Genomic DNA, 57,671 nt, shown 5'->3' on the forward strand with positions numbered 1-57,671 from the left:
CTGGTCGAGCTCGCGCAGCGCCTCGGTCCGCTCGGGCGAGGACTCGGGCAGCTCGCCCTGGTCGATCACGACCGTGTCGCACGCCGCGAGCTCGTCCTGCGAGAGGGCGTCGAGCGTCGGGACGTAGCGGGAGACCGCGCCCGTCGAGTCCGCGAGCGTGATCGCTCCCCCCGGCCCGACCGCGGTGCTGCACACGCCCGCCGCCGCGAGCTCGGTGCCGAGCGCGCCCGGCCCGCGGGGCACCACCGCGCCCGTCTCGGGGTCGACCGTGGTGTCGGTCGGCTCCTCGACCAGGTCCTCGGGCCCGGTCGTGAGCGTGGCCCACCCCGGCACCGACGACGAGCCCACGCCCGTCCCCGCGTCGAGCGTGGGCAGGGGCTCGCAGTCGATCGTGGGCGAGATCTCCGCGGGGTCAGCCGGGTCCTCCGAGGGGACCGGCTCGACGGCCGGGGGAGCGCTCGACTCTCGCTGGCCCGCGGACAGCGTGAGCCACGCGTCGAGCGGGCACGTGACCGGGCCGGCGCCCGTGCGGACGTTGATCGACCCGACCGAGCTCGACCCGATCATGCTCCACAGGTGCGGGACCGTCGTCGGGTTGACGTCCGTCCAGCGCAGCCCGGCGACGCCGACCAGGACGGTCGGGCCCTCGGGCGAGGAATCGGTAGGGGCCTCGGTGGAGGCCGGCGACGAGGTCGCGGTAGCGGCCGCGGCGGGCAGTGCCGGGGCGACGAGCGCGCCGATCGCGAGGAGCAGCGCGGCGAACCCCCGACGACTGGTGCGACGAGGGGTCTGTGCGGGGGCCGGATTCGTCACCGGTCCAGCCTACGGGGGGTCACGTCGGCGGCCCGTCGGCGAGGCTGCGCGGCCACAGATCCTCCACGAGGTCGGCGCAGGGCGGGCGGAAGTTGCTCAGGTGGTCGGGCGGTCCGGCTCGTCGCCGTCGGGCCCGTCCGAGGCCGCACCGGTGCTCGCCTCGAGCGACACCGTCCTCGTGGGGGTCACCAGTGCCTCGTCCGGAGCGTCGGCCTTCGCCGGTGCCGGCTCCGCCAGCGGCGCCCCCGACGTGTCGCCCGACAGGTAGCGCAGCCACCCCGCGTCCGGGTCGCCCTCGATGACGAGCGCCCTCGTGAGCAGCGTGAGCGGGATCGCGAGGATCGCGCCCAGCGGGCCGATCACGAGCGTCCAGAACACGACCGAGAAGAAGCTCAGCGTGAGGCTCAGGTTGACCGCGTCGGCCACGAACTTGGGCTGCACGAGCACCTGCAGGACCACGTTGACCACGCAGTAGACCGCGACCACCCCGAGCGCGAGCGGCCAGCCGCCCACGACGAGCGCCATGACGGTCGGGGGGACCACGCCGAGCACGAACCCGATGTTCGGGATGAAGTTGGTGACGAACGCGAGGATCGCCCAGACGGCGGGCGCCGGGACCCCCATCCACCACAGGGCCAGGCCGTCGACCACGGCCACGACCGCACCGAACGTGGCGTTGACGACGAAGTAGCGGCGGACGCCCGAGTTGTAGGACGTGATCCGGGCGAGCGTCGCGGGGCGCGTCGCCCCGAAGCGGGCGTGGGCGTCCTGGTAGCGACCGGAGTCGGCAGCCATGAAGATCACGTACGCGAGCACGAAGAAGAAGGCCGTGAGCACGGTCATGGCCGTCCCGCCGACCGTGGCTGCGAGGCCCGCGATCGTGCTCGGGTCGAGCCACGACGACACCGCGTCCGCGACCTGCCCCTCGACGCCGAACGACTCGAGCCACGACGTGATCTGGTTGACGGTCTTGGCGAGGTCGTCGAGGTACTGGCCCACGAGGTTCGCGAACTGCACACCGGCGAACGCGAGCAGCGCCGCGAGCGCGCCGAGGATCAGGTAGGCGACCACGATCATCCCGGTCGTCGCGGCCCACCGCGGCCAGCCGCGCCGCTCGAGCGGCCCGCGGACGGGCTGCACGATGATCACGACGACCGCCGCGAGAGCGAGCGGGCCGAACAGACCGCGCGCGAAGTACACCCCGGCGAGCACGACCACCCCGGCGGCCAGGCTGATCAGGGTCCGGGTCGACGGCGCCAGGCCACGGTGCGGAGCGACGTCCTGCGGTGCGGTCATCTAAGGGGTGCTCCTCGGTGGTGAAGGTCGGTGCGTCAGGTCGAATGATGCCCGCAGGTCAGGCCGTGCGCACGACCAGCCCGCCCGGCTCGACCCAGGCCTCGAGCTCGACGGCCCGCCCCAGGAGGTCGCCGTCGACCTGCGCCTGCTCGCCGCCCTCGACCCGGACGCGGACGCGCTTGGCCCGCGCGTGGTCGATCCGGCCGATCTTCGCGGGCAGGTCGTTGGTCACGCCGAAGCCCTGCATGACGACGTCGCCGAAGAGCTGGGCCCAGCCCACGACCCCGCCCCGGGTGTCGATCGCGGCGATGTCGAGGATGCCGTCGTCGAGCACCGCGTCGGGCAGCAGCGTGATGCCGCCGGGCAGCTTGCCGCAGTTGCCGACCATGAGGGTCCGCAGCTTGGCCTGGACGGGCGGTGCGTCGTCGAGCTGGATCTGGGCGCGCAGGCGGCGGCCGTGCAGGTGCCGGATCCCCGCGACGAAGTACGCGACCCAGCCCACCTTGGCCTTGAGGGTCGCGTCGGCGTCGGCGACCATCGCGGCGTCGAAACCGAGCCCCGCGATGACGAGGAAGATGTGCGCGGTCTCGGTGTCCCGGCCCGCGAGCGTGCCCTCGGGCTGCTCGTCCGAGGCGGCCGAGGGGTCGGAGCCGGCGGCCGGGCCGCCGTCCCCGTCGCCTGAGGCGTCCGCGCCCGTGGCGCCGGTCCGCGCGGGGCTGCGCGCGCCGTCGTCGGGCTCCGCGTACTCCAGGACGCGCGCCCAGCCGACGTCGATGACGCGGTCCGCGCCCGCGACGACGATGCGCAGCGCCTCCTCGGGATCCGTGATGGGCAGGTCGAGGTTGCGGGCGAGCAGGTTGCCCGTGCCGATGGGGATGAGACCCATGGGCGTGCCCGTACCGACCATGGCCTCGGCGACGGCCCGGACGGTCCCGTCGCCGCCGACCGCGACCACGATGTCGGCGCCGCGCGCGAGGGCCTCGCGGGTCTGCCCGACGCCCGGGTCCTCGATCGTCGTCTCGAACCACAGGGGCTCGGGGAGGTCGGCCTCGGCGCACACCAGGCGGACCGTGCGCTCGAGGTTCGCGGCAGCGGGCTTGGACGGGTTGGCGACGAACGCGATGAGCTGGCCCGCGTCGTCGGGCGGCTCGGCGGCGACCACGGGCGGGTCGAGGCGTCGTCGGCGTCGTTGCTGGGACCAGACGGTCATCGCGACCGTGAGCGCGACGGCGGAGATGGCGACCGCCGCGACTCCCAACCACATTTCCCAACCCATGTCGGACACGGTAGCGCTCGGGGTGCCGAGGGAGACGGTCGTGCCCGCCGAAGGTGACCAACCCGACGGCGGGTCCCGGTCGTGCTCAGCGGCCGACCGATCCCCGCTCCCACGCTGCCCACAGCCGCGCGTACGGGCCGCCGGTCGCCCGCAGCTCGTCGTGCGTCCCCGACTCCACGACCCGTCCGGCGTCCATGACCACGACCCGGTCGGCCGCCGCGGCCTGGCTCAGCCGGTGCGCGATCACGACCGCGGTCCGCCCCGACAACGCGGCCCGGGCCGCCCGGTCGAGCGTCGCGGCGCCGTCGGTCCCGACCTCGGCCGTGGCCTCGTCGAGCACCACGACCGCGGGGTCCAGGAGCAGGATCCGTGCGAGCGCGAGCTGCTGGGCACGGTCCGGCGACAGGTCGAGGCCGCCCGCACCCACGGCGGTCGCGAGGCCCTCGGGCAGGTCGGCGACCCAGCCCGCCTCGACCGCGTCGAGGGCCGCGTGGAGCTCGGCGTCGCTCGCGCGGGGCGCGGCGAGCCGCAGGTCCTCGGCGAGGGTCCCGCTGAAGACGTGGACCTCCTGGCTCACCATGGCCGCGTCGGGCCGAGGCGCGGGCGGCCCGTCGGCGGAGGCCCGACGGCGTCGCCCCGGTGCCGCGCCCAGGACCTGCACGGCGCCGCGCGTCGGGCGGTGGATGCCCATCGCGAGCTTCGCGACCGACGTCTTGCCGGCCCCGGACGCCCCGACGAGCGCGACGTGCTCGCCCTCGGCGACCTCGAGGTCCACGCCCGTGAGGACCTCGCGCCCGGGGGAGTAGGCGAAGCTCACGTCCCGGAGCACGACGGCGGAGCGCGGCTCCCGGACCTCGGCGTCGCTCGCGGGACGGTCGCCCTCGGCGGGAGCCCGGTCACCTTCGGCGGAAACCCCGTCCCCTTCGGCGGGCCGTGCGGTCGCCGTCGTCACGCCCACGAGCCGCGCGAGACCGGCCCCGGCCTTCTGGATCTCGTCGAACTCGCCCAGGACCATCCCGATCGGCCCGAACAGCCGGTGGAAGTACAGTGCCGCGGCCGTCGCGGCGCCCACCGTCACGGCGTCGCCCGAGACGAGCCAGAACCCGACCGCGAGGACGGCCCCGAGCCCGATGAGCTCGGCGATGTTGAGCCGGTTGTAGAACCGGGTCAGCAGCGCGATCCCCGTCAGCGACAGGTCGATGGCCCGGATCGAGGACTGCGCCACGAGGGCCTCGTGCCGCTCGCCGTGCCCGAGCGTCGTGACGGTCGTGGCCCCCGCGACGGTCTCGATGACCTGCTCGGTGCGCTGGGCCTCGGCGACCCGCACCTCGCGGTAGACGGGACCCGAGCGGCGCAGGAACCAGCGCAGCGACACGACCTGCAGGGGAGCCGCCGCGACCGCGGCGAGCGCGAAGCGCCAGTCGAGGGCCCCGAGCCCCACGAGCGTCAGGGCGATCGTGAACACGGCCGACGTGACGGCGGGCAGGACGCCCGAGATCGCCTCGCTCACGGCGTCGACGTCCCCCGAGACGCGCGCGACGACGTCGCCGACGCCCGCCTGCTCGACCTGTTCGAGCGGCAGGTCGAGCGCGCTCGCGAGGACGTCCTCGCGCAGGTCCGCGAGCGCGCCCTCGCAGATCCGGGCGAGCAGGGTCTGTCCCAGGTAGCCGAGGATCGCGCTCAGCACGCCGGCCCCGAGGAGCAGCAGGCCGAAGCGCACGAGCTCGGAGGTCTGGCCGCCCTCGACGACGACGTTGACCATGACCCCGAGCAGCGCCGGGGTCGCGAGTCCCGCGACCGAGCCCGCCAGCAGCACCGCGACGGTCGCGGCGAAGAGCCAGCGGCGTCTCGTGAGCATGCGCCACAGCGCGGCGTTGGTCGCAGCCGTCGTGGCGACGGGCAGGATGGCCCGCGCGGGGACGGCGGGGGCATCCGGAGCGCCTGGGGCGCCCGGGAGTGCGGGAGCAGCCGGCGTGGCCGGCCCCGCCGGGTCGGCGGTCACGACGTCGCCGCTCACGAGGCCACCAGCTCACGGTCGGACCCGGCCGGGACGGCGGCGACCGCCGTGACGACCTCGTTGCACACGGCCAGGAGCGTCGGGCTCGAGGTCACCAGCACGAGGGCGCGCTCGGGGAAGCCTCGCAGCGCGGCGGCGATCCGGGCCTCGGTCACGCTGTCGACCGCGGTCGTGGGGTCGTGCAGCACGAGCACGGGCTCGGGCCGGTGCAGCGCTCGGCCCAGGACGAGCCGTTGGCGCTGCCCGCCGGACAGGTGCTGGCCGCGGCCGACCAGCGGGGTGTCGAGGCCCTCGGCGAGGTGCCCGAGCACCTCTCCGGTCCCCGAGGCGTCGAGCGCGCGCTCGTCGAGGCGTCCGTCGGGCGCGAGGTTCTCGCGCACGGTCGTGCTGAACAGCGAGGCCTCGTGCCGGGCCGCGAACACGAGCGCACGCCCGGTCGACGGGTCGAGCGTGGCGAGGTCGGTCCCGTTCACGACGACGGCTCCGGGTGGGGCGGGTGCGCGGCACCCGAGGACGTCGACGAGCCGGCCGGCGTCGCCGCCGTCGGGCACCACGATGCCCACGACCTGGCCCGCCCGGGCCGTGACGCGAGGCACGACGGAGCCGCCGAAGGCGCCCGCGATCGTCACGGTCGCGGCCCCCTCGGTGCGCGCCGCGGCGCGTGCGACGGCCCCGTCCACAGGGCTGTGGACGGTCGGCTCGCCGAGCAGGAGCAGCAGACGGCGCGCGGAGGCGCGCTTCTGCGCGAGCTCGACGCCCAGGAAGCCCGTCCGGGACATGGGTTCCTGGACGAACTGCGCGAGGCCGACGACGGCCACGAGCTCGCCCACGGTGATCTGCCCGGCGAGCGCCATGCGGCCGGCGAAGAGCGCGACCGCCGCGAGGAAGACGACCGAGAGCACGGTGCTCACGGCCTGGTACGCGGCCCGGGAACGCACGGCGCGCAGCGCGGCACCGAGCGAGTCGCGGCTCGCGCGCCGGTAGCGGTCGGCCGCGGCCTCCTCGGCGCCCAGGCCCTTGAGGACGCGCAGGCCAGTGACGAGGTCGGTCGCGAGGCCGCCGGCGCGCGCCGCGGCCTCCTGCTCGGTCTCGCTGCGGGCCTCGAGCGGCACCGAGAGCCGGTGCATCACGAGCAGCATCACGGGGGTCGCAACGAGGACCGCGATCCCGAGCGGCACCGAGACGAGCAGGAGGCTCACGGCGGTCGTGCCGATCGCGGCGAGCGCGCCGAGCTGACCCGTGACGAGCCACGAGATCCCCGCGACGCGGTTGGTGTCGGAGGACGCGATGGTCAGGGTCTCGCCCGCGGCGCGCCGCCGGGCCATGCCGAGCGGGTCCAGCACGCGCGCGACCGTGAGCTGGCGCAGGTCGTGCGCCGCGAACGAGAAGGCGCGCACGGTCGAGCGCATGCCGATCCGCCACGCCATGGTCAGGACGACGAAGACGGCGGCGAGCACGGCGAGCCACAGGCCGAGCGCGGCGCCGTCGCGCGGCACGATCGCGCGGTCCACGACCACGCCGATCAGCACGGGCACGAGCGCCTCGGTGACCTGGTGGAGCATGAAGCCGCCCGCGCCCACGGTCAGCAGGAGCCAGCGCCGGTTGCCGGCGAGCACGAGGCGGAAGATCCCGCCGACGGTCGTCGGCACGGCGACGCCGTTCCCGCGGGCGGGGCGTGGTCGCCGGTCCGGGCGTGCAGGACGGCGGAGACGGGGAGGCATGCTTGCTAAGGTAATGCTTACCTTCCTGTGCCGATGTGGGATAGCCTGCCGGATCATGTCGCTCATCGGCCAGGCGCCTCCCTCCGTCCCGTTCGTCCCGATCGCCATGCCCGACGATGCCTGCCCCGCGGCTGCCCAGCAGGCCGAGGACGCCGCGATCGTGGCCGCGGCCCGCGAGGTCCGGTCGGTCTCGACGTCCCACTTCCCGCCCAGCACGCCGGGTCTGTGGCCCGTGCACGTGCACGCGTTCCACGAGCTCCTGTGGGGCACGCAGGGCGTGCTCACGGTCGAGACCGAGCACGGCTTCTTCGCGGTCCCGCCGACGATCGGGCTGTGGATCCCGGCGGGCGTCGCGCACGCGGTCCAGACCGCGGGCGGCACGGGGTTCTACTGCACCTACGTCGACGCGGACCTGTCGGTGCCGTCGACCGAGAGGGCGGCCGAGCGGCACGCCGAGCGGCCCGCGCGGCCGGCGCGGCCAGCGCGGCCAGGGGCGCCCGTCCCCGCTGCCCCCGCGGAGGGCACGTTCGTCGCGGTCCTCGACCGCGCGCACCGCACGACCGCGGTCGCGGTCCCTCCGGCGGCGCGCGAGCTCATGGTCCACCTGTTCAGGAACGACATGGACCCCGCGGCCCGACGGCGCAGCGAGCGTGTCGTGGTCGACCTCCTGTCTCCCGTGGACGTCACGCCCATGGTGCTGCCCATGCCCTCGGACGCGCGCCTCGAGTCGGTCGCCCGACGTCTGCTCGACGACCCGGCTGACACGCGTTCCCTCGAGGCGTGGGCGCGCGAGGTGTCGGTGAGCGTGCGCAACTTCTCGCGCCTGTTCCATCGCGAGACGGGCATGACGTTCGCGCAGTGGCGCATCCACGCGCGGGTCCGGGTCGCGATCGGGCTGCTCGCGGGCGGCATGCCCGTCGGGACCGTGAGCCGCCGGGTGGGCTACCGGACGCCGAGCGCGTTCGTGCAGTCCTTCCGCAGGGTCCTCGGCCACACCCCGGGCTGGTACGTCGCGTCGGTCAAGGCCGATGCGGAACATCCCCTGGCCTCTGGCAGCGACGATCGGCCATCTGCCGCGCTCCCGACGTGGTTAGGGTAGGGATACCTAACTGCCTCTGACGGGGACCGTCGCGTCGCCGTCGTCTGCCCGGGAGACCTCGTGACCCTCGTCCTGACCGCCCGCCCCGACACCCCTGTGGACGCGACGTCCACCCCGGTCGGTGACGACCAGTGGCAACGGGTCGTCGCCGCGATCACGCGCCGTGACTTCCTCATCGGCGCCGGGGCGCTCACGGTCGCGGGGCTCCTCGCGGCGTGCGGCGACGGGTCGGGCCAGGCGGCGGGCACACCTGCCGCGGGCGGCGAGACCATGCCGTTCGAGCACGACGGCTACCGCACGGACCTGCCCCTGCACCCCGAGCGGGTCGTGGTCCTGGAGGCCCGGGCGGGCCTCGAGTTCGCGCTCCTCGCCGGGCTGCCGATCGTGGCCACCGAGTGGTCCGACGAGAGCCACCTCATGGCGCACCTGCCCGCGGGGGTCGAGCGCCTGGGTGGGTCCAACATCGAGCCCAACGCCGAGTCGATCCTGTCCCACTCGCCCGACATGCTCGTGGTCGGCGCGGGGTGGTGGAACTACTACCAGGAGAACGAGCTGCTGGCCGAGGGCATCGCGCCCGTCCTCGTCGTCGGTGACGACGACCCCGACTGGAAGGCGTCGCTGCGCCGCCAGCTCGCCGCGTTCGGGCGCGAGCAGCAGGCGATCGAGGCGATCGACGCCTACGACGCCACGGTCGCCGACGTCTCGGCCGAGATCGCCCCGCTCGTGACCGGCCGCAAGGTCGTCATCGCGGGTGCCGACGAGGAGGGCTTCTGGATCCAGGAGCCCGACAGCTTCTGCTCGGGCATCGCCCGCGACGTCGGCATGGACCTCGTGCTCCCGGCCGCCGGGCAGAGCAACGGCTCTGTCCAGCGGTTCTCGTTCGAGAACCTCGACCTCTTCCACGACGCCGACCTGGTCGTCCTCCAGAACCCCGACGACCCGGCGGCGTCCAACCCCGCGTGGCTCGCCGTGCCCGCCGTCCAGGCGGGCCGCGTGGCCGAGCTCCGCTACGACCGCAACTTCGGGCTCGCCCTGACGGCCCAGGTCTTCGCCGAGGACCTGCGCGAGGCCGCGCGCCTGCTCTGACCTCGGCGCCGAGGGCGCCCGGCGCCCACGGCCCTCCACGCCCGCGACCGCGGGCTCCCACGACAGCTCCGTCCTCGCCGCGACCCCGCGGCCACCCGAACCAGGAAGTCCCATGACCACACGCACCACCCGCCGGTCCACCCTGCTCGCGACCGCCTCGGCCGCCACGCTCGCCCTGCTCCTGGGCGCGTGCGCGTCGGGGACCGACGCCGGGGACAGCGGCGGCACGAGCGGCGCCGACACGAACGATGCCGGGACCCGCACGGTCCAGAGCGCGTTCGGCGAGACCACGATCCCGGCCGACCCGCAGGCCGCGCTCGGGGTGTACACGACCGACCTCGACATGCTCATCACCCTGGGCATCCCGCTCGCGGGGTCGCAGCCCATCCGCTCGCAGGGGTACACGACCTTCCCGTCGTTCTTCGACCAGGACGCGCTCGCGGGCATCAAGTCGTTCGAGAACTTCCCCGAGTACAACTACGAGGAGATCCTCGCGGCCCAGCCGGACGTGATCCTCAACGGTCTGGGCTACGACGACGAGCTCGTGACCAAGCTCCCCGACATCGCCCCGACCTACAGCTTCAACGGGTTCGACGGCCGCGACTGGCGCGAGAGCTTCGCCGAGGTCGCGGAGGCGTTCGACAGGGTCGAGGAGCACGACGCCTGGACCGCGAGGTACCAGGCCAAGGTCGACGACGTGAAGGCCCGCCTCGCCGAGGCCGGCATCGACCCGGTCGTCGCCCCCGTGGGCTACGGCGACGGGGAGATCATCGTGTCCTGCTACGGCACGCCCTGCCTGGTCTTCAAGGACCTGGGCCTGAAGATCTCGCCGCTCGTCGAGCCCGAGGAGGGCACGACGCTCGGCACCGAGCAGCTCGAGCAGCTCGCGGGCATCGACTGGGCCTTCACCTCGACCGCGCCGGACGAGAAGACGGGCGAGCTCGACGACCCGTTCGCCGAGCTCGCGGGCAACGGCCTGTGGGCCGCGCTGCCGTTCGTCACGAACCAGAACGTCGCGGTCCACGACCTCGAGATGGTCTACGGGTCGCCCAGCGGCCAGTACGCGTTCCTCGAGGTCGTCGAGAAGGCGCTGCTGCCGTGATGCGCATCCACCGGGCCGAGGTCGTGGCGGTCGAGCGCCTGACCCCGGGCATGATCCGGGTCACGCTGGGCGGCGAGGGGCTCGCGGACTTCGAGTCGACGGGCGTGGGCGACGAGTACCTGCGCGTCTTCCTGCCCACGCCGGGCGAGGCCGAACCCGTCCTGCCGTTCGCGACCGAGGACTCGTGGGACTACCCCGAGGGCGTCCAGGCGTCACCCATGCGGACCTACACGGTCCGCGCGGTGCCCGCGCCGGGCCTGGTCGTGATCGACTTCGTCGTGCACGACGGGGGAGTCGCCGCGACCTGGGCCCAGCAGGCGAAGCCGGGCGACGTCGTCGGGCTGAACTCCCCCCGCGGGCTGTACGACCCGCCCGCGGACCTCGCGTGGCAGATCCTCCTCGCGGACGCGACGGGCCTGCCCGCGGTCGGCCGACTGATCGAGCAGGCCCCGGCGGGCGTGCGCACGCGCGTCGTCGTCGAGGTCCCCGACGCGGGCCACCGCCAGTCCTTCCCCGTGAACCCCGACGTCGACATCGCGTGGGTCTACGGCGGCAACGGCCACGGCCCGTGCCGGCTCGAGGAGATCCTGCGGAGCATCGACCTGCCCGACGGCGTCGGGTACGTCTGGTTCGCGGGCGAGACCAAGGTGCTGCGCGCCGTCCGCAAGTACCTGCGCCACGAGCGCGGGCTGCCCGTCACGGCCTACAAGACCATCGGGTACTGGACCGCGGGGGCCGAGGAGTGGGAGGAGCGCTGGGAGAACCTCGACCCGAGCGTCAAGGCGTGGATCGACTCCCTGTGGGCCGACGAGGAGCGTGACGAGGAAGAGATCACCGACGCGTACTTCGACAAGCTCGAGTCGTTGGGGCTGTGAGATGACGACGACCGAACGGGCCCCCGCAGGGGCCGGCGCCCCGCCGGCCTCGTCGGCAGCCCCCGCCCCGGCCGCCGACAGGGCGCCCGGCCTCGCCGCGACCAACGCGTCGCGGACCGCGTGGCTGCTCGTCGCCGTCGGGGTCCTGGTCCTGATGCTCTTCGTGAGCCTCGCGGTGGGCTCCAAGACGATCCCGCTGCCCTCGGTGTGGTCCGCGCTGGTCGGAGCGCCCGGCGCGGACCCGAACGACGTGGTCATCCTGCGCGACCTGCGCCTGCCCCGCACGGCCCTCGGCCTGCTGGTCGGCGTCGCGCTCGGGCTCTCGGGTGCGCTGATCCAGGCCCTGACGCGCAACCCGCTCGCCGACCCCGGCATCCTGGGCGTCAACGCGGGCGCGGGCTTCGCCGTGGTACTTGGGGTCGCGACGTTCGGCGTCGTCAACATCCAGCAGTACATCTGGTTCGCGTTCCTCGGGGCGATCGTCACGACGGTCGTCGTGTACCTCATCGGCTCGCTCGGACGCGGGGGCGCGACGCCCGTCCGGCTCACGCTCGCCGGGATCTCGATCGGCGCGGTGCTGGGCGGGATCTCGTCGGGGATCACGCTGCTCAACCCGCAGGTCTTCGACAAGATGCGCTACTGGGGAGCGGGCACGCTCAGCAACCGCTCGTGGGAGATGGTCGGGACGGTCACGCCGTTCATCCTCGTGGGGGTCGTGCTCGCGGTCGTCGCGGCGCGCCCGCTCAACGCGGTCGCGCTGGGTGACGACCTGGCCCGGTCCCTCGGCGCCCACATCAACCGGACCCGCACGATCGTCGTGATCGCCGTGACGCTCCTGTGCGGGGCCGCGACGGCCGCCGCGGGCCCCATCGGGTTCGTGGGGCTCATGGTCCCGCACGTCGCGCGCTGGATCGTGGGCCCGGACCAGCGGTGGATCCTGTCCTACACGCTCGTCCTGTCGCCCGTCCTGCTCCTGGTGTCCGACGTCGCAGCGCGCCTGGTCCTGCGGCCCGCCGAGCTGCAGGTCGGCATCGTCACGGCGTTCATCGGCGCCCCCGTCCTCATCTGGCTCGTGCGACGCAGGCAGGTGAGCGGGCTGTGACGGCTCCCGTGCAGACCCCGCTCCCCGGGGGGCCCGACGTCTCGGGCACCTCCCCGGCACCCGCGGGCGCCCCGTCGGCCGGTGCGCGCCTCGACTTCGGCCGGCCCACACGCGTCCTGCGCTCGCGACGCGGAGGGTTCTCCGCGCGCCTCGACGTGCGAGCCGCCGTCGTGACCCTCGTGCTCGTGCTGCTCGCCGCGGCCGTGGGCGTCGTCGCGCTCGGCGTGGGCGACTACGCGGTGCCCGTGCCCGACGTCCTGCGCGCCCTGACGGGCGAGGCCTCCGACGTGGTCCGCATGGTCGTGGTCGAGTGGCGCCTGCCGCGCGTCCTGCTCGCGATCCTGCTGGGCGGGGCGCTGGGGATGAGCGGCGCGATCTTCCAGTCGCTGACCCGCAACCCCCTCGGCAGCCCCGACATCATCGGGTTCAACACGGGCGCCTACACCGGCGCGCTCGTCGTGATCCTGGTCCTGGGGGGCTCGTACGGCGCGGTCGCGGCCGGGGCCATGATCGGCGGGCTCGCGACCGCGGGCATCGTCTACCTGCTCGCGTACAAGAACGGCGTCCAGGGCTTCCGGCTCATCATCGTGGGCATCGCGATCAGCGCGATGCTCGCGTCGGTCAACACGTGGCTCATCCTCAAGGCCGAGCTCTCGCGTGCCATGGCCGCCGCGACCTGGGGAGCGGGCAGCCTCAACGGGCTGTCGTGGACCCAGGTCCTGCCGGTCGTGCTCATCCTCGCGGTCCTCGTGCCGCCGCTGTTCCTCCTGGGGCGACGCATGAACGTCCTCGAGATGGGCGACGACGCCGCGCAGGCCCTCGGGGTCCGCTCCGAGCGCACGCGGCTCTCGCTCGTCGTCGTGGGCGTCGCCCTGACCGCGCTCGTCACGGCCGCGGCCGGACCCATCGCGTTCATCTCGCTCGCGGCCCCCCAGCTCGCCCGCCGCCTCACGCGCGGCGCGACCGTCGGGCTCGCGTCCTCGGCCGCCATGGGGGCCGCGCTGCTCGCCGCGAGCGACCTGGTCGCACAGCGGGCGTTCGCGCCCACCCAGCTGCCGGTGGGCGTCGTGACCGTGAGCATCGGCGGCTGCTACCTCGTGTGGCTGCTCGCCCGGGAGGCGAGGCGGCAGTGAGCACCTGGACCCGACCCGCGACCCGCCGGCCCGCGACCCGCACGGCCCCGGCCACGCTGTCCGTGCCGGCCGCCGACGCACCCCCGACGCACCCCCGACCAGCCCCACCCCTCCCGAGGAGACGGCGATGACCGCCACGACGCACCCGGTGACCACGACCTCGGCCGAGGCCGACGCACCCGCGGCGAGCCCCGCCGTCGGGCAGGTCGCTCCTCCCCAGGCCACCCTCCTGACCCCCGGCGAGCCCCGGCTGCGCGCCGAAGGCCTCAGCATCGGGTACCACGAGCGCATCGTGTCCCAGGGGCTCGACGTCGCGATCCCCGACCGGTCGTTCACCGTGATCGTGGGACCCAACGCGTGCGGCAAGTCGACCCTGCTGCGCGCGCTGTCGCGGCTGCTCACCCCGAGCGCCGGGCAGGTCGTGCTCGACGGCAAGGCCATCACGTCCTACAAGGCCAAGGAGGTCGCGCGCCGGCTCGGGCTCCTGCCCCAGACGTCGATCGCGCCCGACGGCATCACGGTCGCGGACCTCGTCGCGCGCGGCCGCTACCCGCACCAGAAGCTCCTGCGGCAGTGGTCGCGCGACGACGAGGACGCCGTGGTGCGGGCGCTCGCGGCCACGCAGGTCACGCCGCTGTCGGCGCGGCCCGTCGACGAGCTGTCGGGCGGGCAGCGCCAGCGCGTGTGGGTGTCCATGGTGCTCGCGCAGGAGACCGAGCTGCTGCTGCTCGACGAGCCCACGACGTTCCTCGACATCGCGCACCAGATCGAGCTGCTCGAGCTGTTCGGCGACCTCAACCGCGAGGGGCGCACGCTCGTCGCGGTGCTGCACGACCTCAACCACGCGTGCCGCTACGCGACGCACCTGGTCGCGATGAAGGACGGGGCCGTGGTCGCGCAGGGGGCGCCGGGGGAGATCGTCACGGCCGAGCTGGTCGAGGAGGTGTTCGGGCTGCGGTGCACGATCATCGACGACCCGGTCACGGGCACGCCGCTGGTGATCCCGCTGGGTCGCCGGGGGTGACGGGCTCGCCCGCCGGGGGTGACCGGTGCGCGTCACCCGCGGCGTCCGCTCGGGTCCCCCTCGGCGGGCCCCGTGCCGCGCCCTCCCGCACGTTGGATACCCTCTAGTGGTGATCGATCTTCGACTTCTGCGCGACAACCCCGACGTCGTCCGCGCCAGCCAGGTGGCTCGCGGCGACGACCCCGCCCTCGTGGACCAGGCGCTCGACGCCGACTCCCGCCGTCGCAGCGCGCTGACGGACTTCGAGCAGATGCGTGCCGAGCAGAAGTCCCTGGGCAAGAAGGTCGCCCAGGCGCAGGGCGAGGAGAAGTCCGCCCTGCTCGCGCACACCAAGCAGCTCGCCGAGGGCGTCAAGGCCCGGCAGAAGGACGCCGACGACGCCGAGGCGCAGCTCAAGGACGTCCTCTACAAGATCTCGAACGTGATCGAGGGCGCCCCTCCGGGCGGCGAGGACGACTACGTCGTGCTCCGCGAGGAGGGCACCATCCGCGACTTCGCGGCCGAGGGCTTCACTCCCCGCGACCACCTCGAGCTGGGCGAGGGCCTGCGCGCGATCGACACCGAGCGCGGCGCCAAGGTGTCAGGGGCGCGGTTCTACTACCTCACGGGCATCGGGGCGCGCCTCGAGCTCGCGCTGCTCAACGCCGCGATGGACCAGGCGATCCAGGAGGGCTTCACGCCCGTCATCACGCCCACGCTCGTGCGCCCCGAGATCATGCAGGGCACGGGCTTCCTGGGCGCCCACGCGGACGAGATCTACCGCCTCGAGGCCGACGACCTGTACCTGGTCGGCACGAGCGAGGTCGCGCTCGCGGGCTACCACTCGGGCGAGATCCTCGACCTGTCGGAGGGCCCCAAGCGCTACGCGGGCTGGAGCGCGTGCTACCGCCGCGAGGCCGGCTCGTACGGCAAGGACACGCGCGGCATCATCCGCGTGCACCAGTTCCACAAGGTCGAGATGTTCAGCTACATCGACCCGGCCGACGCCGAGGCCGAGCACCAGCGCCTCCTGGGCTGGGAGGAGGCCATGCTGAGCAAGTGCGAGCTCCCGTACCGCGTGATCGACACGGCCGCGGGCGACCTGGGGTCGAGCGCGGCCCGCAAGTTCGACTGCGAGGCCTGGCTGCCCACGCAGGAGCGCTACCTCGAGCTCACCTCGACCTCGAACTGCACCACGTTCCAGGCCCGCCGCCTGGGCGTGCGCGAGCGCGTCGAGATCGACGGCAAGGCGGAGACCCGCACGGTCGCCACGCTCAACGGCACGCTGGGCACGACGCGCTGGATCGTCGCGATCCTCGAGAACCACCAGCAGCCCGACGGCTCGGTCCGTGTCCCGGAGGGCCTGCGGCCCTACCTGGGCGGGCTCGAGGTCCTCGAGCCGGTCGCGCCGTCGGCCGGATCGCCGAAGGGCTCGTCGAAGGCCACGAAGTGACGGGGCCTTCGCCGGACGTCAGGACCACCACCCGGCCCGACGACGCCGCGCCCTCAGGTGCGTCGCCGTCCCCGGGCGAGGTGGCGCCGTCGGGCACGGATCCTGCTGCCGGGGAGGCCGCTGCCGCGTCTCCCGCGCACCCGGCCCGCCCGGGGGAGGGCCCGCTGCTCGTCGCGCTCGACATCGACGGGACGATCCTGAGCCACGACGACGTCCTGAGCGACGGTGTCGTGGAGGCCGTCGCGGCCGTGCGCGCGGCGGGGCACCACGTGATGCTGTCGTCGGGCCGCTCGCTCATCGCGGTGCTGCCCATCGCCGAGCGCCTCGGACTGGCCGAGGGGTACATGGTGTGCTCGAACGGTGCCGTGACGGCTCGTTTCGACGACGCCTCGCCCACGGGCTACGTGGTCGACGAGATGATCACGTTCAACCCGGAGAACGCGCTGCGGCTGCTGCGAGACCAGCTTCCCGACGCGCTGTTCGCGGTCGAGGACGTGGGCGTCGGCTTCCGCATGAACGACCTCTTCCCGCACGGCGAGCTCGACGGCGTGCACGACGTGGTCGACTTCGAGGAGCTGTGGTCGGGCGAGGTCACGCGTGTCGTCGTGCGCAGCCCCGGGTCCACGAGCGAGGCCTTCAGCGAGCTCGCACGCTCGCTCGGGCTGAGCGACGTGACGTACGCGGTCGGCTGGACGGCGTGGATGGACATCGCGCCGCTGGGCGTGACCAAGGCGAGCGCGCTCGAGCGCGTGCGTGGCCTGCTGGGCGTGGCGCCGGGGGCGACCGTGGCCGTGGGCGACGGCAGCAACGACATCGACATGCTGCGCTGGGCCGGTCGCGGGGTGGCCATGGGCCACGCCGAGCCCGAGGTCAAGGACGCGGCTGACGAGGTCACGGGCAGCATCGACGAGGCCGGCGCGGTCGCGGTGCTGCAGAGCCTGGTCTGAGGGCTCGCGGGCTGTTCGCGAGGCTGGGGTACGAGGACTCGGCGACGTTCTACAAGAGGCCCGTCACCGCTCGCACGGCGAGGTAGAACGCATTGCGCGAGGTAGAACGCGCTGCGTACTACCTCGCGCAGGACGTTCTACCTCGCGGCGTGGGCCTCGCAGGACCGGCTCGCCGCGACGTTGCGGTCATGGGGCGAGCGTAGCGACGCCTCGTCGGGTGGTGCGCGACGCCGTCGGGCGTGTGTTTCTCACCTGGTGTGAACCGCCCTTGCCCGCGTCGTCGCCGCGGCGCACGCTGAGTGGACCGGCGGCACCGGCGCCGCCCGGACGCTCTCGCGCGGCGCAGCGCGACGACATGCACGGAGGTGCGGCATGGCTCCCAAGGTGATCCTCCTGACCGGTGACGGCGGCGAGACCCTCGAGGTCTTCTACCCCTACCAGCGGCTGCTGGAGGCGGGCTACGAGGTCGACGTCGCGGCGCCCTCGAAGCGCAAGGTCCAGCTCGTCGTGCACGACTTCGTCGACGGGTTCGACACGTACACCGAGAAGCTCGGCCACACGCTCGCGGCCGACGTCGCGTTCGCCGACGTCGACCCCTCGGACTACGTGGCGCTCGTGGTGCCGGGCGGCCGTGCGCCGGAGTACATCAGGAACGACCCCGACGCGCAGCGGATCGTGCAGCACTTCTTCGCTGCGGGGGCACCGGTCGCGGCGATCTGTCACGGACCCATGCTGCTCGCGGCGGCGGGCGTGCTCGAGGGGAGGACGTCGTCGGCCTACCCGGAGCTGCGGCTCGACGTCGAGGCGGGCGGAGGGATCTTCGAGGACGGGGCAGGTGTCGTCGACGGCAACCTCGTCACGGGGCGAGCCTGGCCCGACCACCCGGCGTGGATGCGTGAGTTCATGAAGCTGCTCGAGGCGTCGGCGCCCGTGGCGTGAGGCGATCTCCCTCGGCCGCGAGGTAGAGGGGGACCGCCCTCTACCTCGCGAGCGAGCGACCGAGCGTCAGTCGCGCGCCGTCAGGACGAGCGGCCCGTCCTCGGTGATCGCGACCGTGTGCTCCGAGTGCGCGCCGCGCGAGCCGTCGGCGCTGCGCAGCGTCCAGCCGTCGGGGTCGGTGAAGATCTCGTCGGTCGTCTCGAGGAACCACGGCTCGATCGCGATCACGAGGCCCGGCTTGAGCGGGAAGCCGCGGCCCTTGCGGCCGTCGTTGGGCACGTGGGGGTCGCCGTGCATGGTGCGGCCCACGCCGTGCCCGCCGAAGTCGGTGTTGATGCGGTAGCCGGCCCCGTGCCCGACGGCCGCGATCGCCGCCGAGATGTCACCGATCTTGTTGCCCGGCTGCGCGGCCGCGATGCCCGCGGCGAGCGCGTCCTGGGTCGCCTCGATGAGCTTCTGGTCGGCGACGCCGCGGTCGCCCGCGCGCGGGTTCCCGACGACGAACGACACCGCGCTGTCGGAGACCCAGCCGTCGACCGAGGCCGCGAAGTCGAGGCTCAGCAGGTCGCCGTCCTGAAGGCGGTAGTCGAACGGCAGGCCGTGCAGGACGGCGTCGTTGACCGAGGTGCAGATGACCTTGCCGAACGGGCTCGCCCCGAACGAGGGGTGGTAGTCGATGTAGCAGGACTCGGCGCCCCGCTCCTTGATCATCCGGTGGGCCAGGGCGTCGAGCTCGAGCAGGTTGATGCCGACCTTCGCGGCGGCGCTGACCTGCGTGAGGACGTCCGCGACGAAGCGGCCGGCCGGGCGCATCTGCTCGATCTCGCGGGGGGTCCTCAGCTCGATCATGGTGTTCCTCTCGGTGCGTGCTCGGGTGTGCCGGGTCCACCGCGGGGTTCCGCAGGGCTCTCCGACCTGCTCCCAGGGTGTCACGGGAGGGCAGGCGGGGTGCAACTCCCGGGTGGCGACGGCCTGCTGTCGCGGGGTGGTCGTGGGGTGGGGTGCGCCTCGGTCCGGTGCCGGCGGACGACGCGCGCCCGGTGCGCGCATGCCGGGCGCGAATCGCTTCTGACTCCCGTGAGGGGGAGAATCGCTCCTCGTGGCAGGAATCGACGAGGTAGCGCAGGCGGCCGGGGTCTCGACGGCGACGGTCTCGCGAGCCCTGCGCGGACTCCCGAACGTCTCGGCGGCGACGCGCGCACGGGTCCGGGCCGTGGCCGAGGAGCTGGGGTACGTCCCGTCGCCGTCTGCGGCCTCGCTCGCGACGGGCAGGACCCGCACGATCGGCGTGATCACCCCGTGGGTCAGCCGCTGGTTCTTCGCCAACGTGATCGAGGGCGCCGAGCGGGCGCTGCGCTCGGTGGGCTACGACGTGCTGCTCTACACGTTCGAGGTGGGGGAGGACCGGCCGCGGCGCAAGGTCGACCCCACGGTGCTGCGGCGGCGCGTCGACGGGACCCTGGTGGTGGGGCTCCCGCTCGACGACGACGAGGTCCGCTCGCTCGTCGAGCTGGGCACCCCGCTCGCGTTCGTGGGCTCGGGCCCCGCGGACCAGGTCACGGTCCGGCTCGACGACGTCCGCACGGGCTCCCTCGCGACGTGGCACCTGATCGACCTGGGGCACCGCGTGATCGGGCACGTCACGGGCATGCCTGACCTGGTCTCGTCGTGGTCGCCGCCCGTCGAGCGCTCGACGGGCTACGAGCGCGCGCTGGTCGCCGCGGGCCTGGAGGTCTCGGCCGGGCTCGTGGCCAACGGGGGGTTCGACGTCGAGGGCGGACGGTCGTCGACCAGGGAGCTGCTGCGCCGCAGGCCCGACGTCACGGCGATCTTCGCGGCCTCGGACGAGATGGCGATGGGAGCGATCCTCGCGGCCCGTGACCTGGGGCTGGACGTGCCCGGGGACCTGTCGGTCATCGGGGTCGACGGGCACGACCTGGGCGAGCTGGTCGGGCTCACGACGATCGGGCAGGACGCCTACCAGCAGGGCGCGGACGCCTCGATGCTGCTCATGGAGATGATCAACGGCGCGCCCGTCCCCGAGAGCCTGACGTACCCGACGCGCCTCGTCCGGCGGACCTCGACCGCACGTCCTCGTTGACGCCGGTTCCGCGGCGTTCCGGGGCTTTCGCAGGTCACAGATGTGGGAGCGTGACCACGTTGGGCGGTTGCGAGGCGTCATGAGTAACGGAATCGTTACTGAAGTGACCCCTGCTTGTGCTTGCGCAACCGAGATGTAAACGCTTGCATGAGCAGTGGGGCAGTCGCGTCGTGGCCGACGTGACTGCGACACCTGCGGGCCGACCGCGATGTCAGCACCACAACGTTGTGGAGGAAAAGTCATGGCAAGAAGCACCCTGTCCATCAAGCGCCGCGCGCTCGCGGCCGTCGCTGGCGGCGCGAGCCTCGCCATCGTGCTCACCGCGTGCAGCGGCAGCGGCGACGGAGGCGACGCCGGAGACACCGAGGCCGCGACCGCGGACTGTTCCGCCTACGAGGAGTACGGCGACCTCTCGGGCAAGACGGTCTCGGTCTACACGACGATCGTCGACACCGAGGCCGAGCAGCAGCAGGAGTCCTACAAGCCGTTCGAGGACTGCACGGGCGCCACCATCAAGTACGAGGGCTCCAAGGAGTTCGAGGCGCAGCTGCCCATCCGCATCCAGTCCGGCAGCGCGCCGGACATCGCCTACATCCCCCAGCCGGGCTTCCTCAAGAGCCTCGTCCAGGACTACCCGGACGCGATCCTCCCCGTCGGGGACGCCGCGTCGGCCAACGTCGACGAGTTCTACACCGAGTCGTGGCGCGACTACGGGACGGTCGACGGGACGCTCTACGCGACCCCGCTCGGCGCCAACGTGAAGTCCTTCGTCTGGTACTCCCCGGCCATGTTCGAGGACGCCGGCTACGAGATCCCCACCACCTGGGACGAGCTCATCGCGCTCTCCGACCAGATCGTCGAGGACAACCCGGACGGCGAGATCAAGCCCTGGTGCGCCGGCATCGGCTCGGGCGAGGCCACGGGCTGGCCCGCGACCGACTGGATGGAGGACGTCGTCCTCCGCACGGCCGGACCCGAGGTCTACGACCAGTGGGTCAACCACGAGATCCCGTTCAACGACCCGCAGATCGCCGAGGCCCTCGCCACGGTCGGCACGGTGCTCAAGAACGACGACTACGTCAACGGCGGCATCGGCGACGTCTCGTCGATCGCGACGACCGAGTTCACCGAGGGCGGCCTGCCCATCCTCGACGGCCTCTGCTACATGCACCGCCAGGCGTCGTTCTACCAGGCCAACTGGCCCGAGGGCACCACGGTGGCCGAGGACGGCGACGTCTTCGCGTTCTACTTCCCGGGCAACGACACCGAGGCCAAGCCGGTCCTGGGCGGCGGCGAGTTCGTCGTCTCGTTCGCGGACCGTCCCGAGGTCCAGGCCTTCCAGGCGTTCCTCACGAGCCCCGAGTGGTCGAACGCCAAGGCGACCGCGACCCCGCAGGGCTGGATCAGCGCCAACAAGGAGCTCGACAAGAGCCTCCTGCAGTCCCCGATCGACCAGCTCTCGTACGGTCTGCTGACCGACGACAGCTACGTGTTCCGCTTCGACGGCTCGGACATGATGCCCGCCGCCGTGGGAGCAGGGTCGTTCTGGACCGAGATGACCGAGTGGATCGCGAGCGACAAGTCGGACACCGCGGTGCTCGACGCGATCGAGGCTTCGTGGCCGACGTCCTGACCGTCCGCTGACGCCTGACCTACGATCCACAGATGGGGGCCCGCCACCATGGCGGGCCCCCATCGCACGAAGGAGTGCTCCATGGACTGGCTACTGACGCCTGACGGTCCGGCAGGGAAGTTCGCGGTCATGCTGTTCGCGATCCTCCTGTTCGTCGTCGTGATGGGCGTGATCCTCTTCCTCGCGGACCTACCCAAGCGGGTCCCCAACTGGGTGATCGCCGCGGTCTTCGCCGGCCCGGCGCTCCTGCTCATCGGGTTCGGGCTGCTCTACCCGGGCATCAAGACGGTCCGTGACTCGTTCTTCAACCGCACCAGCACGGAGTTCGTCGGGCTCGACAACTACATCACCGCGCTGACCCGCGACGAGTTCCAGGTGGTCCTGCGCAACACCGCGATCTGGGTCATCGTGGTCCCGCTCGTCTCGACGCTGCTGGGCCTGATCTACGCGGTCGTGATCGACCGGTCGCGCTTCGAGAAGTTCGCCAAGACCCTGATCTTCCTCCCCATGGCCATCTCGATGGTCGGCGCGGGCATCATCTGGAAGTTCATGTACGAGTACAAGGCGGACATCGGGAACATCCAGCAGATCGGCCTCCTGAACCAGATCCTCGTCTGGGTGGGGCTCGAACCCCAGAAGTTCCTGCTCGACGCCCCCTGGAACACGTTCTTCCTCATCATGGTCATGATCTGGATCCAGGCCGGGTTCGCCATGACGATCCTCGCCGCGGCCATCCGCGCCATCCCCGACGACATCGTCGAGGCCGCCCGCCTCGACGGGGTCTCGGGCATGCGCATGTTCCGCTACATCACCGTCCCGAGCATCCGCCCCGCGCTCATCGTGGTCCTCACGACGATCGCGATAGGCACCCTCAAGGTCTTCGACATCGTCCGGACCATGACGGGCGGGCGGTTCGACACCTCGGTCGTCGCGAACGAGTTCTACACGCAGGCCCTGCGACAGGGCGAGAAGGGCCTCGGCGCCGCGCTCGCCGTGATCCTGTTCATCCTCGTGATCCCGATCATCATCTACAACGTGCGCCAGCTGCGGGCGTCGGAGGAGATCCGATGAGCATCCCGATCCCCGACACCACGATCGTCGACGAGACCCCCGAGCAGGGCAAGGGCGTCGGCAAGCTCGACAGCCTCGACCGCCGGGCGGGCGCCGTCCGTCGTCGCGCGAGCTCCAAGAGCGCGTCGGCCATCGCGATCATCCTCGCGGTCCTGTGGACCATCCCGACGTTCGGGTTGCTCGTCACGTCGTTCCGCCCCGCCGCGGACATCCGTCGCACCGGCTGGTGGACCGCGTTCAGCAACCCCGAGTTCACGCTCGAGAACTACCAGGACGCGCTCTTCGGCAGCTCGACCAACTTCGCGAGCTACTTCGTGAACTCGGTCGTCATCACCCTGCCGGCCGTCATCATCCCCATCACCTTGGCGCTCCTCGCGGCGTACGCGTTCGCGTGGATCGACTTCCGAGGCCGCAACCTGCTGTTCGTCGCGGTCTTCGCGCTCCAGATCATCCCCATCCAGGTCACGCTCGTGCCGCTGCTCTCGCAGTACGTGAGCTGGGGCATCGACGGCTCGTTCTGGCCCGTCTGGCTCTCGCACACGATCTTCGCGCTGCCGCTCGCGATCTTCCTGTTCCACAACTTCATGAAGGACATCCCGCGCGAGCTCGTCGAGGCCGCTCGCGTCGACGGCGCAGGGCACGTGCGGATCTTCTTCACGGTCCTGATGCCGCTCCTGGTCCCGGCCATCGCGGCGTTCGGGATCTTCCAGTTCCTGTGGGTCTGGAACGACCTGCTGGTCGCGCTGACCTTCGGCTCGGCGCTCGACGTCGCGCCCCTCACGGTCCGCATCGCCGAGCTCTCCGGGTCGCGAGGCGCCAACTGGCACCTGCTGCCGGCCGGAGCGTTCATCTCGATGGTCGTCCCGGTCATCGTCTTCCTGGCGCTCCAGCGGTACTTCGTCCGAGGTCTCCTGGCGGGTTCCGTCAAGGGGTGAGTCTCGTTGCTCCGCCGTCGGGCGGGGTTGCTCGCGCGGCCTGCCATCCGGCAGGCCCGGCCACGGCCGCGCGAACGACCCCGCCCGACGTCTCTGCGGGCGTGATCCCTTGCGTCGTGGTGGGCTCACCGGGGACTCGTGACCTGTGGTTGCGGGAAGGCCCTGCTGCCCGACGGCGTCGCGCGTCACACGTCGTCAGGTGCTGCCTGGTCTCGTGGTCGGCAGGGCCCGACGTAGGGTCGTCGGGTGCTCTCTGGCCCCAGCCGTGCGCTGGCTTCCGCCGCAGGGCGGGTCCCTCCGCCCGCCCTCTTCGTCGTCTCCGGGCTGACCCAGTACCTCGGCGCCGCGATCGCGGTGGGGCTGTTCGCGGTCGTCGGCGCGCCCGAGGTCGCCTGGCTGCGCATCGTCGTCGCGGCTCTGCTGCTCCTCGCGTGGCGCCGCCCGTGGCGCCAGCGCTGGACCTGGCGCACCCTCGCGTGGGCCGCGGTGTTCGGCGTGGCCCTGGCTGCCATGAACGTGACGTTCTACGTCGCGATCGACCATCTTCCTCTCGGGTCGGCGGTCGCGATCGAGTTCATCGGTCCCGTGGCGGTCGCGGCGATCACCGGGCGGGGCTGGCGCGAGCGCGGTGGCATCGCGGTCGCGGCGGTGGGCGTCGTGCTCCTCGCGGGCGTCACGCTCACGTCCGACCTGCCGCACGAGGACGTCGTGATCGGGCTCGTCGCGATCGGTCTCGCGGCGGCGTGCTGGGCCGCGTACATCCTGCTGGGCCGCCGCGTGGCCCTGGCCGGGTCAGGGGTCACGTCGCTCTCGGTCGCGATGGCCGCGGGGGCCCTGGTCTTCGCGCCGTTCCTGGCGCCGTCGTCCGGGGCCGTGCTCGAGGACTGGCAGCTGCTCCTCGCGGTCGTGGGGATCGCGGTGTGCTCGTCGGTCGTCCCGTACGTGCTCGAGCAGCTCATCCTGCGCAGGGTCAGCGCCGCGACGTTCTCCGTGCTCCTCGCGATGCTGCCCGCGACCGCGGTGGTGATCGGCGCTGTCGTGCTCCAGCAGTTCCCGTCGTGGCTCGAGCTCGTCGGCCTGCTCCTGGTCTCGGGGGCCATCGCGATGACCGCTCAGCGCACGGACCCGCCGCCCGCGTAGGGCGCACGGGGGCGAGCTGCGCGGGCGGGAGCCGAGGTGCAGCAGGTCTCAGAGGTACTGGCCCGGTGAGGGCCGGCCGTCGTCGCCCTCGCGTGGGGCGCCCGGCCGCGCGTGCTGCCGGGGGTGACCGGGCATGCCCGGGACGGGGAGCGTGCCCGGCGGCAGCGCGCGGCGGATCTGCGAGAGCTGGGCCTGCGCCGCCATCTGCTGGGCCACGAGGGCCGTCTGGATGCCGTGGAAGAGCCCCTCTAGCCAGCCCACGAGCTGGGCCTGCGCCACGCGCAGCTCGGCGTCGGACGGCACCGCGTCGTCGGTGAACGGCAACGAGATGCGGTGGAGCTCGGCGACCAGGTCGGGCGAGAGCCCCTCCTCGAGCTCCTTGAGCGACCTCTCGTGGATCTCCGCGAGGCGGCTGCGCGCGGCCTCGTCGAGAGGCGCGTCGCGGACCTCCTCGAGCAGGCGCTTGATCATGCCGCCGATCCGCATGACCTTGGCAGGCTCCTCGATGACCGCGCTCGGGTTGCGGTCCTCGTCGGTCGAGTCGTCGCTCGCGACGACCGAGACCCCCGTCCCGTCGGGACCGACGATCGTGACGCGCTGGGCCTCGTCCTCGTCCGCCGGGGCTTCCTCGCGGCCCTCCTGCGTGCTCTCCGGAGGGGTCTGCTGCCCGGTCTCGGTCGGGTCGGGGTTCTGGTCGGTGCGCGGCTCGTCGCTCATCGACCCAGTCTGACCCGAACCGGCGCTCCGCGCGACGGTCGGGGCGCACCCCACGTCAGGGGAGCAGCAGGACCTTGCCGAACACCTCGCCCGACTCCAGGAGCCGGTGCGCGTCCGCGGCGCGCTCCAACGGGAGCCTCGCGTGGACGACGGGCCGGACGCGCCCGTCGGCGACGAGGGGCCAGACGTGCTCGAGCACGTCGCGGACGAGCCTGGCCTTCTCCTCGGCGGGCCGCGCGCGCAGGGTCGTGCCGCTCACCTGGGCGCGCTTGGCGAGCAGCATCCCCAGGTCGAGCTCACCACGGCGCCCCTTCTGCATCCCGATCACGACGAGCCGTCCGCCCGTCGCGAGCACCCGGAGGTTGTCGGGGAGATAGGCGGCCCCGACGACGTCGAGCACCACGTCTGCGCCCGCGCCGCCCGACGCGTCGCGCACCGCGGCGACGAAGTCCTGGGTCCGGTGGTCGACGGCGGTCTCCGCGCCGAGCGTGAGGCAGCGCGCCGTGCGCTCGGGGCCCCCCGCGGTCGTGATCACCCGGGCACCGAGCGCGGCCCCGATCTGCGTCGCGACCGAGCCGACTCCTCCGGAGCCGCCGTGCACGAGCAGGACCTCGCCCCGGGCGAGGCGCCCGACGTCGACCAGGTTGCTCCACGCCGTGCACACCGCCTCGGGCAGGGCGGCCCCGTCGACGAGGGTGACGCCGTCGGGCAGGGGCAGGACCTGAGAGGCGCGGACGCAGACCTTCTCCGCGTAGCCCCCGCCGTCGAGGAGGGCGACCACCTCGTCACCCACGTCCCACCCTGTGAGACGCGGACCAACGGCAGAAATCACCCCAGACACCTCGAGACCCGGCCATACCGGTGCGCCAGGTGGCGGAGGGTAGTGGCCGGCACGTTGTAGCAGGTCAGCAGGGTTCACGCCACTCGAGACGACGTCGATCACGACCTCCCCGGGGCCCGGTTCGGGGTCGGGGAGTGTGGACATGGTGAGTTTCTCTGGCCCGCCCGGGGCCGCTATCGTGACGGCTCGCACACAAAAGACACTACGTCCTCGTCGGTGAGGACTCGTGTCCGTCAGCGGAGAGCCGCGGCTCGACGTACCGCCTTGCCCTGGATGACCGGATTAGGTCTGCGGGGCAAGTGCACCGATAGTTAGTACGCACGTCTGGCGCGTGGGGGACGGTCGGAGGCGACCGGGACCCACGAACTTCCGCTGGTTACAGGGTTTGGAGAGAGGTTCGTATGCTCCGCAGGTTGAGCGTTCGCGGGAAGATCCTTGCGGCACTCGCGCTGCCTGTCCTCGTCCTGTTCCTGGCCGCGACGATCTTCTCGGTCCAGGCGATCAACGAGGCGCGGGTCGCCGAGCAGACGCAGGCGCTCGTCAAGGCGTTCGCGACCCAGGACGTCGCAGGAAAGGCCGTCGCGGCCGAGCGAGCCGCCGAGATCCAGCGGGTCCGCGGGGTCGAGAACGGTGACGCCCTGGTCGAGGAGGCCCGCCTCGCGGCGGACAAGGCCCTCGACCGACGCGACGCCGTGTACGCCGGCCTCAACATGTCGATGCTCGACGAGCGTGTGCGTGACGCTGTCGACGCGACGGTCAAGGACCGCGCCGAGCTCGCGGACATCCGCAAGCAGATCGACACGAACTCGATCCAGGAGCTCGGGTTCACCTCGAAGTACAACACCCTGATCGACGACGCGCTCGACGTCCCGCGTGTCCTCGCCGACACGTCCGACGACCGAACTCTCGCCCAGTTCCTCGACGCGTACGTCGACACCAACGTGCTCATGAGCCAGGTCTCGCTCGAGCTCCCGGTGGTCCAGTTCCTCTTCGACGGCATCCAGGCCAACCGCGAGAACCCCGGTGCCCCGCGGAACCTCGACAACGAGTCGCTCCGCGTCGCGCGTCTCATCAGCGAGGGCGACACCAGGGCTGTGCAGGCGCGCAAGGCCGTCCGAGAGCTCCGGATCGACCAGGTCATCCCGTCGCCGATCGGCACCTACGTCGGTCTGCGTTCGGGCCTCGCCGCGAACGGCGCAGCGGGAACCACCGCCCAGCAGGACTGGGCGTCAGCCTCGTCCAACGACCTCAAGAACATCACCCCGGTCCGTGACAAGGTCCTCGCGGAGACGGGCGAGATGGCCTCGGACATCGCGACCGCCGCCGTGACGCGAGCCGTCATCACGATCCTCGTGACCCTCCTGGCGTTCGGCGCGACCATCGTGGTGGCCGGTGCCATCGCCCGCCAGATCGTGAACCCGCTGCGTCGCCTGACCGACGCCGCCCAGGACGTGCGTGACCAGCTGCCCCGCCTCGTCGAGCAGGTGTCGATCCCCGGGCAGGGCCCTGGGATCAGCATCCAGCCGATCGAGATCGAGTCGACCGACGAGGTCGGACAGCTCGCCAACGCGTTCAACGATGTGAACACCACGACCATCCAGGTCGCCCGGGAGCAGGCCGCTCTCCGTGGCTCGATCGCCGAGATGTTCGTCAACGTCGCGCGCCGGGACCAGGTGCTCCTCAACCGTCAGCTCGCGTTCCTCGACGACCTCGAGCGGTCCGAGGAAGACGCGAACACGCTGTCGAACCTGTTCCGCCTCGACCACCTCGCGACCCGGATGCGTCGTAACGCGGAGTCGCTCCTGGTCCTCGCGGGCATCGACTCGGGTCGTCGCGTCCGCCAGCCCATGCCGGCCTCCGACGTCATCCGTACGGCATCGTCCGAGATCGAGCTCTACGACCGTGTCCGCCTGAACCTGGTCGTCGACCCGCTCATGCTGGGGCACAACGCCCTCAACGCCGCGCACCTCATCGCCGAGCTCCTCGAGAACGCGACCATGTTCTCGGAGCCGCACACCCCGGTCGAGGTCAGCACGGGACGCGACGAGCGCTTCGTCAAGATCATCATCCGCGACCACGGGCTCGGCATGACCCCCGAGGAGATCGGCGAGGCGAACCGCAAGGTCAACGCGCACGCCGCGTCGGACGTCGTCGGGTCGCAGCGCCTCGGCCTGTACGTGGTCGGACGCATCTCCGACCGCCTCGGCGCGCGCGTCACGTTCGAGCGTGCCCCCGAGGGCGCGGGGACCCTCGTCACGGTGAGCTTCCCGAACGTCCTCTTCGTGCCCGACTCCAACGTCCCGCTGCCGATGCCGACGGACCCGCTGGACAACCGCACGCAGGTCGCGGCGGACCAGATCTCGGCGCCCGCGCCGCAGCCGGCCGCCCCCGTGTACTCGGGGCCGGCCACGACCTCGACCCCGCAGATCGACCACGAGGCCCCGGTCGCCGTGGCCGTCGACCTCGCTGCACTGACCGACGGCGCCACGTCCACGGGCATGCCCCGTCGTCGTTCGCGTGGCATGGACCCTGCAGGGTCTGCCCCCAGCGCCTCGTTCGTCCCCGGTCCGCAGACCGGCTCGATCGTCCTGCCGCCGCTGGCCACGCCGTCCCTCCCCCTGGACCTGCCCGCGGCACCCGACGCGTGGTCCCCGCCGGAGGGCGTCGCAGCCACGGGCAACTCGCTGCCGAGCCGCGCTCGTGCCACGAGCCCCGCAGAGACGACCGGCGTCATGCCGCCCGTCCAGCCGGTGTCGGCCGAGATCCCCGTCCTGGACGTGAGCACGCGGTCCGCGATGTTCACGAGCTTCCGTGCCCTGGGCACGACCGACCCGAGCACCGCCGAGCAGCAGGCCGTCGAGCTCGACGCGGCCCCGGACGTCTCGGCGACCGACATCTCCGTCCCGGACTTCGTGCCCGATGACGGCACCTGGGCCCCGCAGTTCGCGATCGAGCCGCTGGGCGCGTCCGAGGGCGAGGCACCGGTTGCCGAGGTGCCCGTCGCGCCGGTGGCGGAGGTTCCCGTCGTCGAGGCGCCGGTCGCGGAGGTTCCCGTCGTCGAGGCGCCGGTCGTTCTGCCGGTCCGGGGCGAGGAGCCGTCGGCCCCGGTGCTCGACCTTCCGCAGCGCACCGCGCCGGCGGTGGCCGAGGCGCCGGTCCAGCAGTTCGCTCCGCCGGTCGCACAGGCCGCTCCGCCGGTCGCGGCGTTCGAGGCTCCGGCCGCGCCCCCCGCGGCGAGCTTCGAGCCCCCGGTCGTGCAGTCCGCTCCGCCGGTCGTGGCCCACGAGGCTCCGGCAGGGCAGGCTGCGCCCGTCGCGCCCGCGCACCAGGAAGAGATCCCCGAGGAGCTCTCGTTCGAGGCGCTGCCGAAGTTCGAGGACCTCATGGCCGACCTGCCGACGCGCCGGTCGCTGCGCGAGAGCCAGGCGCGCAAGCGAGGGATCTTCAACCGCCGTCCCCGCACCGGTACCCTGCCCGTCATCCGTCCCTCGGCTGCTGCGCTCGCCTCGCAGCCCGCGGGCGCGGACGAGTCGGCGTCCGCCGCCGCGTACCAGCAGCCGCAGGCCCCCGCCGTGCAGCAGGCCGCACCCGCCGCCTACCAGCAGCCGCAGGCTGCACCGGTTGCCTACCAGCAGCCGCAGGCCGCGCCCGCCGCCTACCAGCAGCCGCAGGCCGCTTCGCAGCCCGTCGCCTTCGCGGCTCCGGCCGCGCCGACCGCGTTCGCGCCGCCGCCCGCCGCGGCACCGCCGCAGGCGGCTCCGGCGCCGTTGGTCCGCAGGCCGGCCCAGGAGCAGATCGAGCCCCTCGACCCGACCTACGTGTCGGACTCCGTCGAGGCACGGTCCGACTGGATCGCCTCGGCCGTGCTCTACGAGGAGATGTCGACGCTGCTGCGCAACGGGCCTGAGGTCCAGGGCAAGGCGTTCGCGGAGTCTGCCGGCACGTACAGCCCTCAGGCCCAGTCCGACGTCACGGCGTCCGGGCTGACGCGGCGCGCGCGGACGGTGAACCGCGAGGAGTACGTCGACCGGTTCACCGCGAAGATCGATCGCGATCCTGAGCAGCTGCGAGCCCGGCTCGCGGCCTTCCAGTCGGCGACGGCCCGCGGACGGGTCGAGGCCGACGACGAGACGGGGTCGACGGACCCGTCCTCGCACGGGAATGATGTCCCTGACTCAGCGCCGCAGTCGCGGTAACGAACAGCTCGCCGTCTGTGGCAACTGACAAGGAGGAAGTGTGAACGCGCTCAGCACCGAAGCAACCAATTTCGGGTGGTTGCTCGACAACTTCGTGCGGACCGTCCCGGGAAGTCGGCACACCCTGGTGGTGTCTGCGGACGGCCTGCTCATGGCGATGTCCGACCAGCTGGACCGCACGAGCGGTGACCAGCTCGCCGCGATCGTGTCCGGCATGTCCAGCCTGACCCGAGGGGCCGCACGTCAGCTCAACGGGGGCAACGTCCGTCAGTCGATCGTCGAGATGGACAACGGCTTCCTCTTCCTCATGAACGTGTCGAACGGATCGGTCCTCGGCGTCGTCGCCGAGTCCACGTGCGACATCGGACTGATCGGCTACGAGATGGCGCTTCTCGTCTCCCGGACCGAGGCCACCCTGACGCCTCAGTTGATCTCGGAGATGCGCGGTAGCCTGCCTGTTGACGGAGCAACACGAGCCCCGGTGGGATGAGGTTAGGTCGATGACGAACGCACCTTTTGGCAGCTTGGGAGCGCACAGCTCGGACTCGTACGAGGCCGCGACGGTCCGTCCGTACGCGGTGACCGGCGGACGTGTCCGTTCGGCGACCTCGGACCTCCCGCTCGAGGCCCTCGTCGAGGTGATGCCGGGTGCTGTGAACAGCTACGGCCTTCCTCCTGAGAAGCGCGCGATCCTCCAGCACGCTGCTCACAACTATGTGTCGATCGCCGAGCTCTCAGCGCTTCTGCGGATGCCCCTCGGCGTCACCCGCATCCTCGTCGCCGACCTCGCCGAGGACAACTACCTGACGGTTCACACGTCGACACCGCTGAACGTCCACACCGGCCACGGCGGCAGCAACTCGGGACTGTCCCTGAGCATCTTGGAGAGTGTTCTCAATGGCATTTCCACCCTCTGACGCTGCCTCGGCCGGTCAGCCGCAGCCCGGCGCCGGCCCTGCCGTCGCGAGCCCGTCATGGGCTCCGGTCGCGCCCGGGGGCGGTGCGCCCAGCGTGCAGGCTCCCGCTGCGCAGTCGGCGGCCCCGGTCCGCCAGAGCGTGCTGAGCCCGCAGGCGGCAGCGGCTCCGGCGCCCTCGCCGCAGAGCCCTGCCCCGGTCGCCGCGCAGCAGGCGCCGACGGTCCACCAGACCCCGCCAGTGCAGCAGGCGCCCGCCCCGGCGGCCCAGCAGCCGGTGGCTGCTCAGCCCGTCGCCGCTCCCGCCGCTCCCGCGGCAGCTCCTGCGGCCGCCCCTCAGGCGACGCGGACCGCGCCGACGGTCGTCAAGATCGTCGTCGCGGGCGGCTTCGCCGTGGGCAAGACGACGTTCATCGGCTCCATCTCGGACATCGAGCCGCTCAACACCGAGGCCGCGATGACGGAGCACTCGGTGGGGGTCGACGACGCGGGTGGCGTGAGCGACCGCAAGATGACGACCACGGTCGCGATGGACTTCGGTCGCATCGAGCTCCCGGGCTCGCTGTGGCTCTACCTGTTCGGCACGCCGGGCCAGGACCGCTTCCTCTTCATGTGGGACGACCTGGTGCGCGGCGCGATCGGTGCCGTGGTGCTCGTGGACACGGACCGCCTGGAGCAGTGCTTCCCGGCGATCGACTACTTCGAGTCGCGTGGCATCCCGTTCGTCGTGGGTGTCAACTGCTTCGACGGCGTCGCCAAGCACAAGCTCGAGGACGTCCGCGAGGCGCTGCAGATCCCCGCGCACGTGCCCATGCTCTACACCGACGCTCGTTCGCGTGCGGCGACCAAGCAGACGCTGATCTCGCTCGTCCAGCTCGCGATGCGCCAGCTGCGCTCGGGCGCGGCCTGACGCGTTCCTCGCGCGGGCCGGACGGCCCGACGATCGCAGTACGGCGGCGGGTCCCCTTCCCAGGGTGACCCGCCGTCGTCGTGCCGGGTCGAGACTCTCGAGGTCATCGCGACCGTGCCCGTCGGCGCTCGCACCAGCGCCCGGTCGGTGCCGGGCGGCGCCGGCAGGTGCCCGGACGTGCCAGAATGTGCGTCGGAGCATGCCAGGAGGGCTGACAGAGCGGCCTAATGTGACGGTCTTGAAAACCGTTGTTGCGCAAGCAACCGGGGGTTCGAATCCCTCGCCCTCCGCCACCGACGAGAGGCCCCGGACCGCACGTGCGGACCGGGGCCTCTCCTCGTCGCAGGGGCTCGGTGGCGCGCCGGACGCGTGGACCGGTCCGTCTCACCGGGTCGCCCGTGGGTGCACCGGGGGGACGGACGGGACATCATGACGGGGTGACAGCAGAAGCGACCGACGAGCCGGGCCTGGGACCGAGCGAGCTCGTCCGACAGTCCGGCACGGTTCTGCGGGTCGGGCGCCTCGCGCTCTCCGCGGGGACCGGCAGCTACCGCGTGAAGTCCCACATGACGCGGGTGGGGCGGGCCCTGGGACTGGACCGTACCGCTGCCCACGTGACGCTGACCGAGATCACCGCCACGTCCTACCGCGACCGGAACTTCCGCACCGAGGTCTCCGAGGTCCGTGCGGTCGGCATCAACTCGGACCGCCTGTCGGAGCTCGAGTCGTACGTCGGAGACCTGCCCGAGCACGTCACGGCCGCCGAGGTCGACGCGGAGCTCCAACGGATCGCCGCCAAGCCCCTGCTCTACGGCGCGTTCCTCAACGCCCTGTGGGCGGCGATCGCGTGTGCGGCGTTCGCGTTCCTCAACAACGGCGGCGTGATCGAGTGCGGCGCGGTGTTCGTCGGCGCGTTCCTGGGGCAGATGGTGCGCCGGGCCATGCTGCACAAGGGGATCAACCAGTTCGGCACGACGATGCTCGCGGCGACCGTGGCGGCGTCCGCGTACCTGCTGGTCGTCCTGGCCTTCGAGAACGTGCTGGGGCTCTCCGGCGGGCACGAGGCCGGCTACGTGTCCGCGGTCCTGTTCCTGGTGCCCGGGTTCGCGCTCGTGACGGCGGCTCTTGACCTGGCCAAGCTGGACTTCTCGGCCGGGATCGCGCGCATGACCTACGCGCTGATGATCCTGGCGTCGGCGGCACTCGCGGTATGGGCGGTGTCCGCGATCGCGGGCCTCCAACCGGACCGGCTGCCGCCGCCCGCGCTCGACGACACCCTGTTCCTCGCGCTCCGTCTCCTGGCCAGCTTCGCGGGCGTCCTCGGCTTCGCGCTGATGTTCAACAGCCCCTGGAAGATGGCAGTGGGCGCGGCGTCGATCGGCATGGTCGCCAACGTGGGTCGTCTCCTGATGATCGACGCGGGCTTCGCGTCGCAGGCCGCCGCTGCGGCGACCGCGCTCGTCGTCGGCGTCCTCGCGGCCTACATCGCCCCGGCGATGAACGTTCCCCGCATCACGCTGTCCGTGCCCGCCGTGGTGATCATGGTGCCTGGTGTCACGGCCTACCGGGCGGTGTACCAGTTCAACAGCGGGGCCACGGTCGACGCGCTGGCCTCGACCGTGGAGGCCGGGCTCGTCATCATCGCGCTGTCGATCGGGCTCGCGGTCGCGCGCATGCTCACCGACAAGAACTGGACGTTCGAGCGGTAGGGGCCCGAGTCGGCCCGATTGCTTCACAGGTCCCTCACCGGGCTCGTTGCACCGAGTGCATCGATGCACTTAGCGTAGGAGCATGTCCATCGCCACCGGAGATCGTCGTGCTGCTCTCAAGGCGCGCCACCGGCGCGCGATCGTGGACGCAGCGGCGGCCCTGATCGGCGAGTCGGGCGGCACGGCCTTCTCGGTCGACGAGCTCGCGGCACGGGCGGACGTCTCGCGACGCACGGTGTTCAACCACTTCGCCTCGCTCGACGACGTCGTGACCGAGGTCTGCAGCGAGGTCGTCGGTGCGGCGCTCGGCCGCCTCGACGCGCTCTCGACGAGCGCGGACCCCGCCCACGCGGACGCGGCGCTGCTCGACGAGGTCGCCGACGCCCTGCGGGCGACCGACTTCGTGACCCCGCTGACCTACCTGACGCGGGTGCTCGGGGACGAGGGCGGCCCCTCTCCCCGCCGCGCGTTGACCCTCATCAAGGTGTTCGCCGAGGTCAGCACGCGCCTCACGACGGGACTGGCCTCGAGCCATCCCGAGGCCGACCCGTTCGACGTCGAGCTGCTCGTCGGCTCGGTCATGAGCGGGCTCATCGTGATCTATCTCCACTGGGTCGAGGTCACGGGGGCGGTCGACGACGTCGACTCCCGCGAGACCTGGTCGGCCCTTCTCGAACGGCTCCTCGACGCGACACGGACCGGGCACGCCTCGGTCGCGTCGTCGCGCCGCACCCGCTGACTCCTGTTCACCGCGTACTCGCGCGCAACCGAAGGACTCCCATGGCTGAATTCCTCTATCGCGTCGGCCGCTGGTCGGCGCGCCGAGCACGGACGGTCCTCGTCGCGTGGCTCGCGGTCCTCGTCGCGGCGGGCGTCGCGTTCGCGCTCGGCGCGGGCACGCTCGCGACCACGTTCTCGATCCCCGGCACCCCGACGGCCGAGGTCACCGACCGGCTCCAGAGCGACTTCCCCGACGCCTCGGGCGGCACGGGCACCGTCGTCGTCCAGACCGAGGACGGCGAGCCCTTCACGGCCGAGCAGGAAGAGGCCGTCGCCGGACTGGTGGCCGAGGCCGCTGCGGTCGACGGCGTCACCACGGTCATGGACCCCTTCCAGACCGAGGCGGACCGCGCGGCTCAGGCGCAGCAGGTCGAGTCGGGCCGCACCCAGATCGAGGACGGCCGAGCGCAGCTCGACGCCGGGCAGGCGCAGCTCGACGCGGGGCGTGAGCAGCTCGAGGCGGGCCAGGCCCAGCTCGACGCCGCGCGCGCCCAGGCCGAGGCTGCGGGCATGCTCGCGCAGGTCCAGCCGCAGCTCGACGCCCAGCAGTCCGCTCTCGACGAGGGGCTCGCGGCGCTCGACACGCAGCAGACGACGCTCGACGACGGCCGCGCAACGCTCGAGGAGCAGGAGGCCCAGCTCGAGCAGGGGGCCACGCTCCTCGACATGGCCTCGGAGATCCGCATGGTCTCGGAGGACGGCAGCGCGGCGATCGTCATGGTCTCGTTCACCGACCCGCAGATGGAGATCCCGCAGGAGACCAAGGACGCGCTCGTCGACGTCTTCGCGGACGCTCCCGAGGGGCTGCAGATCGACCTCTCGTCCGACATGACCATGGGCGCGCCGAGCATCATCGGCGCCGGCGAGATCGTGGGCCTCCTGGTCGCCGCGGTCGTCCTGGTCATCATGCTGGGCACGCTCATCGGTGCGGGCCTGCCGATCCTCACGGCCCTCATCGGCGTGGGCATCGGTGCGCTGGGGGCGCTGTCCCTGTCCGGCGTCGTCGAGATGGCGTCCGTGACCCCCGTGCTCGGGCTCATGCTGGGCCTGGCCGTCGGCATCGACTACTCGCTCTTCATCGTCAACCGGCACCGCCGCCAGCTCAAGGCGGGCGACGAGCTGCACGAGTCGATCGCGCTCGCGAACGGGACCTCGGGCAACGCCGTGGTGTTCGCGGGGACCACGGTGCTCGTCGCGCTGCTGGCCCTCAACGTCACCGGCATCCCGTTCCTGGGGCTCATGGGCACGGTCGGCGCGCTGTGCATCGCGATCGCGGTCCTCATCGCAGTCACGCTCACGCCCGCCCTGCTGGGCCTCGTGGGTCTGCGGATCCTCAGCACGAAGGAGCGCGCACAGCTCGAGTCGAGCACGGGGACCGGGGGAGCGGCCGTCGCAGCCCCTGCCGCAGCCTCTGCGACCCCCGTCCGTCCCATGTCGACCGGGTGGGCCGTCGTGCGCGTCGTCGTCGGCGTCGCAGGGCTCCTGCTCGTCGCGCTGCCGGCGCTCGACCTCCGGGTGAACCTGCCCGACGGCTCGACCGAGCCGCACGACTCGTCGCAGTACCAGGCGTACGCGACCCTGGCCGAGAAGTTCGGCGAGGGCCAGAACGGGACGCTGCTCGTGGTGGCCGACCTGCCGGCCGTCGAGGCAGGGTCTGAGGCCGAGGCTGCGGTCGACTCGATGACGGCCCAGGTGGAGATCGCCCAGGTGCTGTTCGACCAGGAGGACGTCGTGGCGGTCGCGCCGATCGGCACGTCCGAGGACGGCACGGTCGCCGCGTTCCAGGTGGTGCCCCGCGAGGGCCCCACGAGCGAGTCGACCGAGGAGCTCGTGCACACGCTGCGCGACATGTCGCCCATCGACGGGACGTACGAGATCGGGGTGGCCGGCTCGGCGAGCGGCAACGTCGACATCTCGGAGAAGCTCGAGTCCGCGCTGCCGGTCTACCTCGCGGTGGTCGTCGGCCTCTCGCTCATCATCCTGGTCCTGGTGTTCCGGTCGATCTTCGTGCCGGTCATCGCGACGCTCGGCTTCATCCTGTCGTACTTCGCGGCGCTCGGTGGGGTCGTCGCGATCTACCAGTGGGGCTGGCTGAGCGGTGTGTTCGGCGTCGAGAGCCCGGGCCCGATCCTGAACTTCCTGCCGACCATCCTGGTCGGGATCCTGTTCGGGCTCGCGATGGACTACATGCTCTTCCTCGGCTCGGGCATGCGTGAGGCGTACGCCCACGGTGCGCCCGCGCGGATCGCGGTCGTGCAGGGCGTCCGGGCAGGGCGCTCGGTCGTGACCGCGGCGGCGATCATCATGATCGCGGTGTTCGGCGGGTTCATCTTCTCGCACAGCGCGATGATCCGGCCGATCGGGTTCGCGCTCGCGTTCGGCGTGCTCGTGGACGCGTTCGTCGTGCGGATGATGCTCGTGCCCGCGCTCATGCACCTCGCGGGCGACAAGGCGTGGTGGCTGCCGCGCTGGCTCGACAAGATCCTGCCCGACGTCGACGTCGAGGGGGCCTCGCTCGAGCGGCGCCACCCGCACGCGCACCCCGCGGCGGAGGACCCGGCCGAGGGCGCTGTCGACCCCGCCGAGGGCACCGAGCGGGACGGTGACGTCGAGAAGGACGAGGTACCCGCGCGGGGCTGACGCCTCGCGACCAGGGCACCGGAGCCGCTCTCCTCGCGACGAGGAGGGCGGCTCCGTTCGTTCCCGAGCCTCGGTCAGAGCTGTCCCGGCCGGGCGGCCAGGACGCGCCGGGCGGGGTCTCGGCGACCGCGTTTTGCTCCACGGTGCCGGGAGAAGGTAGCCTTGCGACGCTCGGTGCCTAGCATCCGAGCAAGGAGACGTCGCATAGCCAGGTCTAGTGCGCCACCCTGCTAAGGTGGTAACGGGGCAACCCGTTCGAGGGTTCGAATCCCTCCGTCTCCGCTCAGGAAGGTCCCGGCTGCGTCAGGCCCGGGGCCTTTTCTGTCGCCCGTGACGCGACCGGGCGCCCAGCGCGCAGGGGCCCACCGGCGCGGCCCGCGCGCCCACCCCACCCCGCTCGTGCGGAACGCCCGACGACGGAGCGTACGCCCCGCCGTCGGGCACCCTCAGGTGCAGCCCGCCTCAGGCCGCCATCGCCGAGCGGACCACGAACCGCGACGCGGCCGCGCCGGCCAGGACAAGTGCCGACGCCCCGGCGACGCACAGCAGGAACTGCAGCACGACGTCCACGTTCGCGAACGCGTTGAGGCCCACGATCGGCGCCATGAACATCAGGGCGCCCGTCGTGGCCACGCCCACGCTCGCGACGAGCGGGATGACCGTCTCGCGCAGCCGCGCCTTGTCGAGGGTCTTGAGGTCCGTGCCCGCGAGGGTCAGCGTGCGGTACTCGCCACGCTGGTCGATCACGCGGCCCGCCTGCATGACACCGGTCGAGACCGCGGCGAGCACGCCCGCGATCGCGAGCGTCAGGAAGCCGCCCGTCGTGAGGTCGGTGAGGAACTGGACCTCGCCCGGGTCGGCTCCCATGCCGGGGTCGAACAGCGCGAAGATGCTCGTCATGCCGGCGATGAACGTCGCGAGGGCGACGCCGCCGACCGAGCGCCACGCGGTCTTGGGCGAGTCGACGATGCGGCGGCCCGCGAGGAGCGTGGGGACGGTCCGAGCGCGGTGCGCGGTGATCCGACCGACGACCCAGATGACGAACGGTCCGACGACGTTGAGCGTCGCGAACCCCGCGACGAGCACGAGCACCAGGACCGTGATCGCCACGGCCGCGCTCCCGAGCGACACGTTGGTCACGACGATCATGGCGAGGAACGCGACGCCCGTGCTGACCAGGCGCACGGCCTTGAGGCCCGGAGGGGTCACGCGAGCGGCGACGCCGAGCGGCGTGATGGCGACGCGGCGCAGCGACACGGCCGCCGAGACCAGCGCGACGAGCACGACCCCGACGACCGCGATCAGCATCGCCGGGACCCCCACCCAGAGCTCGGACAGCGCGAACGTGCGGCCCTGGAAGCGGAGCTGGGCCACGAGGGGCAGCAGGGCTGCGTAGCCGACCAGGCCCGCGAGGGCCCCCACGAGGGCCTGTGCGGCCGCGTCGAGGACCGTGAGGGTCGCGACCTGCCCCGTGGTCGCTCCCGCGAGGCGCAGCGACGCGAGGCGCGCGTCGCGGCGGGCGACCGCGAGGCGGGCGGCGGCGCCTCCCAGCGTGACGAGCGGGATGAGGAGCAGGAGCGCGGCGATGGCCGCGAAGAGCGGGTACTGGGTGTCGTAGGACGTCACGTCGGCCTCGACCCCCCGGGTCATGCCGTCGAGGCCGCCCGCGCGCCCCAGGAAGGCGCCCACGCCCCCGACGACGACGAGCAGGATCGCGGTCGTCGTCGCGAACGCGATGATCGCCAGGACGTTGGTCAGGCCCTGGGGGTCGCGGCTGTCGGAGCTGCGGCGGCGCAGGAGCCACCACAGGTCGAGCGTGGCCCTCATCGCGTCGCCCCGTGGCTCTGTCCGGGCTGCGCTGCGGACGGGGCCCCGTTCGCGGGGTGAGCGGCCATGGCTGCCTGCGTGGCGGCGTCGGGCACGGGCGTCTGCGGAGACGCCTGCTGCGCGGGGGCTCCCGCGAAGAACTCGCCCGACACGAGCCCGTCGCGCATGGTGACCGTGCGCGAGCAGTAGCGGGCCACGCCCGCGTCGTGGGTCACGACCACGAGGGCAGCGCCGGACGCCTGGACCGCCCCTGTGAGGACCGAGAGCACCTCGGCGCCCGTGGCCTGGTCCAGCGCACCGGTCGGCTCGTCGGCGAAGACGACGCCGGGCGACCCGACAAGGGCGCGCGCGATCGCGACGCGCTGCGCCTGCCCGCCCGAGAGCTCGCCCGGGCGGCGCTGCTCCATGCCGGCCAGACCCAGGTGCGCGAGCCAGCGCGCGGCGACCTGCGTGGCCTCGGCCCGCGGCGTGCCGGCGAGCATGAGGGGCAGGGCCGCGTTCTCGACCGCGGGGAGCTCTGGAAGGAGCTGGCCCGACTGGAAGACGAAGCCGAAGTCCTGGCGTCGCAGGGCCGTGCGGCGGCCCTCGCTGAGCGTCGTGAGGTCCTCGCCCCGCCAGGACACCGTGCCCGACGTGGGCTTGATGATGCCCGCGAGGCAGTGCAGCAGGGTCGTCTTGCCCGAGCCCGAGGGGCCCATGATGGCCACGGACTCGCCGGGCGAGACCGTGAGGGAGACGCCCGCGAGGGCGTGCGTGGCGGTGTGGTCGGTGCCGTAGACCTTCGTCAGCCCGGAGGCGACGAGGGGCGAGCCGGTCGAGGGGGCAGGGCCGAGGTTCGTCATGCTCCCATCCTTCGGCGGGGACGGGGCGCGCCGCGTCCGGCCACGGTGGGGACCTGCCCGACGGCGTGTCATGCCCTGGGGGGACCGGTCGCCGTTCTCGCGGCGTACGGGGTTGCCGGACTCCTCGGCGTCCGGTTATTGTTGAGTGAGTACTCAATCAAAAAAAGGGCGGGACGTATGAGGACGGTCGACGAGGAGCAGCGCGCCGCTCGGCGGACTGCGCTGCTGGACGCCGCGGAGGTCTGCTTCGCCGAGCGCGGATACGACGCGACCCGCACGGCGGACATCTGCGCAGCGGCGGGCATGAGTGCGGGCAACCTCTTCCACTACTTCCCGTCCAAGCACGACGTGCTGCTCGCCGTCGTCGACCGGGACGCCGAGCGCACCGCGACCGAGGTGGGCGAGCTGGCGCATGCCGACGACCCGTGGGACGCGTTGCTCGCGCTCCTCGACGAGGTCTGCCGGCTCGCCTCCGACCCCGCCGCGGCGGGTCTCGCGCTCGAGCTCTCCGCGCTGGCCCATCGCGACGAGGACGTGCAGCACCGGCTCCAGGCCGGGGACCGCGCCTTCCGGGACGCGCTCGCCGAGCTCCTGGCGGCGGGGGTCCGGACCGGGCAGGTGGCCACGAGGCTGTCGGTCGAGGAGGGGGCGACGTGGCTCGCGGCGCTGGTCGACGGGGTCTTCGCGCGCGTCGCCGCGGACCCGGGGTTCGACGCCCTGGCGCAGCGCTCCACGTTGCGGCGCGTGGCGACCGCGCTGCTCGCGGACGAGTCGTGAGCCCGGAGCGAGGGCCGCGGGGCACGATCGAGGGCCGGTCGGCGGGCCCGGTGGCCGAGAGCCCGGCCGGTCGTGCGGCTCGGGGGAGACGGCTCACCGACGTCGACGCGCTGCGGGCGTTCGCGCTGCTGGGGATCCTCGCGGTCAACGTCTGGGCCTTCGTCGACCCGTACTACGCGACGGCGAGCAGCAACCCCGCGTTCTCCGGTCCGCTCGATCACGCCGTGCGGTTCGTGGTGGCCGCGCTGTTCGAGACCAAGTTCTACCTGCTGTTCTCGTTCCTCTTCGGCTACTCGTTCACGCTCCAGATGGCCTCGGCCGAGCGCGACGGCGCGTCCTTCGTGGGTCGGATGCTGCGGAGGATCCTGGGGCTCGCGGTGCTGGGGGCGGTCCACGGCGTCGCGCTCTACTACGGCGAGATCCTGGTGGTGTACGCGGGGCTCGCCCTCGTGCTGCTCGTGGCGCGCAACCTGGCCCCGCGACGGGCCGTGATCCTCGGGAGCGCGCTGCTCGCGGCCGTGGGGATCCTGTGGGTCGGGCTCGGAGCCCTCCAGCTCGCGTCCGGCTACCCGTCGGCTCCCGCCGGTGCAGGGGCGGGCGAGGCACTCGCGAAGCTGGCGGCGTTCGGCGGGGAGGCAGGGGCGACGTTCGCGTTCACCGCGGGACACCGTACGGAGATCCTCGTGTCGCTCGTCCTGCTCCAGGGGCCGAGCGCGCTCGCGATGTTCCTGTTCGGGCTCGCCGCCGGGCGGCGCGAGCTGTTCGCTCGCGAGCTTCCGCGCAGGGCAGTCCGCTGGGTGCTGGGGCTCGGGCTCACGGCAGGGCTCGCGGGCGGGGTCTTCTACGCCTGGGCCGCGACGTACGCGCCGGGCGGAGGGCTCGAGACGCTCGCGTTCGGTGTCGGGCAGCTGACCGCCCCGCTCCTGACCGCCACGTACGTCGTCGGGTGCCTGGCGCTGTTCCGGCGCGCGGCGAGCGTCCGTGACGCGCTCGCCCCGGCCGGGCGCATGGCGCTCACGAACTACCTGGGTCAGTCGCTCGTGCTCGCCCTCGTCTTCACGGGCTACGGGTTGGGGCTCGTCGACCGGGTGGCGACCGTCGCGGTCGTCGGGATCGTGGCGGTGATCTTCGCGGCCCAGCTCGTGGCGAGCCGGTGGTGGCTCGGACGGCACGCCTACGGGCCCCTCGAGTGGGGGCTGCGCTGGGTCACGAACGGCCGGCGGCCACGGTGGTTCAGCGCCCGGGGCTGAGGTCGGCAGCGGGCGCAGCCGGGGGCGGCCTGGCGGGCGCCCACCGTGGTGGCACCGCGTGGCGGCCCCCGTCGGGGGCCGCCACGCGGCTCGCGGCTCAGACGATCGGGTTGGTCAGGGTCCCGATGCCCTCGATCGTGATCGCGGAGGTCTGGCCCGGGACGACGTGCGCCGACGTGCCGGGCGACCCCGTGAGGACCACGTCGCCCGGACCGAGCGTCAGGTGCGAGGTCAGGTAGACGAGCTGCTCGACGACGTCCCACGCGAGACCCGACGTCGACGCCTCGGCCTGCGTGGCGCCGTCGACCTGGACGTCGATCGCGAGGTCCGCGACGCCTGCTACCGCGAGGTCGGTCTCGATCCAGGGGCCGAGCGGCGTGAAGCCGTCGCCGTTCTTGGACTGCGTGAACTTGTCGTCGATCGCGCTCTGCTCGTACGCCGTGACGTCGTTGCCGACGGTCCAGCCGAGGATCACGCCGGGGACCTGCTCGGGCGTGAGGTGGCGGGCCGTGCGGGCGATGACGAGCGCGAGCTCGCCCTCGACCACGACCTTGCCCGCGGCGGGATCCAGGCGGACTGGCTCGCCCGGGCCGACCACGGTGCGCGCCGACTTGGTGAACGCCTGCGGTGGGACGAGGCGGTCTGCGGGACCGCTGTTGTGGGCCATGCCGAGCACGACGCGCGGTTCGCACGGGGCAAGGAGGCGAGCGCCGTCGACGGGGTGGGTCTCGCCCGTGCGCTCGAGGTCGGGGGCGTGGTGGTCGACGACCACGGCCCAGACGTCGCCGTCCTGGACGACGGGACGCGGGCCGGTAGGGGTGGCGATCCGAGCGAGTCTCACGGTGGTTTCCTCCGTCTGCGGTGTCGGCGCGGTCGTGCCGGCTGAGCGTGAGACTACAGGAGGTATGACGTCCGATGTGCTGACGGGGCGTCCGTATCGCGAGGGGACTCGAGGGCGGTGATCGCGTGCCCGAGCGCCTCGTCGGAAGGTGTCGTGCGTCACGAAGGGGCTGGTCAGGGCGTATCGGTTTGAGTATCCAGCGAAAACCGTTGTAGTCTTCTCGACGGCTGCTCAAGAGAAATCACGAACAGCCGGGCGCCCGTAGCTCAACGGATAGAGCATCTGACTACGGATCAGAAGGTTGGGGGTTCGAATCCCTCCGGGCGCACAGAACACGAAGGCCAGGAACCACAAGGTTCCTGGCCTTCGTGCTTTTCGCTGGTCTCTCGGTCAGCCGCAGTCCAGCGCCGGGTGGTCGGCCGTGACCTCGCTCTCGGTGCCCCCCGCCCCGCCCGTCGTGACCGTCACGGTCCCGGCCTCGATCGTCGAGGCACGGGTCGCGAAGGACTGGTGCGCGCCGGCCCCGGGGGCGACCGCGCTGAACGACTTCTTGCCGGCCGCGGTCACGACCTGGAGGTCGACCGCCACGTCACCGACGTTGACCGCACGGACGCTGATCACCACCCTGCCGGCGACGCAGCGCGTGGTCGCGTCGACCTCGACCGTCGCGGGGGCCGGGGAGACCTCGTCCCAGAGCGCACCGACCGCGGCCCGGTCGAGGGCACCGGTGTAGACCCTCAGGTCGTCGACGTCGACGGCCGCCGCGTCGCTCGCACCCGGCCACCCCGGGGCGTTCATGAGCCGTCCGAGCTGGGCCAGCCCGAGCGTCGCCGTACCCGGGACGGTCGAGACCTGCGCACCGTCCGCGTAGACCGTGATGGTCGCGCCGTCCGAGACCAGCGTCAGGTGCACCCACTCGTCGAGCGGGGTGGCGTACTCGGACCGATGGTCGGCGACGCCGAGCTGCGTGAACCCGACCTTGGCCGTGGCCTTGTACTGCTCGAGCTTGATCGCGGTGCGCACCCCGGACGAGGTGTCCGAGAGCAGGGCGGAGCTGCTCCTGGCGCCCGTGCGACGGACCCAGGACGCGACCGTCCACGGTCCGCTCACGGGAGCGGCGCTGAGTGCCACCCCGTCGTCCACGCCGTCGAGGCTGACCGCACCGCCCAGCTGGCCGGGGGTCCAGGTGCCGCCGTCCACCGCGGCCCGCACGCCGGTCACGACGTCCAGGGCCGACTGTCCGCTCGTCTCGTCGAAGGCCCAGTGGTGGACCAGCTCGGGCTCCACGGGGACGACGGGCTCCCACTCGACGTCGGGCGCGCGGAACCACTCGTACCCCAGGGCGTCCCAGCGGTCGTCGTGCTGCGTGAGGCGGGAGAGGAACTCGGTGTAGTCCTTGTCCTGCGCCGGTGACCAGGCGATCTCGGCGATCGCGGGCATGCGCGGGAAGATCATGTGGTCGGTGTACTGCTCGACCGGGATGAACTGGGAGTGGCTCGTGGGCAGGCTCGTGCTCCCGCGGTAGGCCCGGTCGGCCCACAGCGAGGCCTCGACCCCCGCGACCTGCTCCTCGGTCACGACCTTGACCGTGCCGTCGGTGCTCGAGAGCTCCGTCACGGGGTCCCAGTCGTAGGCGCGTCGCAGGTTGACGAGGCCGGCCCACGAGAGGCCGTAGGCCGTCGAGGAGCTGTACTTCATGTCGGTGTAGGACCGGTCGGCCGGCGACACGACGACACGCGCCCCGGCCGCCAGGGCCGCGCGGACCTCACGGATGTCCGCGCTCTCGGCGCCCACGCCGATCTTGGGACGGTTGACGCGCCCCTCGGCCCAGTACTGGACCAGGCTGCCTGCGGGCAGGGTCGCCCCCTGTGCCCACTGGTGCCATCCGACGATCGTCTTGCCGTGCTCGGTCGCGATCTCGTTGGCCATGGCCGTGTACGCCTCGTACCAGCCCGCCGGCGGGTTGGGGACCTCGTCGCCGCCGAGGTGGATGTACTGGCCGGGGTTCTGCGCGGCGACCGAGGAGATGACCTTCTCGAGGTAGTCGCGGATGTTCGCCGAGTTGGCCTCGGTCGCGCAGACCATCGGCAGGTTCACGTCGAACCCGTAGTACGGCGCGGTCGGCACCCCGTCGCACGTGAGGCCCGGGACGGACGCCTGTGCCGCGAGGGTGTGTCCCGGGCCGTCGATCTCGGGGACGACCTCGATGTAGCGCGAGGCCGCGTACTCGACGATCTCCGCGTAGTCCGCAGGGGTGTAGAACCACGGATCACCCGTGTTGCTGCCCGGGGCCCAGCCGCTCTGCGTCGAGGCGCCGATCTCCGTCAGGGCGGGGAGCCCGTCGATCGCGATGCGCCAGCCCTGGTCGTCCGTGAGGTGCAGGTGCAGGGTGTTGAGCTTGTAGAGCGCGATCTGGTCGATGTAGCGCTTGACCGCGGCGACGGGGTAGAAGCGGCGGGCGACGTCGAGCATCGCGCTGCGGTACTCGAACCGGGGCTCGTCCTCGATGACGACCGCGGGGACGACCCAGTCCGCGTCCTGCACCTGGGTCGCCTCGACCGCTGCGGGGAGGAGCTGACGGAGCGACTGCACACCGTGGAAGAGCCCGGCCGCCGTAGGTGCGTCGATCGCGACGGACCCCTCGGAGACGGTGAGGTCGTAGCCCTCGGGGTCCGTCGAGGCGGCGTCGGTCAGGGTGAGCGTGATGGCGCCGGTCGCGGCCGACGCGTCGGAGACCGGCAACGAGAACCCCGTGGACGGTCGGAGCAGGTCGGCGAGGTACTCGCCGACCGGCGCGGCGTCGTCGGGAGCGACGATCACGCTCGTCGGGCCGAGCCGGAACCCGGACCCGGGCCCTCGCTCGAGGCTCACGGGCCTCGGGACGAGCGCGAGGGGTGCCTCGTCCTCGGAGGCGGCGGACGACCAGGCGGTCGTCGCCACGGCAGGACAGATCAGGGCAAGGGTCACGGCGACGGCTGCGACGCCGCGACCACGGTGCGGGATTCTCACGGGCACTCCTCATTGAGCGGTCGGGAACTCTTCGAGCCTCAGCCATCCCGACCAGTATGTCAATATCTGACGGATTACCAGTTCAAACAAGCATGAAAGTGCATCGAGCCCTGCCGAGGGCACGGCAGAGCGCCCCGCCCCCGGGGAGTCGGGGGCGGGGCTGAGGACGAGGTCGGCGTCGCTGTCCGACAGAAGAACGACGCCGACCTCGACCTCGGGTGGGGCCTCGCGCGCCTCAGGAGTGGAAGACGCGCGCGGCCTCGTGAAGCGTCAACCGCAGTCGACCGCCTCGTAGCCGGTCACGATCTGCGTGGTGATCGGACCGGATCCTGTGTCGCCCGTCGCGGTCACGGTGACCTCGCCGGCCGGGATGCTCGCGGCACGGGTCGCGAAGGACTGCTGGGCCGACTTCTCGGGAGCCACGCCCGCGAAGGTCTTGCGGCCGTGGGGGGTCTCGACGACGACGTCCACGGGGACGTCCTCACCGTTGACCGCCCGAACCGTGAGCGTCGTACGCCCCGCGACGCACTTGGCGGTGACCGTCGCCGTGACGGCGAGCTCGGGCTGCTCGACGTCGGGCACGTCGAGGAAGATGCCGCCGATCACGGCGTTCGGGCCCGTGGCCTTGTCGGCCTTGACCCGGACCGAGGACTCGATGCGGTAGGTGAGCCACACGCCCGCCGCGTTGTCCGCGACCGAGAACGCCGGGTAGAGGACCGAGCCGTCGGCCCGCAGGACCTGGACGTCCTGCGTCCTCGCCGTGTCGTGGCTGTTGACGTAGACCGACAGGTCGTAGACCGAGCCCTCGGGGACCGTGACGTCGACCGCCGCCCCGGCGCCGAACCAGGTCGATGCGCGACGCGCGGCGCCGTCGGGCGGGACCTGGAGCGCCGAGCGCTTGCTGGTGCTCTGCTCCCACGTCCAGGCCTGCGTCCCCGTGACCGGAGCCACCGTGACGCCCTGGGGCAGCTGCGTCCCGATCTGAGGGATCGCGTAGCCCGCCGTGCCGTACTTCCCGATCCAGTCACCCTGGGTCGAGGTGTCCTGACGAGGTGCGCCCTCGGGCGGGACGCCGACGCCGGACCCGACGGCCTCGAACACGTCGAGCGTCATCGACCAGTTGACCCCGGGGTTCGAGCGGAAGACCAGGTAGACGTCGTGCGTCCCGGCGGGGGCGGTGATCGGCGTCGGGTCCGTCTCCTTGAACGTGAACCATCCGCCCGTGCTGTTCACGGGCGTCGTGGCCACGAGCTGACCGGTCGGCGAGCCCAGACGCATCTCGATCCGCCCGCCTCCCTCGGGACCGGCCGACACGCGGTAGCGCACGGCGTCGATCCCCTGGAAGTTCATGTCCTCGTAGCGCAGCCAGTCGTCGTCCTGGATGTCGCCCACGTACTGACCGAGCTCGGCCGCCGCGTTGTTCTCGACCGCGACCCCCTTGACCTCGTCCCAGTAGTGCGCCTGGAAGCGCGTGGGGCGGTAGACGTTGGTCGCGCTCGTCGTGATCGGCTGGACGCCCGCGGCCCCGCCCTTGTCGGTGTAGCGCGCGTCGATGACCCAGAACGCGTCCGCCTCGAGGTGTCCCTCGTCGAGGATCGTCGAGGCCTCGCCCTCGCACGCGTTGACGGGCAGCGTGGGGTGCGCGTGCTCGTCGTGGCCCAGGGCCGGCTGGACCGTGACGTCCTTGCAGTCGATCTGGCCGTCCTCGGCGTCGCTCACCTCGACCTTCCACGGCAGGACGTCGTTCCAGCGGAAGAAGCTGCCGTTCGGCGGAGCCGTGATCGTCACGACCGGGCTCGTGTTGCCCACCACGATCGGGACCGTGGCGGTACCCGTCTTGGCGGACTCCGTCTTCTCCGTGACCGTCAGGCGCGCCTCGAAGTTGCCGTTGGTCGTGTAGACGTGGGTCGGGTTCTGCTCGGTCGAGGTGCTGCCGTCGCCGAAGTCCCAGGCGAACTCGAGCTCGTCGCCGTCGCGGTCGACGGTCCCCTCGCTCGAGAACGTCACGGACAGCGGGGCGAGACCGGTCGTGACGTCGGCCGTGGCCTGGGCCGTGGGGGCCCTGCCGTCAGCCGCGTAGTCGACGCGGTACAGGCCCGAGTTGGGGTTGTCGCGGCCGAAGCCGCCGCCCCACTCGAGGAGGTACAGCGCGCCGTCGGGCCCGAACTGCAGGTCGAGCGGCGAGAGGAACTGCTGGCTCGAGAGCACCGGGTTGATCGCGAGCAGCGAACCGTCCGCGGCCAGCGGGAACTCCTTGATGAAGTTGCGCCCCCACTCGAAGAACAAGGGCGTGCCGCTGAAGTACTCGGGCCACTTGCGGTCCGAGTCGAGCGCCTCGTCGAAGTGGTAGACCGGCCCGGCCATGGGCGCGCCCGCGCCGCTGCCGAGCTGCGGGAACTCGGCCGAGGCGCCGTACGAGTAGTAGACCTCGGCGGGGACCGACGGCGGGAGCTCGGTCAGGCCGGTGTTGTTCGGGGAGGTGTTGACCGGGTTGGCGCAGTCGAACTTCGCACCCGACGTGCTCGTCACGAAGTCGAAGTCGTTGTACGCGATGTTGTTCGCGTGGCAGTACGGCCAGCCGTAGTTCCCCGGGGCCTTGATGGACTGCCACTCGACGTAGCCCGCGGGGCCACGGTTCGGGTTGGCGCTGCCGGCGTCGGGCCCGTAGTCGGCGAGGTAGACCGTGCCGTCGACGTCGACCGTGAAGCGGAACGGGTTGCGGAAGCCCATCGCGTAGATCTCGGGACGGGTCTTGTCCGCGGTGTCCTCGGCCTCGGGGAAGAGGTTGCCCTCGGGGACCGAGTAGGTGCCGTCCGGCTCGGGCGTGATGCGCAGGAGCTTGCCGCGCAGGTCGTTGCTGTTGGCCGACGTGCCCTGGGCGTCGAAGTGCGCGCGGCCCGGACGCTCGTCGATCGGGGTGTAGCCCGAGGACTCGAACGGCACCACGTCGTCGCCGACCGACAGCCACAGGTTGCCCTGGCCGTCGAAGCGCAGCGTGCCGCCCGTGTGCCCGATCTCCTTGTCGTCACGGCCGGCGGGGATCTCCAGCATCACGACCTCGGAGTCGAGCTTCATGGTGTTGCCCTCCATGGTGAAGCGGGAGAGCCGGTTGACCGAGCCGCCGTCCTGGGGGGAGTAGTAGAGGTAGACCCAGTCGTTCTGCTCGAACTGCGGGTCGAGCGCCAGGCCGAGCATGCCGTCCTCGCCGCCCCCGTACACGGGGATCGTCGCGGCCGTCACGGTGCTCTTGAGCTCCGGGTCGTAGATCCGGACCTGGCCGCGGACGAGCTCGGTGAAGAAGACCCGGCCGTCACCCGCGACCGCGATGCCCCAGGGGGCCGAGGTGTTGGTGTCGAGCGGCACCTTGTCGAAGTTGTCCCACACCGTGCCGCCGCACGCACCGGGCTCGACGCCCGCCGCGTAGCGGATGCCGCCGAGGGCGTGCTTGCGCACGTTCTCCTCGCTGTACGACGACTTGGCGTGGCCGACCGAGGTGACCCAGGTCCGGCCGCCCTCGTAGTCCGAGCACCACGTCACGGGGTGGTCGAGCATGCGTCCGGGGGTCGAGGTGGGGACGCTCGTCGGGTCGAGCTGGGCCAGGACGTGCTTGTCCCCGCGGACCGACTTGGTGAAGCCGTACCACTCCTCGTTGCGCTCCCAGCGCTCGGGCAGGTCGGCGGTCGACGGGTGCTCGCGGTCGACGACGGTCATCTCGCCCGGCGTCCCGGCCGCGGAGTGCGCGGTGAACTCGGTGCCGATGAGCGCACGGTAGAACGGGAAGCCCGGCTCCATGTCGAGCGGGTTGTGCATGGCGACGACGCCGCCGCCCCCGCGCACGTACTTCTCGAAGGCCTTCTCCTCGGCCGGGTTCCAGACGTCCCCGGACGCCTGAGCCAGCACGATCACGTCGAAGTCCGCGAGGCCCTCGTCGGTGAACAGCGTCGAGTCGGTCGCCTGGACGACCTCGAATCCGCCCGCCGCCCCGAGCTCGTCCCACATGGCCTTGGCCTCGGGGACCGAGTCGTGCACGAACCCGGCCGTCTCCGAGAAGATCAGCGCCTTGAACTCCGGGTTCTCCGGGTGCTCGTGCCCCTCGTGGGCGACGGCCGGTGCGGTCAGCACCCCGGCCAGTCCTGTCGACAGTGCCAGGCAGGCCGCGATGGCTGCCCCTCTGCGCGTTCTCATCTGTGCTCCCTCATGTCCGCTCCGTTGCGTCGGGCCCCTGCGATCTGTTCATACGGCGATCTGGCAACTTTTGATCGATGGTCGTCAGAACGTGATCGTGATGCTAGTGTCAGCGGCACCACATTGCAATACTGGTCAGTATGGTGAAGACGTGCAAGGCTGCATGGCCCGAGGGAATCTCAACGATGAGGCCCGCAGAACCGGATCTCAGACCCGCACCGACCAGTACGTTCCTATCCCGATGGAGGGGTCCCATGCCACAGATCGGAATCGGTTTCCACACCGACGCCTTCAACTCCAGCCACAAGTCGTTCGAGCAGGCGTTGGCCTGGGCGCAGGAGAACGACGTCCACTACATCGAGCCGGGCGTGATCGAGGGCGCCTGCTGGATCCACGGGCTCGGCTACTTCCCGCACATCTCGCTCCTCGAGGACCCGGCGCTGCTCCGCAAGAAGATGGAGCGGTACGGCGTCGAGTTCTCCCAGATCGACGCGGCCTACCCGCTGTCCGGCCGGGACGGGCTCACGGTCGGCGTCCCGTACGTCCAGAAGGCCATCGCCTGGGCCGCCCTCGCGGGCTCTCCCCGCGTCGCGACGACCGACGGGCTCCACAAGCCCGAGGGGCTCGAGGACCGCGAGGCCCTCGACCTCATGAAGCGCAGCTACGGCGAGATCATCCGGGTCGCCGAGGCGCACGAGGTCGTCGTGACGATCGAGGTCCACGGGTACTTCACGACCAGGGCCGACTGGCTCGCGGAGATGCTCGCGTTCTGCGGGGACTCGCCGTGGCTGCGCCTGAACCTGGACACCGGGAACACCTTCATCGCCGGCAACGACCCGGTCCAGTTCGCCGACCGGTTCCTCGACAAGATCGACCACGTGCACATCAAGGACGTCTCGCAGTCGCTCGCCGACGCCGTCCGTGGGGGCGCGACGGGCATCGCGATCAGCCACGTGGCAGCAGGGGACGGCGTGAACGCCGAGAACATCCGGCAGATCCTCGCGAAGCTCAGCGACAACGGGTTCGACGGCGTCCTGAGCATCGAGTGCGAAGGGCAGGGCGGGCCGATGCTCGCGGACTCGTTGTCGTGGCTCCGCAAGGAGATCGCGGCGGCCGGGTTCACCGAGCGCGTGCCCGCGTTCGCCTGAGCTCCCCCGGTCGCGCGTCGGCAGGTGCGCGACGGGGACCGTCCCGTTCAGTACCGACGAGTATGGAAGGAGGTAGGGTGGCGTCATGCCGACGTCCTCGCCCACTGTTGCCAAGCCCGACGAGCTCGCGCTCGCAGCGTTCACGCTGTTCTCGACGCGAGGCATCGCCGGGGTCAACATGGACGCGATCGCGGCGGGCGCCGGGGTGACCAAGGGCAGCCTGTACTGGCACTACTCCTCGAAGAAGGAGGTCGTGCTCGCAGCGTGCGGGGTCTACTACCGCCAGTGGCGAGAGGCGATCACCGCCGCGACGGAGCAGTCGACCGGCGCGTTCGCGAAGGTCGAGGCCGCCGTGGAGTACTCGGTGCGCAGCTGCCTGCTGGACGATGCGAACCGTGTCTTCACGATGGAGATCGTCGCGCAGGCGCTCTACGACCAGGACGTCCGCGTGAGCTGGGCGGGCTTCCTGGACGAGGCCGAGCGGTACTTCCTGGGACTGGCCCATCGCGCGGTCGGTGCCGGAGAGCTCGAGTGCGACGACGTGGACAGCGCGGTCAGCGTGATGTTCTCCGCGATGGAGGGCATCAAGCAGATCTCGTTGTTCCGGCCGCAGTCCTGTGCGCCGGAGAGCGAGCTCCGGATCAGGGCCCAGCTCCTGTCGCTCCTCGGCACGCCCGTCCCGGGGCGTCCCGGGAAGGCCCCGAAGGCTTAGCGTCCCCCCGCAGGCCCTGAGAACAGGACCTGCACCTTCTCCCGGCCGGGCTCGGTGTCGAGCCCGTGGCCCGGGAGCACCCTCGAACACCCCGTTCGACGCGGCGTACCCGTTTCCTGCCGGGCGGCTCGCCGCTGCCGTCATCACCCCGTTCAGCACCACCGTTCAGCGCATCCATCAGACGACGACGTCTCGATCATCAGGAGCAGGAAATGCGTTCTTCTCGAGTTCTCATGGCAGGGGTCGCGACCGCGGCACTGCTGTTCACCGCTGCGTGCACCACCGACGCCCCCACCGACGCGGTCCCCGAGGCGGGGGGCACGGCCTCGGAGGAGGCCGGGGCCGACGAGTCCGGTGCGAACAGCCAGTGGTTCGTGCAGGCCGACTACGAGCGCCAGCTCGCGCAGCGCTCGGCGGTCCCCGAGGGCCCGGCCGACCAGCCGGGTTCGTGCAGGCCGACTACGAGCGCCAGCTCGCGCAGCGCTCGGCGGTCCCCGAGGGCCCGGCCGACCAGCCGTGGCTGCAGGCGATCGACCCCGAGTACGTGGACACCGCGCAGTACGCGAAGGAGGGGGGCAAGAAGCTCTGCTTCTCCAACGCCTCGCTGTCCAACCCCTGGCGTGTGACCGCCTTCATCACGATGCAGCAGCAGGTCGAGGTCCTCAAGGCCTCGGGCGAGATCTCGGAGTTCCGCGTCTCGGACGCGGCCGACGACGACAACAAGCAGATCACCGACATCCAGGCGTTCGTCGAGGCCGGTGACTGCGACGCGATCATCATCTCGCCCTCGACCACCGCGACCCTGACCCCGGCGGTCGAGGCGGCGTGCGAGAGCGGCAAGCCCGTGATCGTGTTCGACCGCGGCGTCAACACCGACTGCATGGTCACCTACATCCACCCGATCGGTGGCTACGCCTACGGCGCCGACGGCGCCGAGTTCCTCGTGGACAACCTCGAGCCCGGCTCCAAGGTCCTGGCGCTGCGCGTGCTGCCGGGCGTCGACGTGCTCGAGAACCGCTGGGCCGCCGCGGACAAGATCTTCTCCGAGAGCGAGATCGAGGTCGTGGGCCAGGAGTTCACCGGTGGTGACGGCGCCAAGATCAAGGACATCGTGACCTGGATGGACGCCGGCGACGGCGCCGTCGCGGCGGTCGAGGCGTTCGAGGACGCCGGCAAGCCCTACCCCGTGTTCATGGGCGAGGACGAGCTGAGCTTCCTGCGCAAGTGGCAGGAGACGGACATGACCGCGCTCGGCACGGTCTACTCGACGTTCCAGTGGCGTACGCCCGTGCTCGCGGCCCAGAAGATCTGGAACGGCGAGCAGGTCCCGGTCGAGTGGGTCCTCCCGCAGTCACCCATCACCGAGAAGGACCTCGACAAGTACCTCGAGGCCAACAAGGACATGCCGTCGCTGCACTACGCCAAGTTCGGTGGCGAGGACCTGCCCGGCTACCCGGAGGCCTGGTCCGACCGCTGAGCCGTCACCTCTCGAACGGAGCACACCCGCACCGCCCCGTCCCTCGACCGACGTCGAGGGACGGGGCGGTGCGTTCACCACCAGGCCCGCTTGAAGCCTGCGGCCTCGGCCTCCTTGCGGTTGTCGAAGCACACGTCGGCGACGACCTCCTTGAAGTTCCACTCCTCACCCCGCACGTAGTAGACGTTCGTGGCGCCGTCGGTCGTGCGCAGGAAGAGACCCTTGACCTTGCAGTCCTTGGGGATCGGCTTGGTCGTCGGAGCCGGAGTCGGAGCGGGCGTCGGTGCAGGCGTCTCGGGAGGCGCGGGCTCGGCCGCGACGGGCGGCGCCTCCTGCGTCGGGGTCGGCGTCGGGCTCGGCGTGGGCTTGGGCTTGACCGGTGCGGGGACGACGGGGTCGCGGGGCGGGGGCAGCGTCGACCCGGTGGGGAGCGGCTCGCCGGGGCACGTCGAGAGGACCGCGACCATGGCCGCCTGCTCGGCGGCCGAGACCCGCAGGCCGTACGTGTACTTGACCGCGACCTGGCGGGCGACGTAGGCGCACCGGTAGGGCTCGGCCGGCGGGAGCCAGGCCGACGCGCTCCCGTCGCCCTTCTGCTGGTTGAGCGTGCCGTCGACGACCAGGAGGTTGAGCGGGTCGTTGGCGAACGCCTCGCGGCGCGGTACGTCCCAGGACTGTGCGCCGTGACGCCAGGCGTCGGTCAGGGGTACGACGTGGTCCACCTGGACCGCGCCCGACGACAGCGGCCCGCGCTCGAACGCGATGTCCTTGCCGCTGTACGGGTCGGTCAGGAGCCCGGTCATGACCACGCAGTCTCGCGTCCCGGGCTTGAAAGAGACCCCGGACAAGGACCGCGCGAGCGCGTCGTTGCGCGTGTCGCAGCCGTTGCCGTCGGTGTCCGCGAAGCGTGTGCCGAACGCGTCGGACGAGTACCCCGCGACAGGGTTCGGCTCCTCGACCTCGAGGAGCGCGACCGTCGCGAGAGCGCTCTGCGACGGTGCCGCTGCCGTCACCTTCGCGACGTCGAGGGCCGCGAGCTCGAGGACGGCCGAGTTCGCGACCTCGATGTAGTCCGGGGTGCTGTCCTCGGGCGGCTCCTCGACGGGCGTCGGGGCGCTCGACGGCTTGGCGACCACGGCTGGCGGTGCCGGGTCTTCACCCTGTCCTGCGAGGGCAGCTGCGCTGCCGGCGACCGCGACGACCAGCACGGCGGCCCCGACCCAGAGCGCGGGCCTGGAGAGAAGCCCCCGCTGGGGGGCGGGCCGACGCGCTCGGGTGCGCTGCGCCGTCGGGCCGGACGGGTGCGGGCCTGCGGCGTGCGCCGACCTCACGGTCCCCGCCGCCGGCGGAGGCGGCACGGGGGGCAGCGCACGCACCGAGGACGCCGGCGCGTACGTCGCGGGCTGCTCCTCGACCGATGGCCTGACCTCGGCGAACGGGGTCGCGGGCTGGTCCTCGCGGGGGAGCGCGGCGCCCACTCCGAGAGGCAGGCGCTGCGTGCTCGCGGGCAGGGCCGTGGGGCGCGTGTGCTGGGACCAGCGGTCGCCGTCGAACCACCGCTCGGTGCCGGCGGCCGAAGGATCCGGGTACCACCCGGGAGCGGTGCGACCCATCAGGCCTCCTGCTGCTCTGGCCGCCTGCGAGCAACCCTCCGGCGGCGTCCTGGACCGGCAGGGCGATCGAAGATTAACCGAGGGTGGAGCACGGCGACGAATCCGTCCGGCCCGACGGCGGAGCGCGCCCGGGCGGTCGTCTCGCCCCGGTCGCGCGGGCGCCGATGCTCAGGCCGTGGCCGACACCTGGACGGGGCCGCGCGGCGAGGCCACCGGCTCCGGTGCCAGCAGGTACCGGCGGAGCGTGGCGAGCATCCGGTCGACCTTCTCGACGTCGGCGGAGTACCGCACGCGCCGTCCCTGGCGGGCCTCGCGCGGTTGGTCGGCGCGGACCAGGCCGTGCCGTTCGAGCCGACCCAGGACGTGCAGGACGGACTGCTGGTGGGCCCCCGTCGCGAGGGCGAGCTGACCGCTCATGAGACCGCCGTGGGTCGTGAGCTGCCGCAGCACCGCGCGGGTCAACGGGCTCGTGAGCTCGTCGATGACGGACTGGACCGCGTCGTTCTCCGGGTCGGGGACGTAGGCGTAGCGCGACATGGACTTCTCCTCGGGGTGGGGCCGCCGCGCCGCCCGGGGGGACGGGCGACGCGGCGGCGGCGATGGGCTACCCGCAGGCGGCCGGCTGGAAGGGGGACTCGACGACGGTGGTGCCGCCGCCTGACCCCGTGGCGGTGGTCTCGACGATCCCGGTGGCGTCACCGGCCTCGCGGACCCGGAAGGTCTGCGACGCGGACCGTCCCGGCGCGACCCCGACGAACGTCTTGGTGCCCGCGGGAGTCCGGACGACCACGTCGAGCGGTACCTGCTCGCCGTTCACGACGCGGACGGACAGGTACTGGACCCCGGCCGTGCACTTCGTGGTGACCGTCGTGCCGATCGACAGGTCGGTCGCGAGCCCGGGGTCCGCGGCGCCCGGCGCGAGGGCCTGGAGGCTCGAGAGCCCCGGCCCGCCGGCAGCCCACCCGTCGACGGTCAGGGCGACGTAGCGCGTGGTGGCTCCGACGTCGAGCGAGCCGCGGACGGATCCACCCTCGATCCGGCCGACGTCCGTGAACGTCAGACCGTCGTCGCTGACCGAGACCGTCGCCGCCGGGGCGTCCCCGTCCCAGCGCGTGACGACCCGGCCGACCTCCTGCGCGGCGCCGAGGTCGGTGACCATGCGTCCCGTGGCGGAACCCGGCGACCAGGCGGTCGACGGGTCGCCGTCGACCGCGAGCGACGGCGACGTCATGCCCGACGGGAGCACCGAGGCCGGGAACGTGAGGGTGCTCAGGGCGTGGTCCGCCACGGGGAACGGGGTCGCTCCCCGGAATCGGAGCGTGGTGGGCGTCGCCGTGCCCGGGACCGCGACCTCGCGGGCGTCGCCCGTCTCGGCGTTGCGGACGACGAGCGAGACGGGGGCCGCCGAGGTGAGGACCACGGTGCGTGCGTCGGTGACGTCGGCCTCGAACGACGCGGTGACCTGCGAGACGTCGAGCGTCGCACGGGGTGCCAGGACGACCGCGCTGCCGGCCGGGACGCTCACCTCGACCAGGGACCCGGCGGCGGTCACGCGCTGCGTGCCCGGGTACAGGGCCGCCGTCGAGCCGTCATGAGCCACCGCGACCGTCGTGGTGACCGGCGCGCCGGTGAGGTTGAAGACCGACAGGTAGCCGTCCAGGCTGCTCACGAGCGTCCCGGGCGCGCTGCTCGTCGGGACGGCGCGCGCGGCCTGCTGCGCGGTCGCCGCCGCGTCGCCGACCACGGCCTCGACGAGCCGGGGGCCCGTCGCGCCGTCGGCCAGGCGCACGACGTGCTTGGCGTCGCCCGAGCGCGAGACGGTGACCGGGGCGTCCGTGCCGCGGACCACGAACCCGCCCTTGCCCTCGATGTTGATCCAGCCGCCCTGCGAGCGCAGGACCTCGTTGCCCTTCTCCTCGTGCCGCCCCGCGTCGTGCCAGGTCGTGCCGTCGGTCGAGGTCTGGATCACGTACACGTCTCCGGCCGACGCCTCCCAGCCCAGCTCGACCCGGGACACGTCCTGGACGGTGCCGAGATCGATCTGCACCCAGGAGTCGGGCCGGGTGCGGTCCGTGCGCGAGACGGCCCAGCGGGTGTCGGCCTTGCCGTCGGTGACCGCGGTCGCGGGCTTGCCGTCGTCGGCGCTCGACGCGGTGGCGGGCCTGCCCGCCGCGAGGTTCGTCGACCCCTGCGGGCCGAACGCGCGCAGGTGGTAGAGCGAGTACCCGTAGTCGGCGTTGCCGCGGACGCCCTGCATCCGGACGAAGCGCGCGGGGGCGGGGGAGGACCCGTCCGCTGCCGTGAGCTCCACGGTGTCGAGGCGCGCGACGTTGGCGTCCTGGGCCGACTTCCCGTAGCGGGTCGCGACGGTCCAGGTCGTGCCGTCGAGCGAGGTCTCCACGGTGTACTCGGCGCCGGCCGAGGCCTCCCACGCGAGGCGCACCGAGGCCAGGGTCCGCTCCTCGCCCAGGTCCACCTGGACCCAGGAGTCGGGGCGGGTGCGGTCGGCCTTGGAGACCGCCCACCGCGTCGTGGGGCTGC

At 72.2% G+C, this 57,671-nt stretch carries 43 protein-coding genes and 3 tRNA genes (2 of these 46 running past the window's edge); 30 read left to right on the forward strand and 16 right to left on the reverse strand.

Annotated elements, in window-relative coordinates; all coding sequences use genetic code 11:
- The 5 genes from ASE15_RS16710 to ASE15_RS16730 form a co-directional block, all read right to left on the reverse strand.
- Positions 1-813, reverse strand: the 5' end (the start) of a protein-coding gene (locus ASE15_RS16710) for a hypothetical protein (protein ID WP_056764535.1). The gene continues 4,014 nt to the left of window position 1, outside the view; 813 of the gene's 4,827 nt are visible here — the first part of the coding sequence; its start codon is at positions 811-813; the stop codon falls past the left edge of the window.
- Between the two features lie 96 nt (positions 814-909).
- The gene (locus tag ASE15_RS16715) at positions 910-2,109 is read right to left on the reverse strand and encodes an AI-2E family transporter (RefSeq protein WP_082609039.1); all 1,200 of its coding nucleotides are present in this window, start codon (positions 2,107-2,109) and stop codon (positions 910-912) included.
- Positions 2,110-2,167: 58 nt separating this feature from the next.
- Complete coding sequence (locus ASE15_RS16720) at positions 2,168-3,385, reverse strand: diacylglycerol kinase family protein (protein ID WP_056764762.1); 1,218 nt, start codon at positions 3,383-3,385, stop codon at positions 2,168-2,170.
- An 85-nt stretch (positions 3,386-3,470) separates the two neighbouring features.
- Positions 3,471-5,402, reverse strand: coding sequence for an ABC transporter ATP-binding protein (locus ASE15_RS16725; protein WP_235534503.1), 1,932 nt, complete (start codon positions 5,400-5,402; stop codon positions 3,471-3,473).
- Positions 5,399-7,123, reverse strand: coding sequence for an ABC transporter ATP-binding protein (locus ASE15_RS16730; protein WP_082618528.1), 1,725 nt, complete (start codon positions 7,121-7,123; stop codon positions 5,399-5,401). Before ASE15_RS16730 ends, ASE15_RS16725 begins: the two co-directional genes overlap by 4 nt.
- Before the next feature lie 55 nt (positions 7,124-7,178).
- On the opposite strand from ASE15_RS16730, the gene ASE15_RS21580 reads away from it, so the two are divergent.
- The 10 genes from ASE15_RS21580 (at position 7,179) to ASE15_RS16780 (ending at position 17,862) form a co-directional block, all read left to right on the forward strand.
- Positions 7,179-8,222 (forward strand): AraC family transcriptional regulator, encoded by a 1,044-nt coding sequence (locus ASE15_RS21580; RefSeq protein ID WP_235534504.1) that lies wholly within the window; start codon positions 7,179-7,181, stop codon positions 8,220-8,222.
- A 60-nt stretch (positions 8,223-8,282) separates the two neighbouring features.
- A complete protein-coding gene (locus tag ASE15_RS16740; RefSeq protein WP_056764538.1) occupies positions 8,283-9,308 on the forward strand; it encodes an ABC transporter substrate-binding protein in 1,026 nt (341 codons plus the stop codon).
- A 112-nt stretch (positions 9,309-9,420) separates the two neighbouring features.
- The gene (locus ASE15_RS16745) at positions 9,421-10,410 is read left to right on the forward strand and encodes an ABC transporter substrate-binding protein (RefSeq protein WP_056652821.1); all 990 of its coding nucleotides are present in this window, start codon (positions 9,421-9,423) and stop codon (positions 10,408-10,410) included.
- Positions 10,410-11,285: a siderophore-interacting protein gene (locus ASE15_RS16750; protein ID WP_056764540.1), complete on the forward strand. Its 876-nt coding sequence runs from the start codon at positions 10,410-10,412 to the stop codon at positions 11,283-11,285. Before ASE15_RS16745 ends, ASE15_RS16750 begins: the two co-directional genes overlap by 1 nt.
- Before the next feature lies 1 nt (position 11,286).
- Positions 11,287-12,387: an iron chelate uptake ABC transporter family permease subunit gene (locus ASE15_RS16755; protein ID WP_056764542.1), complete on the forward strand. Its 1,101-nt coding sequence runs from the start codon at positions 11,287-11,289 to the stop codon at positions 12,385-12,387.
- 116 nt (positions 12,388-12,503) lie between these two features.
- Complete coding sequence (locus ASE15_RS16760; protein WP_056653525.1) at positions 12,504-13,520, forward strand: iron chelate uptake ABC transporter family permease subunit; 1,017 nt, start codon at positions 12,504-12,506, stop codon at positions 13,518-13,520.
- Positions 13,521-13,647: 127 nt separating this feature from the next.
- Complete coding sequence (locus tag ASE15_RS16765) at positions 13,648-14,544, forward strand: ABC transporter ATP-binding protein (RefSeq protein ID WP_082618530.1); 897 nt, start codon at positions 13,648-13,650, stop codon at positions 14,542-14,544.
- A gap of 109 nt (positions 14,545-14,653) precedes the next feature.
- Positions 14,654-15,976 (forward strand): serine--tRNA ligase, encoded by a 1,323-nt coding sequence (gene serS, locus ASE15_RS16770; RefSeq protein ID WP_056764770.1) that lies wholly within the window; start codon positions 14,654-14,656, stop codon positions 15,974-15,976.
- On the forward strand, positions 15,973-16,923 hold the full coding sequence (locus ASE15_RS16775; RefSeq protein WP_369800634.1) for an HAD family hydrolase: 951 nt from the start codon (positions 15,973-15,975) through the stop codon (positions 16,921-16,923). Before serS ends, ASE15_RS16775 begins: the two co-directional genes overlap by 4 nt.
- Before the next feature lie 372 nt (positions 16,924-17,295).
- The gene (locus ASE15_RS16780; RefSeq protein WP_056652812.1) at positions 17,296-17,862 is read left to right on the forward strand and encodes a DJ-1/PfpI family protein; all 567 of its coding nucleotides are present in this window, start codon (positions 17,296-17,298) and stop codon (positions 17,860-17,862) included.
- A gap of 66 nt (positions 17,863-17,928) precedes the next feature.
- Here ASE15_RS16780 and map read toward each other — a convergent pair whose 3' ends face one another.
- The gene (gene map / locus ASE15_RS16785) at positions 17,929-18,711 is read right to left on the reverse strand and encodes a type I methionyl aminopeptidase (RefSeq protein WP_056764544.1); all 783 of its coding nucleotides are present in this window, start codon (positions 18,709-18,711) and stop codon (positions 17,929-17,931) included.
- Between the two features lie 250 nt (positions 18,712-18,961).
- Here map and ASE15_RS16790 point away from each other — a divergent pair, with 250 nt between their 5' ends.
- The 5 genes from ASE15_RS16790 (at position 18,962) to ASE15_RS16810 (ending at position 24,742) form a co-directional block, all read left to right on the forward strand.
- Entirely contained in the window at positions 18,962-19,963 is a 1,002-nt protein-coding gene (locus tag ASE15_RS16790; RefSeq protein WP_056652806.1) for a LacI family DNA-binding transcriptional regulator, read from the forward strand.
- Between the two features lie 241 nt (positions 19,964-20,204).
- The gene (locus ASE15_RS16795; RefSeq protein WP_056652802.1) at positions 20,205-21,596 is read left to right on the forward strand and encodes an ABC transporter substrate-binding protein; all 1,392 of its coding nucleotides are present in this window, start codon (positions 20,205-20,207) and stop codon (positions 21,594-21,596) included.
- A gap of 81 nt (positions 21,597-21,677) precedes the next feature.
- Positions 21,678-22,667, forward strand: coding sequence for a carbohydrate ABC transporter permease (locus tag ASE15_RS16800; protein ID WP_056652799.1), 990 nt, complete (start codon positions 21,678-21,680; stop codon positions 22,665-22,667).
- Positions 22,664-23,602, forward strand: coding sequence for a carbohydrate ABC transporter permease (locus tag ASE15_RS16805; RefSeq protein WP_056652795.1), 939 nt, complete (start codon positions 22,664-22,666; stop codon positions 23,600-23,602). The genes ASE15_RS16800 and ASE15_RS16805 overlap by 4 nt, the downstream gene beginning before the upstream one ends.
- Before the next feature lie 246 nt (positions 23,603-23,848).
- Positions 23,849-24,742, forward strand: a complete 894-nt coding sequence (locus ASE15_RS16810; RefSeq protein WP_235534505.1) for a DMT family transporter — start codon at positions 23,849-23,851, stop codon at positions 24,740-24,742.
- Positions 24,743-24,790: 48 nt separating this feature from the next.
- Here ASE15_RS16810 and ASE15_RS16815 read toward each other — a convergent pair whose 3' ends face one another.
- Together ASE15_RS16815 and ASE15_RS16820 are read right to left on the reverse strand one after the other, a co-directional pair.
- Positions 24,791-25,459 carry a bacterial proteasome activator family protein gene (locus ASE15_RS16815; RefSeq protein ID WP_056764776.1) on the reverse strand — a complete coding sequence of 223 codons (669 nt, stop codon included), beginning with the start codon at positions 25,457-25,459 and terminating at the stop codon, positions 24,791-24,793.
- A 55-nt stretch (positions 25,460-25,514) separates the two neighbouring features.
- Positions 25,515-26,492 (reverse strand): NAD(P)H-quinone oxidoreductase, encoded by a 978-nt coding sequence (locus tag ASE15_RS16820; protein WP_056764546.1) that lies wholly within the window; start codon positions 26,490-26,492, stop codon positions 25,515-25,517.
- 221 nt (positions 26,493-26,713) lie between these two features.
- Between ASE15_RS16820 and ASE15_RS16825 the strand changes: the two genes are divergently transcribed.
- The 9 genes from ASE15_RS16825 to ASE15_RS16865 all read left to right on the forward strand — a co-directional run bounded on the left by ASE15_RS16825 (position 26,714) and on the right by ASE15_RS16865 (position 37,731).
- Positions 26,714-30,496 (forward strand): ATP-binding protein, encoded by a 3,783-nt coding sequence (locus ASE15_RS16825; protein WP_162259145.1) that lies wholly within the window; start codon positions 26,714-26,716, stop codon positions 30,494-30,496.
- Positions 30,497-30,536: 40 nt separating this feature from the next.
- Positions 30,537-30,986: a roadblock/LC7 domain-containing protein gene (locus ASE15_RS16830; RefSeq protein ID WP_030151141.1), complete on the forward strand. Its 450-nt coding sequence runs from the start codon at positions 30,537-30,539 to the stop codon at positions 30,984-30,986.
- Positions 30,987-30,996: 10 nt separating this feature from the next.
- Positions 30,997-31,413 (forward strand): DUF742 domain-containing protein, encoded by a 417-nt coding sequence (locus ASE15_RS16835; protein WP_056652781.1) that lies wholly within the window; start codon positions 30,997-30,999, stop codon positions 31,411-31,413.
- Positions 31,414-31,780: 367 nt separating this feature from the next.
- On the forward strand, positions 31,781-32,320 hold the full coding sequence (locus ASE15_RS20960) for an ATP/GTP-binding protein (protein ID WP_157257694.1): 540 nt from the start codon (positions 31,781-31,783) through the stop codon (positions 32,318-32,320).
- A 205-nt stretch (positions 32,321-32,525) separates the two neighbouring features.
- Positions 32,526-32,613, forward strand: a tRNA-Ser gene (locus ASE15_RS16845).
- A 144-nt stretch (positions 32,614-32,757) separates the two neighbouring features.
- On the forward strand, positions 32,758-34,029 hold the full coding sequence (locus ASE15_RS16850; RefSeq protein ID WP_082609033.1) for a threonine/serine exporter ThrE family protein: 1,272 nt from the start codon (positions 32,758-32,760) through the stop codon (positions 34,027-34,029).
- Between the two features lie 82 nt (positions 34,030-34,111).
- Positions 34,112-34,768 carry a TetR/AcrR family transcriptional regulator gene (locus ASE15_RS16855; RefSeq protein WP_056652778.1) on the forward strand — a complete coding sequence of 219 codons (657 nt, stop codon included), beginning with the start codon at positions 34,112-34,114 and terminating at the stop codon, positions 34,766-34,768.
- A gap of 41 nt (positions 34,769-34,809) precedes the next feature.
- Entirely contained in the window at positions 34,810-37,449 is a 2,640-nt protein-coding gene (locus tag ASE15_RS16860; protein WP_056764550.1) for an MMPL family transporter, read from the forward strand.
- A gap of 193 nt (positions 37,450-37,642) precedes the next feature.
- Positions 37,643-37,731: transfer RNA gene (locus tag ASE15_RS16865), tRNA-Ser, on the forward strand.
- Positions 37,732-37,911: 180 nt separating this feature from the next.
- On the opposite strand, the gene ASE15_RS16870 is transcribed toward ASE15_RS16865, so the two are convergent.
- On the reverse strand, positions 37,912-39,276 hold the full coding sequence (locus tag ASE15_RS16870) for an FtsX-like permease family protein (RefSeq protein WP_056652772.1): 1,365 nt from the start codon (positions 39,274-39,276) through the stop codon (positions 37,912-37,914).
- Positions 39,273-40,118 (reverse strand): ABC transporter ATP-binding protein, encoded by an 846-nt coding sequence (locus tag ASE15_RS16875; RefSeq protein ID WP_157277263.1) that lies wholly within the window; start codon positions 40,116-40,118, stop codon positions 39,273-39,275. Before ASE15_RS16875 ends, ASE15_RS16870 begins: the two co-directional genes overlap by 4 nt.
- A 177-nt stretch (positions 40,119-40,295) precedes the next feature.
- Between ASE15_RS16875 and ASE15_RS16880 the strand changes: the two genes are divergently transcribed.
- On the forward strand, positions 40,296-40,895 hold the full coding sequence (locus tag ASE15_RS16880; protein WP_056764551.1) for a TetR/AcrR family transcriptional regulator: 600 nt from the start codon (positions 40,296-40,298) through the stop codon (positions 40,893-40,895).
- Complete coding sequence (locus ASE15_RS16885; protein WP_200960568.1) at positions 40,892-42,145, forward strand: DUF418 domain-containing protein; 1,254 nt, start codon at positions 40,892-40,894, stop codon at positions 42,143-42,145. Before ASE15_RS16880 ends, ASE15_RS16885 begins: the two co-directional genes overlap by 4 nt.
- Positions 42,146-42,242: 97 nt before the next feature.
- On the opposite strand, the gene ASE15_RS16890 is transcribed toward ASE15_RS16885, so the two are convergent.
- Positions 42,243-42,986, reverse strand: coding sequence for a fumarylacetoacetate hydrolase family protein (locus ASE15_RS16890; RefSeq protein WP_056652765.1), 744 nt, complete (start codon positions 42,984-42,986; stop codon positions 42,243-42,245).
- A 255-nt stretch (positions 42,987-43,241) separates the two neighbouring features.
- On the opposite strand from ASE15_RS16890, the gene ASE15_RS16895 reads away from it, so the two are divergent.
- Positions 43,242-43,314, forward strand: a tRNA-Arg gene (locus ASE15_RS16895).
- A 62-nt stretch (positions 43,315-43,376) separates the two neighbouring features.
- Here the strand turns inward: ASE15_RS16895 and ASE15_RS16900 are convergent.
- A complete protein-coding gene (locus ASE15_RS16900) occupies positions 43,377-45,995 on the reverse strand; it encodes a family 20 glycosylhydrolase (protein ID WP_162259146.1) in 2,619 nt (872 codons plus the stop codon).
- Positions 45,996-46,265: 270 nt separating this feature from the next.
- On the reverse strand, positions 46,266-50,180 hold the full coding sequence (locus ASE15_RS16905) for a ThuA domain-containing protein (protein WP_082618533.1): 3,915 nt from the start codon (positions 50,178-50,180) through the stop codon (positions 46,266-46,268).
- Positions 50,181-50,434: 254 nt separating this feature from the next.
- Between ASE15_RS16905 and ASE15_RS16910 the strand changes: the two genes are divergently transcribed.
- From ASE15_RS16910 to ASE15_RS16920, 3 genes are all read left to right on the forward strand, one after another.
- On the forward strand, positions 50,435-51,328 hold the full coding sequence (locus ASE15_RS16910; protein ID WP_056764557.1) for a sugar phosphate isomerase/epimerase: 894 nt from the start codon (positions 50,435-50,437) through the stop codon (positions 51,326-51,328).
- An 85-nt stretch (positions 51,329-51,413) separates the two neighbouring features.
- Positions 51,414-52,040 carry a TetR/AcrR family transcriptional regulator gene (locus ASE15_RS16915; RefSeq protein WP_056652752.1) on the forward strand — a complete coding sequence of 209 codons (627 nt, stop codon included), beginning with the start codon at positions 51,414-51,416 and terminating at the stop codon, positions 52,038-52,040.
- A 448-nt stretch (positions 52,041-52,488) separates the two neighbouring features.
- Positions 52,489-53,517, forward strand: coding sequence for a substrate-binding domain-containing protein (locus ASE15_RS16920; RefSeq protein WP_369800635.1), 1,029 nt, complete (start codon positions 52,489-52,491; stop codon positions 53,515-53,517).
- Positions 53,518-53,591: 74 nt separating this feature from the next.
- On the opposite strand, the gene ASE15_RS16925 is transcribed toward ASE15_RS16920, so the two are convergent.
- The 3 genes from ASE15_RS16925 to ASE15_RS16935 all read right to left on the reverse strand — a co-directional run.
- Positions 53,592-55,130 carry a DUF1524 domain-containing protein gene (locus tag ASE15_RS16925; protein ID WP_056764558.1) on the reverse strand — a complete coding sequence of 513 codons (1,539 nt, stop codon included), beginning with the start codon at positions 55,128-55,130 and terminating at the stop codon, positions 53,592-53,594.
- 168 nt (positions 55,131-55,298) lie between these two features.
- Complete coding sequence (locus ASE15_RS16930) at positions 55,299-55,667, reverse strand: helix-turn-helix transcriptional regulator (protein WP_056652743.1); 369 nt, start codon at positions 55,665-55,667, stop codon at positions 55,299-55,301.
- Positions 55,668-55,734: 67 nt separating this feature from the next.
- A protein-coding gene (locus ASE15_RS16935) for a discoidin domain-containing protein (RefSeq protein WP_056764559.1) crosses the window boundary here: on the reverse strand, positions 55,735-57,671 show its 3' end. The gene runs 2,062 nt beyond the window's last position; the window shows 1,937 of its 3,999 coding nt (coding positions 2,063-3,999); the start codon falls outside the window, past its right edge; its stop codon occupies positions 55,735-55,737.

The organism is Oerskovia sp. Root22, from assembly GCF_001429135.1.
Classification (GTDB): Bacteria; Actinomycetota; Actinomycetes; order Actinomycetales; family Cellulomonadaceae; genus Oerskovia; species Oerskovia enterophila.

What these genes read in the sequence shown, in the direction of transcription:
- ASE15_RS16715 (WP_082609039.1), bottom strand. Translation starts at nt 2,109, where the DNA reads ATGACCGCACCGCAGGACGTCGCTCCGCACCGTGGCCTGGCGCCGTCG.
- ASE15_RS16720 (WP_056764762.1), bottom strand. Translation starts at nt 3,385, where the DNA reads ATGGGTTGGGAAATGTGGTTGGGAGTCGCGGCGGTCGCCATCTCCGCC.
- ASE15_RS16730 (WP_082618528.1), bottom strand. Translation starts at nt 7,123, where the DNA reads ATGCCTCCCCGTCTCCGCCGTCCTGCACGCCCGGACCGGCGACCACGC.
- ASE15_RS21580 (WP_235534504.1), top strand. Translation starts at nt 7,179, where the DNA reads ATGTCGCTCATCGGCCAGGCGCCTCCCTCCGTCCCGTTCGTCCCGATC.
- ASE15_RS16745 (WP_056652821.1), top strand. Translation starts at nt 9,421, where the DNA reads ATGACCACACGCACCACCCGCCGGTCCACCCTGCTCGCGACCGCCTCG.
- ASE15_RS16750 (WP_056764540.1), top strand. Translation starts at nt 10,410, where the DNA reads ATGCGCATCCACCGGGCCGAGGTCGTGGCGGTCGAGCGCCTGACCCCG.
- ASE15_RS16755 (WP_056764542.1), top strand. Translation starts at nt 11,287, where the DNA reads ATGACGACGACCGAACGGGCCCCCGCAGGGGCCGGCGCCCCGCCGGCC.
- ASE15_RS16765 (WP_082618530.1), top strand. Translation starts at nt 13,648, where the DNA reads ATGACCGCCACGACGCACCCGGTGACCACGACCTCGGCCGAGGCCGAC.
- ASE15_RS16780 (WP_056652812.1), top strand. Translation starts at nt 17,296, where the DNA reads ATGGCTCCCAAGGTGATCCTCCTGACCGGTGACGGCGGCGAGACCCTC.
- map (WP_056764544.1), bottom strand. Translation starts at nt 18,711, where the DNA reads ATGATCGAGCTGAGGACCCCCCGCGAGATCGAGCAGATGCGCCCGGCC.
- ASE15_RS16795 (WP_056652802.1), top strand. Translation starts at nt 20,205, where the DNA reads ATGGCAAGAAGCACCCTGTCCATCAAGCGCCGCGCGCTCGCGGCCGTC.
- ASE15_RS16800 (WP_056652799.1), top strand. Translation starts at nt 21,678, where the DNA reads ATGGACTGGCTACTGACGCCTGACGGTCCGGCAGGGAAGTTCGCGGTC.
- ASE15_RS16805 (WP_056652795.1), top strand. Translation starts at nt 22,664, where the DNA reads ATGAGCATCCCGATCCCCGACACCACGATCGTCGACGAGACCCCCGAG.
- ASE15_RS16815 (WP_056764776.1), bottom strand. Translation starts at nt 25,459, where the DNA reads ATGAGCGACGAGCCGCGCACCGACCAGAACCCCGACCCGACCGAGACC.
- ASE15_RS16835 (WP_056652781.1), top strand. Translation starts at nt 30,997, where the DNA reads ATGACGAACGCACCTTTTGGCAGCTTGGGAGCGCACAGCTCGGACTCG.
- ASE15_RS16855 (WP_056652778.1), top strand. Translation starts at nt 34,112, where the DNA reads ATGTCCATCGCCACCGGAGATCGTCGTGCTGCTCTCAAGGCGCGCCAC.
- ASE15_RS16860 (WP_056764550.1), top strand. Translation starts at nt 34,810, where the DNA reads ATGGCTGAATTCCTCTATCGCGTCGGCCGCTGGTCGGCGCGCCGAGCA.
- ASE15_RS16870 (WP_056652772.1), bottom strand. Translation starts at nt 39,276, where the DNA reads ATGAGGGCCACGCTCGACCTGTGGTGGCTCCTGCGCCGCCGCAGCTCC.
- ASE15_RS16875 (WP_157277263.1), bottom strand. Translation starts at nt 40,118, where the DNA reads ATGACGAACCTCGGCCCTGCCCCCTCGACCGGCTCGCCCCTCGTCGCC.
- ASE15_RS16880 (WP_056764551.1), top strand. Translation starts at nt 40,296, where the DNA reads ATGAGGACGGTCGACGAGGAGCAGCGCGCCGCTCGGCGGACTGCGCTG.
- ASE15_RS16905 (WP_082618533.1), bottom strand. Translation starts at nt 50,180, where the DNA reads ATGAGAACGCGCAGAGGGGCAGCCATCGCGGCCTGCCTGGCACTGTCG.
- ASE15_RS16910 (WP_056764557.1), top strand. Translation starts at nt 50,435, where the DNA reads ATGCCACAGATCGGAATCGGTTTCCACACCGACGCCTTCAACTCCAGC.
- ASE15_RS16915 (WP_056652752.1), top strand. Translation starts at nt 51,414, where the DNA reads ATGCCGACGTCCTCGCCCACTGTTGCCAAGCCCGACGAGCTCGCGCTC.
- ASE15_RS16925 (WP_056764558.1), bottom strand. Translation starts at nt 55,130, where the DNA reads ATGGGTCGCACCGCTCCCGGGTGGTACCCGGATCCTTCGGCCGCCGGC.
- ASE15_RS16930 (WP_056652743.1), bottom strand. Translation starts at nt 55,667, where the DNA reads ATGTCGCGCTACGCCTACGTCCCCGACCCGGAGAACGACGCGGTCCAG.